The following is a 55,144-nucleotide window of genomic DNA, read 5'->3' on the forward strand; positions in this document are numbered from 1 at the left end:
TCACGTTAGAAAATACGCATGCTATCGATTGTCGCCAGACAGGCAGCTATCTACGTACGAGTGCCCGCTTCCGGAGAAATCGACATGCAACCCCGAATAAGCGCTAACAATTCATTCAAGCCGACGCCGCTTCGCGGCGCGGCTTAATTCAGGCGTTAGCCGCCACAGGTGAGTTCGTCGCAATGGAAGCTCGTCACATCATTGGCGTTGCAGCGATGTACGCATTCGCCTATTACGCAATTGCTCGCTCCGCTCTGGCAGATATCCGGCGCTTTGATTCCGAGCTATTCCGGCATCTCGGAGCTACGCCTGGTGTAAGCGCCAAGAACTCCACCGCGATAATTGAGATGCTCTTTGACCGCAGGCTCCCGCTAGAGCATCATCCGCGCGAGTTCCGGGCAAAGCTCTTCCTGGCAAGAGCCATGCTGCTGCTTTCCCCGGCTCTCTTCATCGCCGTTTTCGTGCTTCTGTAGCGTGGCGGCTAACAATTCATTCAAGCCGAACCCGCTTCGCGGGTCGGCTTAATTCAGGCGTTAGGCCGCATGAGCGACATCGCTACCCGTCAAATGCTGCTTCTGTCTCTCCGACGGGCTTTGCTCGGCGAGGTCCATCCAGTCCTGCGGCAAGCCTCGATTGAGGCCGACACAACGTCACAGATGGTCCGGCTGCGCTTTGAGTACGACGGCAATCCATCAGATGCCGCAAGAGAAAGTTGCTCCAGCGCCGCGGCTGAGGTCATCGCTGACTTTCCGGCGCCATGGCAACTGGACGAGCAGCATGTTTTCGCTCCTGCTCCTGTGCCCCTATCGCCCCTTGGCTTCGTTGCCTACCGGCGTGCGGAGGCCTAGGATGCGGCCTAACAATTCATTCAAGCCGAACCCGCTTCGCGGGTCGGCTTAATTCAGGCGTTAGGTGTTATGGCCAGATCAGCGCGATGGATTGAGAAATTGCCGTATGTCGTACTGATGGCGCTTGGAGTTGGTTTGGCGAGTCTCTGGCAATACTCTAAGTACCAAGATGGTCATGGTCTCGCCAATTTTCTAGGCGACAAATTGTCTCCTCTAGTCGAACTTCTAATATTTGTAGGTCTTCCACTGTTGTTCGTGGCCACTATTGGATGGCGCGCGGTCACCAAGGACTTGGATAGCTCCTTGTAACACCTAACAATTCATTCAAGCCGAACCCGCATCAGGGCGGCGCCTAAGTTCACGCCTTCAGCTATATTCGCACCCAGTCGCCGCCCCGCTGCGGGTCGGCTTAATTCAGGCGTTAGGCCCATGAAGAGATTTATCGCATTTCTGGCAATGCTCGTTTCAATCTCCGGCACATCCTGTGCGCAGTCCACTCCGCCAATCGATGTCGCCGGCCTTACGGAAGCATCAATGAACTTCGATCAAGAGGGAGTCGGTGCGTTCCTCGACAGCCTCTCTCAGTCTTTCTCCTCTGGCTTCAGCTCCGACCAGGCGGATAAACTTGCCGCAGCAATTGAGGCCCTGCCGGTCGAGCAGACTGGCAACTGGGAGTACGGCGTGACAGTAAATGGCAAGCCTGAGCGCTTGGTGGTCGTCGCGTTCAAGGACGACATTGATGCCCCGGATCTTGCGTTCTACTCGTCCGCGGAGTTGGCCGCCCGCATTCAGAGGCAACTAGAGTCATTCGCGCAGGCCCAAGGCTGGTAGGGCCTAACAATTCATTCAAGCCGATGCCGCTTCGCGGCACGGCTTAATTCAGGCGTTAGCGCCCTATGACGATTGATCAGCAAGCTCGCGCAACTTTGGCTGAGTCAACCCGTTGGCTCATTGGTTCCCGCATCACAAACTTTCAGTTCGACGATGCCGTGCCAAAGTCAGCCGACCCAGCCATCCGGGAGGTCTACAACCAGTTCCTGTGGCTGCTCTATTGCGATCTTCGAGAGCATCGCCTAATTGGCATCGACAAGCTGTCGCAAACGCAAAGGGACGCTGCAGTCCGATGCGTGCTCTTTCTAAAATCGGGGTTTCCGTACTTATGGCCAGTTCTTTCTCGCGGCCCGTCTGTTCTTCTCATGCTCGCCAACCTGCTGACATTTGGCTGGGCCGGACGCATCTATTTCCGCCGCCTCAGTCCCGCTGGCGACATGGCCTACTGGCCGTTCTTGTCTCAGTCCCAGTACGCTGCCGCACTTGGTGCGCCTGTGTACTTGTCCGGCGCGGGCGCTGACAATTCATTCAAGCCGAACCCGCTTCGCGGGTCGGCTCAATTCAGGCGTTAGCGGGCTGATGGAAGAGTACGAGCGCAACATCCTCAAGCACATCGATGAACATGGGTGCAGTGTCACCTCTGTCTTCGATCCGGACGAGAAGGAGCCGCCCTTCTCGTACTCCATTGGCGTAGCCAGATCGTCCGGCGCTCCCGAAATCATTGTCGTTGGGCTCAACTCCAAGCTGTCGCACTGGATGGTCAATGAGTACAACCGTCGGTGCCAAGCGGGTGAGAGGTTTCAACCAGGCGTGCTGTACCTCGACTTCCTGGAAGGGTTCGCGGTCCAGTTTCGCCAAGTTGCGCGTGAGCATCGCGCTGAATACATGCGTTCCGCCTGTTGGCTCCACGACGGGCCAGACTTTGACGCGGTGCAGCTAGTCTGGCCAAGCACGTCCGGAGTGTGGCCATGGGATGCCGAGGCCTCAGATTGGTTCCGCAGTAACCAACCTTTGCTGGCGGGTGAGGCGGCGTGACGCCCGCTAACAGTTCATTCAAACCGAATCCGCTTCGCGGATCAGCTTGATTCAAGCACTAGGGCGTAGATGACCATCCGCGAAGAACTAGTGAGAGCCCGACGACGCTGCTTGGCACTTATGCTCGGCGGTACAGTTGCCTGGGGCGCACTTGTTCTTAGCATTGCCATGCTATCGAGCAACGGCTCGCCGCCATGGATCTTCCAAGCAGCTGTTCCGCTGTTCGCAGCCGTTCTTCTTGGGGTGCTCGGTATCAATTTCCTTGTTCGCCGCCCCAAGTGCCATGGGAACCTTAGGTGAATCGGCCCCTTTTCCGCGCGCCCTCTCTTGGGCGGGCCGGCGCAGAGTTGCCCTTTCTGCAAGGTCAGCCTAGATGCGCCGGCTGCGCCCTAACGGTTCATTCAAGCCGAACGCGCTTCGCGGCTCGGCTCAAACCCGGTGCCGCACTGCATGAAGCGCACATCAGAAGTGGCGCCCCGCCTGGACCTGATCGCACGCATCATATGCATCGGGCTCGGATCCGCGCTTGCCGCAGGTGCGTGGATCGCTTACGACGCAGATGGCTTCCGTTTCGCCTGTTGGCTCTTTGGCTTCGGGGCGGCCACCCTGCTGGCGGTCGGAACGGTCGGGCCGCAGCGCATGCGCATTGGACTGGTCACATGGCTGCCCTGGGTCTAGGCGTTTCGGTCCAGCCGTCCCTCCGGCAGGATCTGCCGGCGACATCGCGTCGATCGCGCGTAGGAGGAATCGAGTGATCCAACTCCCTGTCAGAGACCCCTGCGATCTGTGCGTCGCCGCCCGCGACGAGCCATGGAAGATCATCGATGAGAGCGCACATACGCTGACCGTGATCAATCCGTGGCAGTTCGAAACCGGACAGTGCTGCGTGATCACGCGACGGCATGTCGCGACGCTGCTCGATCTTTCCGACGAGGAATGCGCGGCCATCATGACTTCCGCCAAACGCGCCGCCGAGGCGCTGGTCAGGACCTACCGACCGCTCGGCGTTCTGACGTTCCAGAACAACGGTGTGTACAGCGGACAGGAAACGCCCCACTTCCATTTCCACGTCGTGCCCCGCCAACCAGGCAGCGATTGGGGCATCGGGCCACCGCAGCTTGCGACGTTCGACGGTGCGGGGCGGGAACGGGGCACCGTGCACGAGCGGGACGGCGATGCGGAGCGGATGACGCGCGTCCGCGTTCCCGTCGACCAGCTGGTCGAGACCGTAAAGCGGATCCGTTCAAATCTTCCCGCGTGAGCAAGCGGCGATCCGACTCCGGCGTTAAGCGCCCCTCGCGCTTTGTCACCGCGCTCAGGCGGGACCTACTTCCCTTACGACGCCGCATGCGCTTGAATGATGCGGTCAACAGGGGACATCTCATGCCACTCCATCGCCTCATGGCGGCCGTCGCGGCTGCCGGTCTGCTGGCGTGCGCCGGCGTTGCCGACGCCGCCGACCGCCGCGTCCAGCTCGAACTCGTCAACGACAGCGATGCGCCCATCGTCGGCGTGTCGGTCGAGCGCACCAGCGTCTTCTCCAGCAAGACGTTCGGCGGCGGGGAGATCGAGCTCGACCGACCGCTGGCGCCCGGCCAGTCGCGCACCTTCACCGTCGAGATCGGCGAGCACCACGACACGATGCCTTACGCCATGCGCTGGCGCTGGACACCGTTCGGCAGCTGCCACGGCAGTGCGGGCGTCCCCGCGCAGGGAGACGCCTTCAGCGTGAAGACCGGTGCCGCGACCTGCCGCGGCGGCAAGCCGTTGCCGGGCCGCCGCACAGACGGGCGCGATGCGGTGCTCGCGGATGCACGCCGCACGGGGGACGTCGATGAAGCGCGCGACCTGTACGCGGCTCTGCTCGCGCGCAATCCCGAGGACGTGGATGTGCTGCATGCGCGGGCGCATTCGCTGATCGAGCACAGCAAGGGCGAGTTCGCCGGCTATCTGAGCGATGCGGCCATCGAGGATCTGCAGACGGCGCTGCGCCTCAGCACCGCACCCGCCGCGCGGCTGCACTACCACCGGGACCTGATGGTCCAGTTCCTCAACCACAAGCGCTGGAAGGATGCGCTGCCGCATGCCGATGCCCTGGTGGCCGGTCAGCCTGACACGCTCGACCACCTGATCTACCGCGCCTTCACCTATTGCGAGCTGGGCAATGTGGCGAAGGCGACGCAGGACGAACAACTGCTGGCCGAGAAGGCGGGACAGGCGATTCCTGCCGACAAGACATGCGCCGCGCGGAAAGCCGCCGACAAGCGCTGAGCTCCCTTCGCGCGACTACTCGCCTTCGTCGGGCGGCAGCACCAGGCCGTCCGGATCGACCGCCAGTCGGCCGGCGGCGAGTACCGCCTGCGTACGATTGGTGACGTGCAGCTTGCGCAGGATGGCGGTGACATGCGCCTTGATCGTGGCCTCGGACACGCCCAGGTCGTAAGCAATCTGCTTGTTGAGGCGGCCCGCGCCGAGCATCTGCAACACCTTGAACTGCTGCGGGGTGAGGTCGCGCAGGCGCTGCGCGGTTTCCTGTTCGTCGCGGGACGTGGCCGGCGCGCTGTGCGCTTCGTCCGGAACCCAGCGTTCGCCGTCGAGCACGGCCCCGATCGCCTGGCCGATGGTGTCCGAATCGGCGGACTTGGGAATGAAGCCCAGCGCACCGTGGTCGAGTGCGCGGCGCATGACCGCCGGCTCCTCGCGCGCGGACACGATGACCACCGGCAACTGCGGGTGCAGCGCGCGCAGGTGCACCAGCGCATTGAAGCCGTGTGCGCCGGGCATGTTGAGGTCCATCAGCAGCAGGTCGGCGTCCGGGTGCGCGTCGACGAGCACGTAGAGGGCGTCGACGCTGTCGGCTTCATGCAGCCTGACCCCGGGCATCACGCGTTGCACGGCGCCGCGCAGCGCCTCGCGGAACAGCGGGTGATCGTCGGCAATCAGCAGGGTGGGCATGGCGGTGCGGTCCATCGTAAGGAGAAAGGGTAATCCGTGATGCGTTGCCTGCACAGGGCGGCGTGTCCCGCTCCGTGCAGCCCGCCTGCCCTCCCCAGCAAGCGGGTTACTTCACCTTGCGTTCGGCCACCAGCGATTCGACCACCGACGGGTCGGCCAGCGTCGAGGTATCGCCCAGCTGCTCCGGCGCGTTCTCGGCGATCTTGCGCAGGATGCGGCGCATGATCTTGCCCGAACGCGTCTTCGGCAGGCCCGGCGCCCACTGCAGGTGGTCCGGCGTGGCGATCGGGCCGATCTCCTTCCGAACCCAGGCCACGAGCTCCTTCAGCAGCTCGTCGCTCTGCGCTTCGCCGGCCTTGAGGGTGACGTAGGCATAGATGCCCTGGCCCTTGATGTCGTGCGGGAAGCCGACCACGGCGGCCTCGGCGACCTTCGGATGCGCGACCAGCGCGCTTTCCACCTCGGCGGTGCCGATGCGATGGCCGGAGACGTTGATGACGTCGTCGACGCGGCCGGTGATCCAGTAATAGCCATCGGCATCGCGGCGGCAACCGTCGCCGGTGAAGTAGGTGCCCGGATACGTGCGGAAGTAGGTGTCGATGAAGCGCTGGTGGTCGCCGTACACGGTGCGCATCTGGCCGGGCCAGGAATCCAGCAGCACCAGGTTGCCTTCGGTGGCGCCATCCAGCTGCTCGCCATTGGCATCGACCAGCGCCGGCCGCACGCCGAAGAACGGCAGCGTGGCCGAGCCGGGCTTGAGGTCGATGGCGCCCGCCAACGGGGTGATCAGGATGCCGCCGGTCTCGGTCTGCCACCACGTATCGACGATGGGGCAGCGTGCGTCGCCGACCACGTCGTAGTACCAGCGCCAGGCTTCCGGATTGATCGGCTCGCCCACGCTGCCCAGCAGGCGCAGCGACGCCCGCGAGGTCCTCTTCACCGGCGCCTCGCCCTCGCGCATCAGCGCGCGGATCGCGGTGGGGGCGGTGTAGAAGATGGTGACCTTGTGCTTGTCGATGACTTCCCAGAAACGCGACACGTTCGGGTAGTTCGGCACGCCTTCGAACATCACCGCGGTGGCGCCGTTGGCGAGCGGTCCGTAGACGATGTAGCTGTGGCCGGTGACCCAGCCGACGTCGGCGGTGCACCAGTAGATGTCGTCTTCGCGCAGGTCGAACACGGCCTCGTGCGTGTACGCCGCATACAGCAGGTAGCCGCCGGTGGTGTGCAGCACGCCCTTCGGCTTGCCGGTGGAACCGGAGGTATAGAGGATGAAGAGCGGGTCCTCGGCGTTCATGCGCTCGGGCTCGCACTCGGCCGGCTGCGCGTCGACGACGGCGTCGAACCAGCGGTCGCGCGGCATCTGCATGTCCACGGCGCCGCCGGTGTGGCGCACGACCAGGACGGTTTCCACCGAGTTCGTGCCCGGCAGTTTCAACGCGGCGTCGACGTTCGCCTTCAGCGGCACCTTCTTGCCGCCGCGCAGGCCTTCGTCGGCGGTGATGATCAGCTTGCTGCCACAGTCGGCCACGCGGTCGGCGATGGAATTGGGCGCGAAGCCGCCGAACACCACCGAGTGGATCGCGCCGATGCGCGCGCAGGCCAGCATGGCGACCGCGGCGTCCGGGATCATCGGCAGGTAGATGGTGATGCGGTCGCCCTTCTGCACGCCGAGCGCGCGCAGCGCGTTGGCCAGCTTGCAGGTGCGCTCGTACAGCTCGCGGTAGGTGACGCCATACGACGGCGTGTCCGGACCGTCCGGCTCGAACAGCAGTGCGACCTTGTCGCCGCGCTCGGCCAGTTGGCGGTCCAGGCAGTTGACGCTGGCGTTGAGCTCGCCGTCGGCGAACCAGCGGATGTGGAAATCGTCCAGCGCGTAGCTGACGTCCTTGATCCGGGTCGGCTTCTTGAACCACTGCAGGCGCTCGGCGGCCTGGCCCCAGAAGGCCTCCGGATCGTCGATCGAGGCCTGGTAGTCGCGCTGGTATTGCTCGCGCGTGATGCGGGCCTTGGCCGCGAATTCCGGCTTGACCGGATACAGGTCAGTCATGAGGTCCTCCCGGGACGTTCAAGTAATGCGTCGATTCTGAGGCATGGACGAAGACCGGGCGAGGTGGCAAAGCGCGTCGCGTGGCATGTCCGACGCAGCGAGTTTGACGCATACGGGCGTGCGGCATTGCAGCATCCGGCTTAGACGATGGTCTTAAAGCGCGGGGTGCGCGGCGTGCGACCGAACGTCGCACCCCTTTGCTGGCAAGGGTTTGTGTTTTTTGCAGTGCGGTTACGACTAATGGCGAATAGGCGCTGCCGGCATGCAGGCGCAAGTCTCCGTCAGCCGCGCAACGCGGCCATCAACCTTTCGGGAGGGGTTATGACCCAACGTTCCGCACTCATCGCGCGACGGCCACTGGCCGCTGCGCTTTTCGTCGCCCTCATCGCGCCGGGCATGGCGTTCGCACAGACCGCCAAGGAGAAGGCGCTGGAGGCCCGCGTGGCCGACCTGGAGCGCCAGGTGCAGCTGTTGCTGTCCGCGCAGCAGCAGCAACAGACCCAGATCACCACCACCCAGGAGCAGGTGACGCAGGTGCAGGCCAAGCAGGCCGCGGCACCGGCCGCCGTGCCCGCGGGCAAGCAACCGATCCAGAACACCACCATCCTGACCGCGTCCAATCCGGGGAGCACGTTCTCCTACGGCGGTTTCATCAAGATGGACGCGATGGTCACCGACACCAGCGATGGCCGCATCGCCGATGGCTCGTCGGGCCGCCTGTTCTACGTGCCCAGCACCATCCCGGTGGGTGGCCCGACCGCCGACGGCGGCGATGCCTATGCCGACTACCACGCCCAGTTCTCGCGCTTCTGGTTGAGCGCGGACCACGTGACCGAAGGCGGCGACAAGCTCAAGGGCTTCGTCGAGATGGACTTCTTCGGCGGCGGCAGCAATGCGCTGGCCGGCAACGAGACCGCGACGAATACCTACGCCGTCACCCTGCGCCATGCGTATGTCAGCTGGAACAACTGGCTGGCCGGCCAGACCTGGTCCAACTTCATGGACGCGGCGGCGCTGCCGGACGCGGTCGACTTCGTGGGCCCGACCGACGGCACGATCTTCGTGCGCCAGGCCCAGCTGCGTTACACCAAGGGTCCGTGGTCGTTCTCGATCGAGAACCCGCAGACCACCGTCACCCCCTACCTCACCGGCGCCCGCTTCAACAGCGGGGACAACGCCGCGCCGGACGTCACCGCGCGCTGGCTGACCAAGGGCGACTGGGGCCACTTCACCGTCGCCGGCATGGTGCGCCAGTTCAAGCTGCTGGACGAAACCGACACCGGTGCCTCGGTGAGCGTCTCGGGCAAGTTCAACATGGGCAAGAGCGACGACATCCGCTATGCGGTGAACGCCGGCCAGGGCATCGGCCGTTACCTCGCCTTCGGCGTGGGCAGCGATGTGGTGACCGAAGCCAACGGCGACATCAATGCGCTGGACGGCTACGGCGGCTTCGTCGCCTGGCGCCATGTGTTCAGCCCGAAAGTCCGTACCAACCTGATGTACTCCGCCTCGCACTTCGACAACGACGCCGGCATCACCGGTTTCGGCGTCACCGAGCGCACGCAATCGATGCACGCCAACATCATCTATTCGCCGTTCCCGAAGCTGGACCTGGGCGCCGAACTGATCTACGGCCAGCGCTCGCTCGAGGATGACCGCGAAGGCGACCTGAAGCGTCTGCACACGACCGTCAAATACACTTTCTGAGGGGAATCCACATGAGTTCCACGACTGTGCAGCATTCGTCGTCGGGCGAGCTGACGAAGGGCCACAAGAAGGTCATCTTCGCCTCAAGCCTCGGCACCGTGTTCGAGTGGTACGACTTCTATCTCTATGGTTCGCTGGCGGCGATCATCGCCAAGCAGTTCTTCAGCGGCGTCAATCCGACCACCGGCATGATCTTCGCGCTGCTGGCGTTCGCGGCGGGCTTCTTCGTCCGTCCGTTCGGCGCGGCGTTCTTCGGCAGCCTGGGCGACCGCATCGGCCGCAAGTACACGTTCCTGGTCACCATCCTGATCATGGGCATCTCGACGTTCCTGGTCGGGGTGCTGCCCAACTACGCGTCGATCGGCATGGCCGCCCCCGTCATCCTGATCGTGCTGCGCCTGGCCCAGGGCCTGGCGATGGGCGGCGAGTACGGCGGCGCGGCGACCTACGTGGCCGAGCACGCGCCGGACGGCAAGCGCGGCCTGTACACCGCCTTCATCCAGACCACCGCGACGCTGGGCCTGTTCCTGTCGCTGCTGGTGATCCTGGCGTGCCGCCTGTCGCTGGGCACCGAAGCGTTCGAAGCGTGGGGTTGGCGCATTCCGTTCCTGGCGTCGATCATCCTGCTGGGCATCTCGGTGTGGATCCGACTGCAGTTGAGCGAATCCCCGCTGTTCCAGCAGATGAAGGCCGAAGGCAAGGGCTCGAAGACGCCGTTCCGCGATTCGCTGAAGGGCGGCAACCTGAAGCTGATGCTGCTGGTGCTGTTCGGCGCCACCGCAGGCCAGGCCGTGGTCTGGTACGCCGGCCAGTTCTACGCGCTGTTCTACCTGCAGAGCATCCTGAAGGTCGACTCCACCGTCGCCTACCTGCTGATCGCCGCCGCGCTGTTCCTGGCCACGCCGTTCTTCCTGTTCTTCGGCTGGCTGTCGGACCGCATCGGCCGCAAGAAGATCATCATGGCGGGCTGCCTGCTGGCCGCGGTGACCTACTTCCCGATCTTCAAGGGCATCACCCACTTCGCCAATCCGGGCGTGGAAGAAGCCAGCCGCAATGCGCCGGCCGTGGTGGTCGCGGACAAGAACACCTGCTCGTTCCAGTTCGATCCGATCCCGGGTACCCGCAAGTTCACCAGCTCGTGCGACCAGGCCACCGCCGCCCTCGCCCGTGCCGGCGTGCCGTACAGCGTGGAATCCGCTCCGGCGGGTTCGCTGGCGCAGGTGCGCGTGGGTGACGCCTCGGTGTCTTCGTTCGAAGCCGCGGGCCTGTCCGGCGATGACGTGAAGGCCAAGACGGCCGCCTTCGGTGGCGAACTCAAGACGGCGCTGGGCGCGGCCGGCTACACGGAGAAGGCCCCGACGGATCGCATCAACGTCCCGATGACGATCCTGCTGCTGTGGGTGCTGGTGATCTACGTGACCATGGTCTACGGCCCGATCGCCGCCTACCTGGTCGAACTGTTCCCGACCCAGATCCGCTACACCTCGATGTCGCTGCCGTACCACATCGGCAACGGCTGGTTCGGCGGCTTCCTGCCGGCCATCTCGTTCGCCCTGGTCGCGGCCACCGGCAACCTGTACTACGGCCTGTGGTATCCGATCGGCATCGCGGTGATGACGCTGATCATCGGCACGTTCTTCCTGCGCGAGACGAAGGACGTCGACATCACCAAGTAAGTGTCCTCCCCCCGCCGGCCCCTCCCAGGGCCGGCACTCCCGACGCCGGTCCTCGTGGCCGGCGTTTTCTTTTGCGTAACGCCCACGCGCTACGCTGGCGACCCCGAACGAGACCTTCGCCATGCCGTTGATCACCCTGACCGTCCGTGCGCCGAAGGACGAGGCCTTCAAGTCGTCGATCCTCGACGCGGTGCATGCCGCGCTGGTCGCCTCCGGCGTGCCGGCCGCCGACCGCTTCCAGCGCGTGCTGGAACTGTCCGCGGAGGACTTCCGTTACGACCTGGGCTATCCGGACGTGGCCGGCGCGCGCGACGACGACTTCGCGCTGATCGAGATCCTGTGGTCGGTCGGCCGCAGCGTGAAGGTCAAGAAGGCACTGCTGGCCGACCTGATGCAGCGCCTGCAGGCGGCGGGACGCAATCCCGAGAACGTCATGGTCTGCTTCAAGGAAACGACGTGGGAGAACTGGGCGTTCGCCGGCGGTCGCCTGGTCCACACCTGAGGCGGATCAGCGCGGCGGTGCCGCCAGTTCCTTCTCGCTGAGGAAACCGTCGCGGTCCACGTCCTGGCGCTTGAAGCGCTCGGCCAGCTGGGCGAGGTGCGCCTCACGGGTGATGGGCTTGCCGCGACCGCCGGGCAGTTCGTCGACGGAGAGCACGCCATCGCGGTTGCGGTCCATACCGTCGAAGGCATAGCTCATCCACGCCTGGTACTCCGCCAGGCTGACGCGGCCATCGCGATCGGTATCCATCCGCGCGAGGTAGTCGCCGGTGGCGGTGACCTGCGCCCATGCAGCACACGGGAGGCAGGCGAGGACAAGCGGGATCAGGCGGCGGTGCATGGCCGCATTGTAGGGCGATGGCGCGCACGGCGGCCGCGCCGGGGATTCAGGTACGCTGCACCGGCACGCCCCCGCCCCGCCCCACGATGAACCTGCCCGCCCCGCCCGCCGCGACGACGCCCGTCGCGCCCTTGTTCGAACTGGATCGCGCCACCGTGGTGCGCGGCGCCAGCCGCGTGCTGCACGACCTGTCGCTGCGGATTCCGCTGGGCCAGCACACCGCCATCCTGGGACCGAACGGCTGCGGGAAATCCACCTTCATCAAGCTGATCAGCCGGGAGCTGTATCCGCTCGCGCGCGAGGGCGATGCGCCGGTGAAGGTGTTCGGCCTGCGCCGCTGGAACGTGAGCGAGCTGCGCAACCGTCTCGGCGTGGTCACCAGCGACCTGACCCGCGACCTCCAGCAGATGCCGTACCTGCGCGTGGAAGATGCCGTGGTCACCGGGTTCTTCTCCAGTTTCGCCGTGCCGGCGCACCGGCAGGTGGACGCCGGGATGCGCGCGAAGGCACGCGCCGCGCTGGAGCAGGTGCGTGCGACGCCACTTGCCGACCGCCAGGTCGCCGAGCTGTCCACCGGCGAGATGCGGCGGGTGCTGATCGCGCGCGCGCTGGTGCACGAACCCGAGGCCCTGCTGCTGGACGAGCCCACCGCAGGGCTGGACCTGGTCGCACGCCGGCACTTCCTCGGCCTGATGCGCAGCCTCGCCCAGCGCGGGATCACGCTGGTGCTGGTCACGCACCACATCGAGGAAATCATTCCCGAGATCGACCGCGTTCTGCTGCTGCGCGATGGCGCGGTCTATGCGGACGGCGACCGCGCCGGCACGCTGACCGAGGCCCACCTGAGCCGCGCCTTCGGCGGACCCGTGCAGGTGCGCCAGGATGGCGACTACTACGGAGCCGTGCCCGGCCATGCCTGAGCTGCCCGAAGTCGAGACCACCCGCCGCGGACTCGCCCCGCATGTCGAAGGTCGGCGCATCCAGGCGGTGACGCTGCGCCGGCCCGACCTGCGCTGGCCGATCCCGCCCGAGGTGGTCAGCGAGCTGCCCGGCCAGCGCATCCAGTCGGTCCGCCGCCGCGCCAAGTACCTGCTGATGGACACCGAGGCCGGCAGCGCCCTGCTGCACCTGGGCATGTCCGGCAGCCTGCGCGTGCTGCCGGCGACCACGCCGGTGACGGCGCACGACCATGTCGACATCGCCCTGGCGGGCGAGCGCGGCGGCGCGGGCCGGGTGCTGCGCTTCAACGATCCGCGCCGTTTCGGCTCGCTGCTGTGGCAGGCGCCGGGCGAGGTCCACCCGCTGCTGCAGGGACTGGGGCCGGAACCGCTTTCGGACGCCTTCGACGGCGACTACCTGTTCGCCATGAGCCGCGGCCGCAAGGCGCCGGTGAAGACCTTCCTGATGGACCAGGCGGTCGTGGTGGGCGTGGGCAACATCTATGCGGCGGAAAGCCTGTTCCGCGCGGGCATCTCGCCGCTGCGCCCGGCCGGCAAGGTCTCCCGCGAGCGCTACGGGGTACTGGCCGACGCCGTGAAGGCGATCCTGGCCTACGCCATCACCCGCGGCGGCACGACGTTGCGGGACTTCCTGAGCCCGGACGGGGCGCCCGGCTATTTCGAACAGGAGCTCTCGGCCTACGGCCGGGCCGGCGAGCCCTGCCCCCGCTGCGGCCGGCCGATGAAGCAGGCCATGATCGGCCAGCGGACCACCGTCTGGTGTGGCCACTGCCAGCGCTGAGCCGCCCGCCCGTGTCGTTGGGCGGATGTCCGACCTTCGTCGAATAACGTTATATTCGCGCTCTTGGCTTCGTGGGGAACACGGATGGCGGACGCACCCGACATTACGCTCTGGCTGGATTCGGCCCGCAGCGGCGATCGCGCCGCGCTGGACCGCGTGCTGGCCACGCTGTACCAGGAACTGCACACCATGGCCCGCCGGCAGCTGTCGGGCCAGCACGGCTACACCCTCGACGCGACCGCCCTGGTGCACGAGTCCTACCTGAAACTGCTGGGCTCCACCGGCACGGCCAAGTTCGAGGACCGCGCGCACTTCTTCGCGTACGCCGCCTCCTCGATGCGCAGCGTCGTGGTCGACTACGCGCGCAGCCGTCTGGCCCGCAAGCGCGGCGGCGATCTCAAGCGCGTGGCCGACATCCCGGAAGAGGTGGAAGGCAACCTGCGCCTGGACGAGGACATGCTGGCGCTGAACGATGCGCTGGAAAAGCTCGCCGCCGCCGACGAGCGCCTGGCCCAGGTGGTCGAGATGCGCTATTTCGCCGGCCTGTCGGAACTGGAGATCGCAGAATTGTTGAAGCGCTCCGAACGCAGCATCCGCCGCGACTGGCAGAAGGCACGCATGTTCCTGCTGTCGGCCATGCAGGACAGCTGAGCCCGCCGCATACCGCACCATGGACGTCGAACGCTGGCAACGCCTGTCACCGCTGCTGGACGTCCTGCTGGAGCTTGACCCGGAGGCACGCGCGCAGCAGCTGGAGATCCTGCGCGCGGACGATCCCGACACGGCGCGCGAGCTGGAGAAACTGCTCGCGCTGGAAGAGGAAGGCGACGATTTCATCGACCAGCCCCTGGTCGACAAGCCCGGCCAGCTGAAGCCCGGCATCCGCATCGGTCCCTACCAGCTGGAGTCCCTGCTCGGCGAAGGCGGCATGGGCATGGTGTGGCTGGCCTCGCGCGCGGACGGCCTCTACCAGCGCCGCGTCGCCCTGAAGCTGCTGCGCCCCGGCCTGGCCGATCCGAACCTGCGCCTGCGCTTCACCCGCGAGCGCGAGATCCTCGCGCGGCTGGAACATCCCAACATCGCGCGTCTGCTGGACGCGGGCATCGGCAGCGAGGGCCAGCCCTACCTGGCGCTGGAGTACGTCGAGGGCGTCTCGATCACCGACTACTGCCAGGCCAACAACATCGGCCTGGAAGAGCGGCTGAAGCTGTTCCTGCAGATCTGCGAAGCGGTCAGCCACGCGCACGCCAACCTGATCGTCCACCGCGATCTGAAACCGTCCAACATCCTCGTCACCCCCGGCGGCGAGGTGCGTCTGCTGGACTTCGGCATCGCCAAGCTGCTCGACGATCCGGAACCTGCGCCGGTGCATCCGCGCACCGAGGTCCGCGCGTTCACGCTGCACTATGCGGCACCGGAACAGGTGCGCGGCGAACTGGTCACGACGATGACCGACGTGTACTCGCTCGGCGTGGTGCTGTACGAGCTGATCGCCGACACCAAGCCTTACCGCCTGCGCCGGCAGACCGACGCGGAATGGGAGCAGGCCATCCTCGCAGTGGAGCCGCTCAAGCCCTCGGTCGCCACGCTGCGCACCACCGACGGCAGCCGCAGCCGCTGCCCGGATGCCCGGCGCAATGCGCGCAAGCTGGTCGGCGACCTGGACAACATCGCGCTGAAGGCGCTGCAGAAGCTGCCGGAGCACCGTTACCCGTCGGTGGAGGCGCTTTCGCTCGACCTGCGCCGCCACATGGAGGGCCGGCCCATCCAGGCGCGCCCCCAGAGCGTGGGCTACCGCGTGCAGAAATACCTGGTCCGCCACCGCTGGGCGCTGGCGGGCAGCGGGCTGGCCGCCAGCGTGCTGATCGCCGCGCTCGGCATGAGCATCTGGCAGGGCCGCCAGGCCATGCGCGAAGCCGCGCGCGCGCAGGCGATGCAGGACTTCGTGATCGGCCTGTTCGACAACGCGGGCGCGTCGCAGCAGGGCAGCACCTTCGATGCGCGCGAACTGTTGGCCGCCGGCGAACGCCGCGGCGAACGCGAGCTCGCCAACCAGCCGCTGGCGCAGGCGGAGCTGCTGGGCGTGATCGCGCGCCTGCGCCTGGGCCTGGGCGACTACCACGAGTCGCTCGCGCTGCTGGAGAAACAGGCGCGCGTGCTCGCCATCGCCGACGATGCGCCGGATAGCCTGCGCCTGCAGGCCGCGACGCAGCACGGCCGCGTGCTCCGCCTGCTCGGGCGCTCGCGCCAGTGCGTGCAGGCGATGGCGTCGATGGAAGCGCGCCTTGCGACGCTGCAGTCGCGCTTGCCGCTGCCGGTGGCCGAGTTCCAGTCGCAGAACGGCCGCTGCCGCGCCGACGCCGGCGAGAAGCAGGTGGCGCGGCAGATGTTCGACCGCTCGCTGACGATCCGCCGCAACCTGAAGGACGAAGCGGGCGTGGCCGAGAACCTGCGCGACCTCGCCCAGCTGGACGTCGAACTGGGCAATGCCGATGCCGGCGTGCGCGGTTATCGCGCCGCCCTGGCGCACCTGCAGGCCCACGGCCATGCGCGCCACCCGCTGGCGGTGGAGATCCAGCGCAGCCTGGCGCTGCTGTACCGCAACCGCGGCGAGACCGACGCGGCACTGGCCTCGTTCCAGCGCGCGCGTGAACTGGCGGAAGACATCCATGGCCCGCGCCACCCGCTCACGCAGGCCCTGCGCCGGCACATCGCCGCCGTCCAGGTCGACCTCGGCCAGCTGGTGGAGGCCGACGCGGAACTGCGCCGCCTGCATGCGATGACCCTGGAATCGCTGGGTCCCAACCACCGCGACGCGGCATCGAGCTGGAACTCGATGGGCATCATCGCGTGGGAGCGCGGCGACGACGACACCGCGGTGCGCGACGTCGCACGGGCGGTCGGGATCTGGCGGGCGAACGAGAGCCTGCAGATCCTGCCCGGCGGCCTGTTCAACTACGGCATGGTGCTGCACAGCGCGGGGCGCTACGACGAGGCGCTGGCCGCGCTGGAGGAATCCCGCCAGATGCGCGTGTCGACGATCGGCGCCAGCCACGCCCTGATCGGGGAGACCGACCGCATGATCGGCGAGGTCCTCGCGTCGAAGGGCGACCTGGCCGGTGCCACCGAACGCTTCGACCGCGCGGTGCGCCTCACCCGCGTCGGCTTCGGGCCGGATCACCCGCGCACTTGGTTCGCGGAACTGTCGATGGCACGCCATCTGACCCGGCTCGGTCGCCCGCAGGACGCGCTCGCGCCGCTGGACGCGCTCACCCGCCACGACGGCAGCGGCAGCGAGGCGCCGAAGCTGCGTTGGCTGGCGCGCGGCTACATGGCCGAAGCGCGCTGCCGGATGGGCGAGAAGGACCGTGCGCGCCGCGAGCTGGATGCCCTGACGGGCGAGCTGCGCAATGCGCTGCCCGATGGCGGGATCATCCCGCGCGAAATCGCCGCGCTGCGTGCCGCCTGCCGCTGAGGCGGCCTTATTCCAGCGGCAATCCCGGCTGCAGGGGCGCGATGCGCCCTTCGCCGCGCGCGATCCTCTTGAACTCGGCCCGGCTCACCGACACGTAGCGTTCGTTGCCGCCGATCTCGACCTGCGGGCCATCCTGCACGGCCAGACCCTGCTCGTTAACGCGCACGGTCATGGTCGCCTTTTTGCCGGTGTGGCAGATGGTCTTGATCTCGCTCATCTCGTCAGCCCAGGCCAGCAGGTATTGGCTGCCTTCGAACAGCTCGCCGCGGAAGTCGGTGCGAAGCCCGTAGCAGAGCACGGGAATGCGCAGGGCATCCACCACCTCGCTGAGCTGCCACACCTGCGCGCGGGTCAGGAACTGCGCCTCGTCCACCAGCACGCAATCCAGCGTGCCGTGGGCGGCGATGTCGTCGCGGATCCAGCGCTCGAGATCGTCGCCGCGCTCGAACGCCACCGCATCGGCACGCAGGCCGATGCGCGAGGCCACCACGCCGGCGCCGGCCCGGTCGTCCAGCCGCGGGGTCAGGATCGCCACCCGCATGCCCCGCTCGCGGTAGTTGTGCGCGGACTGCAGCAGCGTGGTGGTCTTCCCGGCATTCATCGCCGAGTAGTAGAAGTAGAGCTTGGCCATGCGCGGATTCTACCGCGCGGCGCTACCGGTCCTTGGCGGGCGGGTTCGCCGGCGCTGCGGGAACGTTCTCGAGGTCGCCCACCCTGACCCGGCCCTTGAGCGGGGCTTTCCAGATGGTGTCCTGCAACCGCCAGTACTCCTCCGGCTGCCAGTACTTCGGCGCGTAGTACTGATCGCCGGTCAGCGTCATCCCGGTGCCCGACAACGGGCCGGTGAACGGGACGATGGTGAGGTTGCCGACATATCCGACCCTGCTTCCGGTGACCCTTCGCCGTTCGCGACGCAGGATCTTGTCCAGGCGCGGTTTGGCCGCATCGTCGCCGTACTCGGCCATGAGTGCCTGGCCGCGCGCGATGGCGTCCTGTTGCTCCGCCGGGTCCAGCGCGCTCCAGAGGCCTTCGCGGCGCACCAGGAAGTCGTGATAGAGCCGCTCCGCCGCCAGGTCCATCCAGGCATACGCCAGCGGCCGGTCCATCGCGACACCGATGCCGCTCCAGTACATCTCGGCGATCATCGCCTGTGCCGGCTTGTCGCCGTGGTATGCCGCGCGCTTGAACTCGGCCAGCGCCACCGCATAGTCCTTCCGCTCGTACGACCGCACGCCCTCCGCGCGCCAACGCAGGTCGGGGTGCGCGGCCAGGAAGCCTTCCGTCAGCACCGCAGGATCGATCTTCTCCTGCTGCGCCCCGGCAGGCACGCTGGCGAACGTCAGGATTGCCATCAACGCACTGAGCGGGAAAGCCTTCATGTGACGAGCCTGCCGCGGGAAGGATGGACCTCATGCTAGGAGAAGGCAGCCGCCGTTGTCTGTAAACTGATGGCCTACGCACACGCTCCCTCCATGCACGGCCTCAACCCCCCCCAACGCGCCGCCGTCCTTCACAGCAAGGGCCCCCTGCTGGTGCTCGCCGGCGCCGGCAGCGGCAAGACGCGCGTGATCGTGGAGAAGATCGCCCACCTGATCTCCGGTGGGCATGTTCCGGCCCGCCGGATCGCGGCGATCACCTTCACCAACAAGTCCGCCAAGGAAATGCGCGAGCGCGTGGCCAAGCGGATCAAGGGCGATGCGGCCGAAGGCCTGACGATCTGCACCTTCCACGCGCTGGGCTTGAAGTTCCTGCAGATCGAGCACGCCGCCGTGGGCCTGAAGCGCGGCTTCTCCATCTTCGACGCCGACGACGCCAGCGCACAGGTCAAGGACCTGATGTACGGCGCCAAGCCGGACGAGGTCGAGATGGCGAAGAACCTGATCTCGCGCGCCAAGAACGCCGGCCTTTCGCCCGAGGAAGCGCTGGCCGAAGCCCGTACCAACCGCGAGAAGGAAGCCGCGCTGCTGTACCAGCGCTACCAGGACCGGCTGACGACCTTCAACGCGGTCGACTTCGACGACCTGATCCGCCTGCCGGTGCAGGTGCTGGAGAACGATCCCGAGGTCACCGCCGCGTGGCGCGAACGCATCGGCTACCTGCTGGTGGACGAATGCCAGGACACCAACGACGCGCAGTATCGCCTGCTGAAGGCGATCGCCGGTGAGCGCGGCGACTTCACCTGCGTGGGCGACGACGACCAGAGCATCTATGCCTGGCGCGGCGCCAATCCGGACAACCTGCTGCAGATGGCGAAGGATTATCCGGCGCTGCAGATCGTCAAGCTGGAACAGAATTACCGCTGCAGCAACCGCGTGCTGCGCGCAGCCAACGCGCTGATCGCCAACAACCCGCACGAACACCCCAAGAAGCTGTGGAGCGACCAGGCCGACGGCGAGCGCATCCGCGTGTGGGAGTGCCGCGACAACGAGCACGAGGCGGAAAAGGTCGCGGCCGAGATTTCCTTCGTGCACGCATCCAAGAGCGCGGCCTGGAGCGATTTCTGCATCCTGTTCCGCGGCAACCACCAGTCGCGCGCCCTGGAGAAGGCGCTGCAGCTGCTGCGCATCCCCTATCACCTGACCGGCGGCACCGCGTTCCTGGAACGCCAGGAAGTGAAGGACGCGCTCTCGTGGCTGCGCCTGCTGGTGAACCCGGACGACGACGCAGCCTTCCTGCGCGCGGTGCAGTCGCCCAAGCGCGAGGTGGGCGCCACCTCGCTGGCCAAGCTCGCCGAGATGGCGCAGCACGCGCACCTGCCGTTGTCGCGCGCGGCCGAATCGATGGGCGCGCTGAAGGCATTGCCGCCACGCGCGGCCAATGGCCTGAGCGCGTTCAACGACATCCTGCGCGACCTGCGCCGGCACGCCGAGGAACTGCCGCCGGCCGATCTCGTGCGTCGCCTGAGCGAGCGCTCAGGCCTGCTGGCCGACCTGCGCGCCCAGTGCAAGGACGAAGCCTCGTTCCAGCGCCGGCGCGCCAACCTGGACGAACTGGCGGACTGGTTCGAGGGCGGTCCGCGCGGCAGCTCCGCCGGCGACCTTGCCGCACAGCTGGCGCTGTTGTCGCGCAACGACAAGGACGACGGCGGCAACCAGGTGCGGCTGATGAGCCTGCACGCCGCCAAGGGCCTGGAATTCCCTTACGTCTTCATCGTCGGCTGCGAGGACGGCACGCTGCCGCACGAGACCAGCGTCGAGGAAGGCAACCTGCAGGAAGAGCGCCGCCTGATGTACGTGGGCATCACCCGCGCGAAGGCGCAGTTGTGGCTCAGCCACAGCCGCGAGACGCGACGCTTCGGCGAACGCCTGCGCCTGCAACCCAGCCGCTTCATCGACGAACTGCCCGCCGACGAACTGCAACGCGACGGCGCGGACCCGGTAGCCGATGCGGAACGCAAGAAGGAGCGCGCCAGCGCGGGCCTGGCCGCGATCCAGGCGATGTTCGACTGAGGCCACGCCCCCATCGCGCGCGACGCGGTACGCTTGGACGGCATCCCTAGGAGCACAGACGATGACGCGCAACAGCCGGATCTGGTGGCTGGTGGGTTTCCTGATCGCCCTGGTCGGCGTGGGCTTTCCGTACTGGCGGGCGCCTTCCGCATTGACGGCCCTGCCCGGTGCGTTCTACGGCCCCGGCCTGGCCGCGCTCGCCGTGGTGGCGATGATGCTGCGTGCGTTCGGTACCGGGCGCTTCCTGCCGCTGTGGCTGCTCATCGCGGCGGCAGCGCCCGTCGCCGTGGTCCTGCGGATGCTGATCGGCGACGCCGCGGCGACGCCGGTGTCCTGGCCGCGCGAGCTCTTGATCGCAAGCGCACTGGGGCTGGCGGCGTCGCTTGCCGGCATGCTCATCGGCAGCCTGTTCCTTTTGCGCAGCAGCCGTCGACCGACCTGATCACGCCGGAGGTTCCGTGATGACCATGACGCTCTCCACCATCCGCCAGATCGCCATCACCGTGAGCGACGTCGAGGCCGCACTCGCGTTCTACCGCGACGCCCTCGGCCTGGAGTTCCTGTTCCAGCCCGCGCCGACGCTGGCGTTCCTGGATGCCGGCGGCATCCGCGTGATGCTCACCACGCCGCAGGGCGCGGGCGCGGTGGGCGCCAACTCGATCCTCTATTTCAGCGTGAACGACATCGAAGCGACGCAGGCCGCGCTGGTCGCGCGCGGCGCCACCGAGGAGCGCGCCCCGCAGCTGGCCGCGCGCTTGCCGGACCACGCGCTGTGGACCGGTTTCCTGCGCGACCCGGACGGCAACCTTGTCGGCCTGATGGAAGAGAAGCGCTGACACCCGGCTTGCACGCTTATTCGTCGTCGCCGGCATTCCGATAGCCGGACAGGGATTCCACCCTGACCAGGGACGTGCGCAGCGTCAGCACGACCTCGCCCGCCGCGAACGTCACCATCCACCCGTTGTCGATCGACCGTGCCGACAGCTGTCCGCTCAGGGTGGCGGCGAAGCCGGTGAGCGCGAATGCCTGCACGCCGAAACAGGCAAGTCGCACCTGCGTCCGATTGACGTCTTCGTCCCAGCGCGCGGGCAAGACATCGGGCACCACGGCGAGATCGAAGCGCAGGCGCACGCTGGGGCCGTCGCGATGCAGGATCACCTCGTGCAGATCGACCGGCAGCGCGCCGATGCCGGCGGGAAGCGAAGCCAGCGCTTGCGGATTCGCCACCGCTGCCGTCCAGTCCATGGCGCAGCTCAGCCCGGGGTGCGCTCGGCGAGCACGCGCTCGACCTGCTCGCGCAACGCGGCGACCTCGGCTTCCAGTGCGGCGACGCGTGCTTCGAGTTCCGCATTCGCGGGTTCGCCCGCAGGCGACGACGGCGCGCGCGCGGCGATCGCCGCCACGTCCACCGGGCCGCTCAACAGGTGCGCGTAACGGTCCTCGCGCTGGCCGGGACCGCGCGGGATCTGGACGACGAGCGCCGCTTCGCGCTGCATCAGTCGATCCAGGTGGTGGCGCACGTCTTCCGCGTCGTTGAACCGGCACAGGCGCTCGGCGCGTGCGAGCAGCTCATGGACCGTCTGCGCGCCGCGCAGGGCGAGCAGGCCCAACAGCGCGACCTGCTGCTGCGGGACGCCGAAGAACGCCGCGGCGCGATGTTCGTAACGCTCGGCGCGCGAGGAGAACACCTGCTTGGCCAGGCCCTTCTGTTCCAGCTGGCGCAACGCATGGTTGACCGCGCCCGCATCCAGCGCCATCACCGGATCGCGCGCCGTCTTCTGGTTCGCGGCGGCCTGTGCGGCATTGACGGTCAGCGGATAGGTCTCCGGCGTGGTCGCCTCTTTCTCGATCAGGCAGCCCAGCAGGCGGGCCTCGGCGGCATTCAGCACGATCGTCGTGTCGTCCATGGGAGCGGTGGCCTCTGGCGGGGCCGGCAGGATAACCCGCACACGCCGCACCGCCGAACGACGGGTGTAACACCGGTCGGCTAGAATTCCCGCACTTCGAAGACCGGATCTCCCATGCGCGTTTCCCTGCTCGCCGCCGGCCTGGCGGCTTCGTTGCTGACCCTGTCCGCGTGCAAGCGCACCGAACCCGCGGCCCCCCCGGCCGACGCCGCGGCACCCGCCGCGCCCGTCGCCGACGCCAAGCCAACCGGCGCGCACGACAATCTCAACGCCGTGGCGTGGGTGCAGACGTCGGTGGAATACCGCGCGATCACCACCCAGACTTTCCGCGCCGCCGCCGACCATCTGGACGTCGCGCTGAAGGAGAAAAACTGGGACGCACTGGTGCCGGACGAGCGCGGCAACGCCGCCACCGGTCTGAAGCCGGCCGTGGTGATGGACGTGGACGAGACCGTGCTGGACAACTCGCCTTACCAGGCCCGCCTGATCCACGACGGCAAGGAGTACGACGAGATCAGCTGGGACCAGTGGGTGGCCGAGAAGAAGGCCAAGCCGCTGCCGGGCGTGGTGGATTTCGCCAAGGCCGCGGCCGCGAAAGGCGTCACCATCCTGTACATCTCCAACCGCGCGGTGCACCTGAAGGAAGCGACACTCGCCAACCTGCGCGAAGCGGGCCTGCCGGTCGCCGACGACAGCGTGTTCTTCGGTCTGGGCACGGTGCTGGAAGGCTGCGAGCAGAACGGCTCCGAGAAGAACTGCCGCCGCCGCCTGGCCGGACAGCAGTACCGCGTGCTGATGCAGTTCGGCGACCAGATCGGCGACTTCGTCCAGGTGGAAGCCAACACTCGCGAAGGCCGCCAGGCCCTGTTCGACGAATACGACGACTGGTTCGGCGAGCGCTGGTGGATGCTCCCCAACCCCACCTACGGCTCGTGGGAGCCCGCGCTGTTCAACAACGCCTGGGACCAGCCGGCCGCCGCACGCACCCAGGCCAAGCGCGACGCGCTGGACTACGCGCCGTGAGCCAGGGCCCCGTCGCCCTCGCGCCGCGCGAGCGCCTGATCTTCGCGCTGGACGCCCCGTCCGGCGCCGACGCGCTGGCGTGGGTCGACCGGCTGGGCGATGCGGTGCAGTTCTACAAGATCGGCATGGAGCTGCTGGCCAGTGGCGATTACTTCACCGTGCTGGATGAACTCGCCCGCCGCGACAAGCGGGTGTTCGTCGACCTGAAGTTCTTCGACATCCCCGCCACTGTCGCCGGGGTGATCCGCGGCCTGTCGCGCTGGCCGGTGACCTACGCGACCATCCATGGCTGGCACGCCGGCATGATGGAAGCGGCGGCGGCCGCGCGTGCCGGCGACCTCCGGCTGCTCGCCGTAACCGTGCTGACCTCGATGGACACACGCGATCTGCGCGCCATGGGCATCAACAGCGGCGAATCGGCCGACATCGTCGTGCAACGTGCGCTGGCAGCGCAGGCGGCCGGCATCGACGGCGTGATCTGCTCGGGCCAGGAGGCCGGCATGATCCGCGCCGCCACCGCTCCCGGCTTTTCCATCGTCTGCCCCGGCATCCGCCCCGGTGGCCCGGTGGGCGACGACCAGAAACGCACGGTGGGCGTGGCCGAGGCCTTCGCCCTGGGCGCGGACGCCATCGTGGTCGGCCGGCCGATCAGTCAGGCGGCTGATCCCAGGTCCGCCGCGGAAGCGATCCAGGCCGAAATTGCTACGGTCGTCCATTAAAATCAATGGTTTATACAAAGTTATTTCAGGTATTGCCTTAGCATTCGGGCGCAGGTAGGCTGTGCGCATCCGGCCTTCGGGCCGGAGATGTGCCACAACACTTCGTCCTCCGGCTTCGGCCGGATTTCAGGGGACCCGCGGCGTCGCAAGACACCGGGTCCCCTTTTTTATGGCCGATCGTCGGCAACTTGCGACGGCGATGCTTGCCGCCCCGCCCCGCCAGCCTTGAAGATGCGGGGCGACTGGGGAGTCACCGCATGAAGCCGAAGCCGTCCGCGTCCGTCCTGCGCGTGCTGGCAGCCCTTGGGCTGTCACTCGTCCTGCTGGCCGGCTGCAAGAAGCGCGAACCCGAGGAACTCGCCGGCGCCGCCAGCGAGCCCGCGGCCGCCGTGCGCCAGCTCGCCTCGCACCTGCAGCGCAACGACCTGGTCGCCTTCGCCCGCGACGCCGTGCCGCCCGACCTGCATGCGCGCCTGGAAGCGGCGTGGCGCCAGGACGGGGCGCGCTGGCCGCTCACCGAGTTGCCGCTGGAGGACAAGCTGGTGCCGATGCTGGCCGCGCTGTCGGCGAAGGACGCCGAACGGACCCTGCAGCGCAGCTTCGACCGCCAGTTCGCCCGCCAGGACCGCGACCTGCGCGAAGCCGCGCGCACACTGGGCCTGTTCGGCGTGCAGTACGTGAAGAACGAGGGCGACTACACGCAGGAAGAACGCGACCACTACGCCCAGGTCATCGCCGCCCTGGGCGACTGGGCGCAGCAGGCGCCGCTCGGCGATCCGGCACTGGCCCGCGCCACCCTGGCCAAGCTCGGCCCCGCCGCCCGACGCAGCGGCCTGGCCACCGACGAGGCGCTCGGGCAGGCCGGCATGCAGGGCAGCCTGCACCGGCTGACGCCGCTCTTCATCGAAACGAAGGCCACCTTCGCCCGCTACGGGCTGCCGCTGGACACGACCTTCGCCGACCTGCGCACCGGCCTGGTCCAGCAGAAGGGCGATACGGCCACCGTCCGCATCCATTACCCCCTGGGCGAGCACGAGATCGACACCGTGGTCAGCCTGGAACGCCGGGGCAAGCACTGGTACCTGACCGACTCCTTGCGGCACGCCGAAGAAGTGCTGGCGGCCGTGCAGGCCGACGTGGAGGCCGAGCCGGCGAAGACAACGTCCGAGGGCGACCCCGAGACGCCATGAGACACGGCGCGCACCCCGCGATCCGTCGGACACTGTTGGTCGTCATGTCCACCGCCTTGGCGACGACTGCGCAGGCCCATCCCGGGGGCCTGAACGACGAGGGCTGCCATAACAACCGCAAGACCGGCGAGTACCACTGCCACCGCGGCGCCCCCTCCCACACCGCCACGCCGGCGCGTCCGCAGGATGACGAGCCCGCCCTGCTTGCACCGAAAGGTCCAGCGCGAACGGAATCTCCGCTTGGCCGGCCTTTCCGCAACTGCGCCGAGGCGCGCGCGCATGGCGCGGCTCCAGTGCGGCGAGGCGACCCGGGCTACGGGCCCCATCTGGACCGTGACAACGACGGCGTAGGCTGCGAACCCTACCGGGGCCGCTAAATCCCGCCCGATCAAGCACTTGGCCCGCGGGCGATGCTGTTCGCCCGTCGCGGCAGGCGGACAACGGGCGGGCGCTGGCGTCTGTAACCGCTTTCCAGCCGCCCACGGCCGTGCGCCATAATGCGGCCGATGCCTGAACAAGATCCCCTGCCGTTCCCGGACGCTTCCGCGTCGACGCCCCCGGAGAAGAAGCCGGTCGTCGAGCCTGCGCTCGCCTCCGGAACGACGGCCGACGATGATGCGCCGCTGACCGCCGGCGCCCCGATGACGCCGCCGCCGCCCCCGCGCCAGGCCAAGCGCCCGCTGTGGGCGCGGCTGCTGAGCCGCTTGGCCGATCCGTGGCTGGCGCTCTCGATCGAGCCGGGTACACCCGGCGAACTGCTGGATACCCGTCCGATCTGCTACGTGCTGGAAGACTACGGCCTCTCCAATGCGCTGATCCTGGACCGGGCCTGCCGCGACGCGGGCCTGCCCTCGCCGCTGCTGCCGCTGCCCGTGCCCGGCAATCCGCTCGGCCGGAAGCGTGCGTACGTGGCGCTGTCGCGCCGCAACGCCAGCACGCTGATCCCCGACCAGGTCAGCGCCAAGACCCACTCCGGCTCCCTCGCCAAGCTGCTGCAGGCGCATCGCGCCCATCCGGACCTGGACGTGCAGCTGGTGCCGGTCTCGATCTTCGTCGGCCGCGCGCCGGACAAGCAGAGCGGCTGGTTCTCGGTGCTGTTCTCGGAGAACTGGGCCATCGTCGGCCGCTTCCGCCGCCTGCTGGCCATCCTGCTCAACGGTCGCGGCACCATCGTGCGCTTCGCGCCGCCGGTGTCGCTGCGGAACACCGTCGACGAGGGCCTCGAGCCCGAACGCACGGTGCGCAAGCTGTCGCGCGTGCTCCGCACGCACTTCCACCGCATCCGCGAAGCCATCATCGGCCCCGACCTGTCCACCCGCCGCCTGCTGGTGGACCAGGTGCTGGCCGCCGAGCCGGTGAAGGAAGCCATCGCCGAGCAGGCCAAGCGCGACAAGTCCAAGCCCGAGGACGCGTGGAAGAAGGCGCACGCCTACGCATGGGAAATCGCGGCGGACTATTCCAATCCGGTGGTGCGCTCGGCCAGCTTCCTGCTGAGCCACGTGTGGAACCAGATCTACGACGGCGTGCTGGTCCATCACCTGGACAAGTTCAAGCAGGCCGCACCCGGCCATGAAGTGGTCTACGTGCCCTGCCACCGCAGCCACATGGACTACCTGCTGCTCTCGTACCTGCTGTACGAACGCGGCATCGTGCCGCCGCACATCGCGGCCGGCATCAACCTCAACCTGCCGGTGGTGGGCACGCTGCTGCGCAAGGGCGGTGCGTTCTTCATGCGCCGCAGCTTCCGCGGCAACCCGCTGTATTCGGCGGTGTTCACCGAGTACGTCGCGCAGCTGGTCTCGGGCGGCTACTCGCTGGAGTACTTCATCGAAGGCGGTCGTTCGCGCACGGGCCGCCTGCTGGCGCCCAAGGGCGGCATGATCTCGATGACGGTGCGCGCCTTCCTCCGCCAGCCGCGCAAGCCGGTGCTGTTCCAGCCCGTCTACATCGGCTACGAGAAGCTGCTGGAAGGCACGAGTTACCTGGACGAACTGAGCGGCCGGCCGAAGGAGAAGGAATCCATCTGGGCCGTGCTGTGGGGCATCCCGAAGGTGCTGCGGCAGAACTACGGCCAGGTGGTGGTGAACTTCGGCGAGCCGATCCTGCTCAACGATGCGCTGGCCACGCACGCGCCCGAGTGGGACGGGCAGCCGGTGGGCGAGGAAGAGAAGCCGGCCTGGCTCTCGGACACCGTCGACGCGCTGGCCCAGCAGATCCACGTCAACATCAACCGCGCCGCGGACGTGAACCCGATCAACCTGCTCGCGCTGGCGCTGCTGTCCACGCCGAAGCATGCGATGGGCGAAACCGACCTGATCGCGCAGATCGAACTCTCGAAGACGCTGCTCGCCGAGCTGCCCTACTCGGACCGCGTGACCGTCACCCCGCATTCGCCGGAACGGATCATCGCGCACGCCGAGGAGATCAACATGCTGCAGCGGATCAAGCATCCGCTGGGCGACGTGCTGAGCGTGGACGGCGACACCGCCGTGCTGCTCAGCTACTACCGCAACAACGTGATCCACCTGTTCACGGCATCATCGTGGATCGCCTGCTGTTTCCAGAACAACCGCCGCATGAGCCGTGCCGGCGTGCTGCGTCTGGGCCGCACGCTGTACCCGTTCCTGCAGGAAGAACTGTTCCTGCCGTGGAGCGAGGACGAATTCGCCGAACGCATGGAGCGCACCATCGAGGTGTTCATCCGCGAAGGCCTGCTGCAACAGGTCAACGAGGACGACGGCGGCATCCTGGCGCGCAGCGCCGGCCAGACCGACGAAGTGTTCCGCCTGCGCGCGATCGGGCATTCGCTGCAGCAGGCGTTCGAGCGTTACTACATCGCCATCTCGGTGCTGGTGAAGAACGGCCCCGGCACGCTGGGCGCGGCCGAACTCGAGAGCCTGTGCCAGCAGGCCGCGCAGCGCCTCAGCCTGCTGTACGCGCCGGCCGCGCCGGAATTCTTCGACAAGAGCCTGTTCCGCAGCTTCATCCAGAAACTGCGCGAACTGAAGCTGGTGTGGCCGGACGAGAACAGCAAGCTGCTGTTCGACGACCGCCTGGACGCCTGGGCGCGAGACGCCAAGGCGATCCTGGGCCGCGAACTGCGCCACACCATCGAGAAGGTCAGCCCCGAGGCCGCGCGCCCGGCCGAGCCCGTGCCGACGCAGGACTGACGCGCGTCAGTAGCCGAGGTTGAAGCTGCGCGTCAGCCACGCTTTCGCGGGCAGCGCGCGCGACGGATCCCGGACGAGGCGATGCAGCGGCGAACCGCACTCGGACAGGTGCGGTTCGTCGTCCAGCACGAGCACCATGCGCAGCAGGTCCACCCCGCCCGGCAGGATCGCCGGCGGCAGGTACTCGCGGAAGCCGTAGTGCTCGAAGACATCGTGCAGGAAGGGTTCGCAGGCCAGCAGGCAGAACTGGATCCGCGACTCCTGCGCCCAACGGTAGGCGTCCTCCAGCAGCCGGTCCACGACGGGCTTGCTGCGCTGGTCCGCCTGGACGGCGAAGCGCGTGCCCACGGCGACCTGCGACAGCGGCCAGGTGCGTGCGAACGCGTCGATCTGGAACAGGCTGCCGTACTCCACCTGCACGGCGAGCGGCGAGAAGTCGTGCAGCCGCAGCGTGGCGATCGAATGGGCGCCCTTCTCCACCGAGAGGGTCGTGCCGCAGACGTCGAGGCCGTCGGTGACGCGCTTGCTGCGGTCGCCGGCCTGGCCCTGTTCGTGGAAGTACACCTCGCGTCGCAGGCGCGGCACATCACCCAGCGGGTCGCCCGGTGCGATCCGCCGCACACGCAGGCCCAGTCCTGCCGTCGCCTCCTCGGCCGAACCCGTGGCGGCCAGCGCTTCGCGCAGGCGCGGATCCATGCGGTGACTGAAGGGTTTGTCCTGCTCCATGCCGCTCCCTCGCCACGGCGCGTGGGGCGCGCATGGCTTGTCGTTGGGAACCGTGGCGCCGGCAGGACGGCATACGGGTCGTGGGTCGTAGGGGAAACCCCCACATCCGGTACTGAAGCAAGCATCGGGCCAACTGTGAGCAGACCGCGTCCACGCCGCTGCGACGGCGCGTCACGCCCGGTTTTCAGTCACTTGGCGGGAACCACATGCGGATGCGTCCCGCCATGGATGGCCATGGGTGACGCCCCGCGTCAGATTCGGCCGGCACGGGTGCCGGCGGCGGGGGTCAGGCGGGCTCGTCCGGAATCAGCGCGCTCTCGAGCCGTGCGATGCAGTCCTTCAGCCACAGCTTGCGCTTCTTCAGGCGCTTGATGGCCACCTCATCGGCGTCGGCGTCGTCCACCAGCTTCGCGATGGCCTCGTCGAGGTCCCGATGCTCCACGCGGAGTTCGGCGATCTTCTGGGCGACATCGGAGGGGTTGCTGGCTTCCATTCGGCGAGCGTACACCGGCCGCGCTGAGCCCGTCACCGCGCCCCGGTACAATGTTGCCATGAGCACCGTCCTACCCCTGCCCGACCCCATCCTGCGCCGCCCGGCCGCCGATCCTCGGCGTGCGGTGCACGAGCAGGGCAAGCTGGGCAAGCGCCTGCGCCGGCAGGTGGGCCAGGCCATCGCCGACTTCGGCATGATCGAGGAAGGCGACAAGGTGATGGTGTGCCTGTCCGGCGGCAAGGACAGCTACACGATGCTGGACATCCTGTTGCAGCTGCAGAAGAAGGCGCCGGTCCGCTTCGAACTGGTCGCGGTCAACCTGGACCAGAAGCAGCCGGATTTTCCCGAACACGTGCTGCCGGCGTACCTGGCCTCGGTAGGCGTGCCGTACCACATCATCGAACAGGACACCTATTCGGTGGTCAGCCGGGTGATACCGGAAGGCAAGACGATGTGCTCGCTGTGCTCGCGCCTGCGCCGCGGCGCGCTGTACAGCTACGCCGAGGAGAACGGCTTCACCAAGATCGCGCTGGGCCACCATCGCGACGACCTGGTGGCGACGTTCTTCCTCAACATGTTCTTCCACGCCAAGCTCTCGGGCATGCCGCCCAAGCTGCTGTCGGACAACGGCAAGCACGTGGTGATCCGCCCGCTGGCCTACGTGCGTGAGGACGACATCGCCGAGTACGCCGAGGCCAAGGCCTTCCCGATCATCCCCTGCAACCTGTGCGGCAGCCAGGAGAACCTGCAGCGCAAGCAGGTCAAGAAGATGATGGACACCTGGGAGCGCGAGACCCCCGGCCGCATCGAGACCATCGCCCGCGCGCTGGGCGATATCCGTCCTTCGCAGCTGAGCGACCCCAACCTGTTCGATTTCCTGTCGCTGGGCCACCGGGACGGCGCCGCGCTGCCCGATGCCCACGCCTGGCTGGCCGGCGAACCGCACGCCGACGCCGAAACGCTGGCCTGACCCCACCCGTTCCGTTCCCTCCGTCCTGCACGGGCGGAGCGACCTTTCTTCATTTTGGATAGTCGATGTTCTTCCGCAATCTCACGCTGTTCCGCTTCCCCACCGCCCTCGATTTCTCCCAGCTCGACGAGCTGCTCCCCGAAGCCGCGCTCAAACCGGTCGGCCCGCTGGAGCTGTCGTCGCGCGGCTTCATCTCGCCGTTCGGTCGCGGCGAAGCGGCACTGTCCCACCGCATCAACGACGCGATCTGGCTGAGCGTCGGCGGTGAGGACAAGATCCTGCCGGGCGCGGTGGTCAACGACCTGCTGCAGAAGAAGCTGCTCGAGATCGAAGAGAAGGAAGGCCGCAAGCCCGGCGGCAAGACCCGCAAGCGCTTGAAGGACGACCTGCTGCACGAGCTGCTGCCGCGCGCCTTCGTCAAACCCTCGCGCACCGACGCGCTGATCGACCTGGAGCACGGCTTCATCGCCGTCGATGCATCCTCGCGCAAGACCGGCGAGAACGTGGTCTCGGAAGTGCGCCGCGCGCTGGGCAGCTTCCCCGCCCTGCCGCTCAATGCCGAAGTCGCGCCGCGCAACGTGCTGACCGGCTGGATCGCCGGCGAACCGCTGCCGGAAGGCCTGTCGCTGGGCGAGGAGTGCGAGCTCAAGGACGCGATGGAAGGCGGCGCGGTGGTGAAGTGCCAGAACCAGGAACTGCAGAGCGACGAGATCGCCAAGCACCTGGAAGCCGGCAAGCAGGTCACCAAGCTGGCGTTGGTGCTGGACGACCACGTGTCGTTCGTCCTCGGCGAAGACCTGATCGTGCGCAAGCTGAAGTTCCTCGACGGCGCGGTCGACCAGTTGGAGAACACCGAGCACGACGACCTGCGCGCCGAGCTCGACGCCCGCTTCGCCCTGATGGCCGGCGAGCTGAAACGATTGTTCCTGGTGCTGGAACACGCACTGAAGCTCAGCAAGGCGGACTGAACCCCGCCCGCGCCACGTCGCGGCTATGATGCGTCCATGCCGTCCCTGCTCCATCGCCTGATCGCCCGCACGCCCCGCAGCGTCGAGCGCGACACGGTCACGCTGGCGCTCGACGATGGCCGGTCGCTGGAGGTGCAGCGCGTGCGCGACCCGCGCGCCAAGCGCCTGAAGCTGAGCGTCGACGAACGCGGGGCGCGGCTCACGCTGCCCTGGCGCGCCAGCCTGGTATCGGGCGACCGCTTCCTGCAGCAACATCGGGACTGGCTGGCCGAGCAGCTCTCGCGATACGCGCCGGATGAAGAGATCGCCGCGCTTACGCCGGGCGTCACCGCGACCCTGCCGTTGCGCGGCGACGATCTTCCGCTGCACTGGCACGAAGGGCGCTTCACCCGCATCACGCGACACGAGGACGGCATCCACGTCGCGCTGTCCGCACGCACCGGTGACGCCACGCTGCGCAAGACACTGCGTGCGTTCTACGAAGCCGAGGCGCGCGCCGACATCGGTCGCTGGCTGCCCGGCTATCTCGCCGGCCTGCCCCGCGCGCCGCGCCAGATCCGGCTGAAGGTGATGTCTTCGCAGTGGGGCTCGCTCGCACCCGACGGTACGCTCACCCTGGACCTGGCCCTGGTCCTCGGACGTCCCTCGGCGTTCGAGTACGTGCTGGTCCACGAGCTCTGCCATCTGCTGCAGGCCAATCACTCGCCCGCGTTCTGGCGGGAAGTGGAGGCGCGTTTCCCCGGGTGGCGGGATGAGCGCGCGTATTTCCACGCCGAAGGACGGCGCCTGAAGTCGCGCCTGCATCGGCTGTTGTCCGGCGACTGACCGACGCGACACGACACGATGCGCTGTCCTGCGTGGCACGCGGGTCGCGAATGGAAAGGAGCCGGGAGCCCGGTGGCCCGCAAGGAACGGGGGCCACGCTCCCGGCGCCCGTCTCCCAACCGACGCTCTCCATGTCACACGCCGCGCCTTCCGCCGAGCGTTCCCTCGACCGTGCCGCCCAGGCCGAATCCAGCGACGCCACGCCGGCACTTACACCGTTCTCGCCGTGCGCAGCGCCGTCATCGGAGAACGCCACCACCATTGCGGCGCGACGGGCCTTGATGAGCCGCAAGGGACTGACGGTGGAGGAAGCGGCGCAGCGCGCGCATGCCCGCCGACGCGATGCCGGCACGTCGCGCCGCATGGGTCGCAACGACTGGCTGATGATCGCCGCCGCGGCAAGCGGCGGGTGGCTGGCCTGGCGGGGTAGCACCCTCTCGTCGCAGGCCCCGTTGCTGATCGGATACGCCCTGCTCGCCCTGGTGCTGGTGGCGCTGCTGGCCCGCGCGACGCGCACGCCTTCACGGTCGCCGCTCGACACGTTCTATCTGCCGGACGAAATGCCCGCCACCTCCGAGGACATCGCCCTGTTGCGGCGCCTTGCCGGCGAGGATGCGGAGCTGGAAGCCATCACGAACGCGTGGTGGCGCAGCATGGCGCCGATCCGCAAAGGCGACATCCGCCTGGCCCTGGAGCTGCGGCGCGCGAAGCGGGGTTGATCAACCGCGCAGGAAATCGCCGATCATGTCGGCGACCGCGGCAGGATCTTCCATGTGGAGATGGTGGATGCCGGCGATGACATGCAGACGGCCGTCCGGCAGCAGCTGCGCGCGTTGCGTGCGCAGCGGCTCGGGGAAGTAGGCCTGCGGCGGATCGGCGTAGACCACCGTCGTGGGACAGGCGATGCCGGCAACGAGTCGCGCGAGCTGCGGCTCGCTCAGGCGCTGCGGCGTGGGCAGCGTGAGCCGGGGATCGCTGCTCCAGACATAACCGTCGTCCACCGCGCGCACGCCGCGCTCGACCAGCAGCCGTGCCGCGGCTTCGCTCAACTGATTGGCCTGCATGCGGGCACGCACCGGCGACGCGAGGTCGGCGAACACGCGCAGCTTCTTGCCCGGCAGCGCACGCGCCGCGGCGATGGCCTCGCGCCAGCGGTCGGCGGTGCGTTCGACGGTTTCCGCCAGCCCGCCCAGCGCTTCGATCACCACCAGGCGCTGCACGCGCTCCGGCACCGAGGCCGCCACCAGGCTCGCGATGCCGGCGCCCATCGAGTGGCCCAGCAGCGAAAACGTCTCCCAGCCCAGCGCATCGGCGATGTCGAGCACGGCATTCACCGCCACACCGCTGGTGTATTCCGCACCGGGCGCGAGGTGGGCACTGGCGCCATGTCCCGGCAGGTCGGGTGCGACCAGCTGCACGCCCGCCAGATAGGGTGCCAGCGGGACGAAGCTCGCCGCATTGTCGAGCCAACCATGCAGCGCGATCACGCGCGTGCCCTCGCCCTCGCTGCGCAGGCCGGTGATGCGTCCCAGCGGGATCTGCAGCTCGAAGTCGCGCAGCATCATGCTGCGGCACCACCCGCGGCGCGGCGCGCCAGCGTCGCCAGCGCATCCGCGTGCGCATCGCCGTCGTTGAGGCACGGCAGGTAGCGCAGTTCGCCGCCCGCGTGGGCGAATTCCTCCGCCAGGCCGAGGCCCACTTCCTCCAGCGTCTCCAGGCAATCGACAGCGAAGCCCGGGCAGACGACATCCACCTTGCGTACGCCGCGTGCGGCCAGCGCGCGGAGCGTGACGTCGGTCGCCGGCTCCAGCCAGCGCTCCTTGCCGAAGCGCGACTGGTAGGTCAGCGTCCATGCGTCGTCCGGCAGGCCCAACGCCTGCACGATCGCGCGCGTGCTGGCTTCGCACTGCTGCGGATACGGATCGCCCGCGCGCGCCACGCGCTGCGGCAGGCCATGGTAGGAGAACAGCAGATGCTCGCCCGCGCCGCGCACGGCGCGCCATGAACGGATGGAGGCGACGACGGCCGCCAGCCAACCGGGATCGACGGCGTACTCCTCGATGAAATGCACCTGCAACCCGCCGCCGTCCCGCGCCACCACATCGCGGACCGACTCGGTCGTCGTCGTCGAGTATTGCGGATACAGCGGCAGCACGACGACCCGTTGCACGCCGTCCTTGCGCAGGGCCTGCAGGCGGGACGCCAGCGAAGGTTCGCCGTAGCGCATCGCATCCACCACCCGCCACTGCGGCAGGCGGGCCTGCACCGCCGCGGCCAGGCGACGCGTGTAGACCGCCAAGGGCGAACCTTCGGGCAGCCAGATGCTGGCGTACTTGGCCGCCGCCTTCGGCCCGCGCAGCGGCAGGATGAGGCCGTGCAGCAGCGGCAGCCACGCAATGCGCGGAATCTGCACGACCCGACGATCGCTGAGGAACTCCCCCAGATAGCGACGCACCGCCGGTGCGGTGGGCGCCTCGGGCGTACCGAGATTGACGATGAGCAGGGCGGTGGCAGGCGTATCGGGCATGGGCGCTATTGTGTCAGAGCGCCGGCACGCGTCAGCACAGATTCATGCGGTCACGCCTACTTTCAATCGGTTGCAGCATCCTGCTGCGAGACCTTCTCCGGAGTCCGCCATGAACCGCACCTCCCGCCGCCTGCTGCCGCCCACCGCCCTCGCCCTGGCCGCCGCCCTGTTCGCAGGCCAGGCCATCGCCGGGCCGAAGGAAGACGAGCGCGCGACCAACGCGGTCCGCGTGCTCAACGAGATCCAGCGCATTCCCGAGAACGGGATCCCCGACAAGCTGCTGGACGAAGGCAAGGCGATCATCGTCATCCCCGACACGCTGAAAGCGGGCCTGGTCATCGGAGGTCGTCGCGGCCATGGCCTGATGTCGGTCAAGACGGGCGACGGCAGCTGGTCGCAACCCGTCTTCATCAAGCTCACCGGCGGCAGCATCGGCTTCCAGGCCGGCGTGCAGTCCTCGGACGTGGTGCTGGTGTTCCGCAACGACCGTTCGCTGGACTCCATCGTCAACGGCAAGTTCACCCTCGGCGCCGATGCCGGCGTGGCCGCGGGTCCGGTGGGCCGCAACGCCACCGCCGCGACCGATGGCCAGCTGAAGGCCGAGATCTGGTCGTGGTCGCGTGCGCGCGGCCTGTTCGCAGGCGTCGCCCTGGATGGCGCGGTGCTGCAGATCGACGACGAAGCCAACACTTCCGTCTACGGCAGCGCCGCCACACCGCGCGCCATCTTCGAGAGCCGCGCCGGCCAGCCCTCCGATGCCGTGGTCGGGTTCCGCGACCAGCTGGAAGAAGTCACCGAGCTGGCCCGCGGCAATCGCGGCACCACCGGCGCCGTGGCGCGCGCCACGACCCCGGCGCCGGTGATCGCGCCAGTCGTGGTGGAAGCCCCGGCGCCGACGCAGACGCAGGGCTTCCAGCCGGTTCAGGAAGGCGAAGTCCGCACGGAGCCGCTGGACGGCACGCCCTGACGGAAGTCATGGGGTGTGGGTCCACATCCTCACCCCCCGGCTGCGCTATCCTGAGCGTCCCTACTTTTCTGCGAGCACACCATGGGCGGTTTGAGCATCTGGCATTGGATCATCGTGCTGGTGGTCGTGCTGCTGGTCTTCGGCACCAAGCGTCTGCGTAGCGCCGGCAAGGACCTGGGCGAGGCCGTGAAGGGCTTCAAGGAAGGCATGCGCGACGACAAGGCGGCCGGCCAGCTGGGCGACCAGTCCCGCAACGAAGAGTCCAGCGCCTCCAAAGAGCGCGACCGCGACGCCAGCTGATCCGGCGGGGCACCCGCCGCGACCATGTTCGACATCGGTTTCAGTGAACTGCTGGTCATCGCGGTCGTCGCGTTGATCGTGCTCGGCCCCGAACGCCTGCCCAAGGCGGCGCGGTTCGCCGGCCTGTGGGTGCGCCGCGCGCGCGCGCAGTGGTACTCGGTCAAGGACGAACTCGAGCGCGAGCTCGCGTCCGAGGAACTGAAGCGCAACCTCAAGGACGCCCAGGACGCATTGCGCGACACCGAGCAGCGCATCCGCGACAGCGCGCGAGAGACCGAGCGCCAGTTCGAGGAAGTCCGCACGGCCGCACGCGACGATGCCAGGGCGCTGCGCGACGATGTCGAGTCCGCGATCACCCCGCCCGCGCTCGCCAAGCCGCAGGTGACAGCGGACGCGCCGGATCCGGTGATGGAGGAGGAAGGCCGCCTCGCGTCGACGACCGATACGCATGACGACGTGCCGGCGGATGAAGCGCAGGCGCCCGACATCGGTACCACGGCCGACCTGTTCCCGCCGAAGGAGTCGCGATGAACCGCGAGGCGCCGGGGCAGGAAGCCGAAAGCAGCCTGATGGAGCACCTGCTGGAGCTGCGTACGCGGCTGGTGCGCGGGCTCACAGGCACCGGCCTCATCCTGCTGGCGCTGCTGCCGTTCGTGCGGCAGCTGTACGACCATCTCGCCCGTCCGCTGATCTCCCAGCTGCCCGCCGGGCAGGCGACGCAGATGATCGCCAGCGATCCCACGTCGGGGTTCTTCGCGCCGATCAAGCTGGCGTTCTTCCTGGCGTTGTTCCTTTCTTCGCCCTGGTTGCTGTTCCAGGCGTGGAGTTTCGTGGCACCCGGCCTGTACAAGCATGAGAAGCGGCTGGCCATGCCGCTGCTGGTCTCCGCGATCGCGCTGTTCTACGCGGGTTGCGCGTTCGCGTACTTCCTCGTGCTGCCCAGCGTCTTCCATGCGCTGACCGTCTTTACGCCGGACATCGTGACGCTGGCACCGGATCCGGCGAAGTACCTGGACTTCGTGATGGTCATCTTCCTGGCCTTCGGCGTCAGCTTCGAGCTGCCCGTGGCCCTGGTCATCATGGTCCTGCTGGGCTGGGTGACGCCGCAGCAGCTGCGTGAAGGCCGCGGCTACGCCATCGTCGGCGTGTTCGTCATCGCCGCCCTGATCACCCCGCCGGACGTGGTGTCGCAGCTGATGCTCGCCATTCCGATGTGCCTGTTGTACGAAGTAGGCATCGTGGCGGCCGGGTGGCTAAAGCCGCGCCCCGTCGAACCCTGAGCCTGCGCTACGCCGCAGCGCGCCCGGGTGGTGAACCCTCGGTCTTCCGTACCTAGGCCGTCGCGACTTGCGACTGACGTATCTCAGACTTCGATATGGCTGGGCGCGGATGCGGAGGTAGCCGACGCGACGTGGCCCATCATCTGCCGCCATGCGGCATACGCCGCACCGGCCAGCACCGGCATTACGACGGCCATCAGCACGAACTGCCACAGGCCCATCGCGAGCGTCGGGCCCAGTACCAGCGACAGCAGCGAGGCCACCAGCAGCGAGCCCGTGCCGACGGCGAAGATCGCGATGCCGGCCAACAGGTAGAACACCAGCATCGCGGTCCAGTTGTGGGCGCAGGCGCGCAGGCTGTTGCGCATCGCGTCGACGACATGCGTGTTCGAGAACAGGATCTGCGGCGACGCGATGAACGTCATCCACTTCACCGCCACGAACACCACCGCGACCAGCAACAGCCAGAGCAGCAGGCGTCCGGCGGGCAGTCCTTCGACCAGGGCGGGATCGGGCTGGCCGCCGGCCGCGGCGATGGCCTGCATCTTCTGGTAGACGTCCGCCAGGTGCTGCAGCTGTTCGGTGCCCACCATGACGAAGAGGAGCGCACCCATCACCAGTGCGGCCGCCAGTTGGGGCAGCAGCGTGATCACCAGGGCCAGCGCATGGCCGTCGCGCACCGGCTGCAGCAGGTTGGACGGCGTGGCGTGGCGACCTTCGTCCACCTCGCGCACGGCCCACAGCATGCCGGCGAAGAACAACGGACCCGCCAGCACCAGCAGGAACTGCATCGCCAGCAGCGTGGCCGGCAGCATCACCGCCACCAGCATCACGACCATCGAGAGCATCCCCCACAGGACGGCCAGCGTCGCCAGCGGCACCGGCGCCCGCTTCAGCAGGGCGCAGCCCGCCAGCAGCCATTCCGCGCCGGCACTGGCCGGCACCTTGTTGATCGTCGACATCGGGGTTCTCTGGGGAGGGTGCGGCGGTGGACTCAGCGCGCGTGCAGGCCGCGCGCGTGGCGGACGAACCGCCGCAATAGTTTGCGGGCTTGCGGCGCCGCCGTCACGCCACGGGCGATGGTGCCCGGGCAACGGCCTTCGCTGCGCAGGTGCTCGGCACGGGCGTGCACGTAGCCGCGCATGTGGTGGGTGGCGAATTCGGGATGGAACTGGACCCCCCAGGCGCGGTCGCGCCAGCGGAAGGCGTGGCAGTCGTCCTGCTCGGAGCGGGCCAGCACGGTGGCGCCTTCCGGCGGCCGCGCCACGGTCTGCACGTGGGTCGCATGGGCGGTGAACTTCAGCGGCAGCGCCGAGAACAGCGGGTCGTCCTGCGCATGCGGATGCAGATCGATATGGACGGTGCCGGATTCGCGGCCGGCCGGGTTGTAGGCCACTTCGCCGCCCAACGCATGCGCCAGCAACTGGTGGCCATAGCAGATGCCCAGCAGCGGCAGGCCTTCGTGGGCGGCGTCGCGCAGCCATTCGGCGCTGCGTTCGCTCCAGTCGGCGCGGTCGGTGACCATCGCGGCCGAACCGCTGACGATCACGCCGGCGAACCCCTCGCGTCCCGGCAGCGCATCGCCGCGTTCGACGTTCGCCACCACGGTCTCGTGGGCCTCCAGGCCGGCGGCCACGCGGATCCAGTGAGGGAAGCCGCCATAGCGCCGCATCGAGCGCACCGGCTGGCCGGTTTCGACGATGAGGAAGGGGGCTTTCACTGGGGCATCCACGACGGCAAAGCAGCGGCAGGACAAGGGCTTGCCCGTATACTAGCCCGCTTTTCCGCAGTGCACGATAACGCCATGGCCGGACAAACAATTTCACCGGTAACCTTCCAGGGCCTGATCCAGACGCTGAACCAGTACTGGGCCGAACAGGGCTGCGTTCTGATCCAGCCGCTGGACCTGGAAGTGGGTGCCGGTACGTTCCATCCGGCCACCTTCCTGCGCGCCCTCGGCCCGGAACCGTGGAACGCCGCCTACGTGCAGCCCAGCCGCCGTCCCACCGACGGCCGCTATGGCGAGAACCCGAACCGCCTGCAGCGTTACTACCAGTACCAGGTGGTGATGAAGCCCAACCCCGACAACCTGCAGGAGCTGTACCTGGGCTCGCTGAAGGCGCTGGGCATCGACCCGCGCGTGCACGACCTGCGCTTCGTCGAGGACAACTGGGAATCGCCGACGCTCGGCGCCTGGGGCCTGGGCTGGGAGGTCTGGCTCAACGGCATGGAAGTCACTCAGTTCACCTACTTCCAGCAGGCCGGCGGCCTGGAGTGCCGCCCGGTGCTGGGCGAGATCACCTACGGCCTGGAACGCCTCTGCATGTATCTGCAGAACGTCGACAACGTCTACGACCTGGTCTGGACCACCGGCCCGCAGGGCGTGGTGACCTACGGCGATGTGTACCACCAGAACGAGGTCGAGCAGAGCACGTACAACTTCGAGCACGCCGACGTCGCCGAACTGTTCCACCGCTTCGACGCCTGCGAGAAGGAAGCACTGACGCTGGTCGAGGCCGGCCTGCCGCTGCCGGCCTACGAACAGGTCACCAAGGCCAGCCACAGCTTCAACCTGCTGGATGCGCGCCGCGCCATCTCCGTCACCGAACGCCAGCGCTACATCCTGCGCGTGCGCAAGCTGGCGCAGGCGGTGGCCGAGGCCTACCACGCGCAGCGCGAGAAGCTCGGGTTCCCGGGATTGAAGAAAGAAACCGCATAGAGCCCCTCTCCCGCCGGGAGAGGGGTTGGGAGAGGGTCCGGCGACATCCGGACGGTCGGCCGCCAAGGACTTCGCCGCACCCTCATCCGCCCTTCGGGCACCTTCTCCCGAGTGGAGAAGGGAAACGCACCACAAGGTTTGACGACATGAGCGAACAAAAATCCCTGCTGGTCGAACTCGGCACCGAAGAACTGCCGGTCAAGGCGCTGCCCGGCCTGGCGCAGGCTTTCTTCGACGGCGTGATCGCCGCACTGGAGAAGCGCGGCATCGGCTTCGAGCGCGGCGATGCCAAGCCGCTGTACACGCCACGCCGCCTGGCGGTGCTGCTGCCGGCCGTGGATGTCGAGCAGCCCGAGCAGAAGTCCGAAGTGCTGGGCCCGTACCTCAACATCGCGCTCGACGCGAACGGGGCGCCGACCAAGGCCCTGGAAGGCTTCGCCGCCAAGGCCGGCATCGACTGGACCGCACTCGAGCGCACCACCGACGGCAAGGGCGAGCGCTTCGTCCATCGCGCGGTGAAGCCCGGCGCGAAGACCGCCGATCTGCTGGCCGATGTCGTGCGCGACGCGATCGCCGGCATGCCGATTCCCAAGCCGATGCGCTGGGGCGCGCACGAGTACGCGTTCGCGCGCCCGGTGCATTGGCTGGTGCTGCTGCTGGGCAAGGACGTGGTGCCGGCCGAGGTGCTGGGCGTGACGTCCGACCGGATGAGCCGCGGCCATCGCTTCGAACACGACAAGCCGGTGTGGATCAACGATCCGGGCGACTACGTGATGGCGCTACAGGGCGCGAAGGTGCTGGTCGACCCCGACGCCCGCCGCGCCCGCATCGTCGCCGAAGTCGAGAAGGCCGCGACGCAGGCCGGTGGCACCGCGCGCGTCACCGACGACAACCTCGAGCAGGTGGTCTGCCTGACCGAATGGCCGGCGGCCGTGCTGTGCAGCTTCGAGTCCGCGTTCCTGGCCGTGCCGCAGGAAGCGCTGATCGAGACGATGGAGATCAACCAGAAGTTCTTCCCGGTGCTGAGCGACGGCGGCAAGCTGACCGAGCACTTCATCGGCATCGCCAACATCGAATCGCAGGACGTGGCCGAAGTCCGCAAGGGCTATGAGCGCGTGATCCGTCCGCGCTTCGCCGATGCGAAGTTCTTCTTCGACGAAGACCTCAAGCAGGGCCTGGCCTCGATGGGCGACGGCCTGAAGACCGTCACCTACCAGGCCAAGCTGGGCAGCGTGGCCGACAAGGTGGCGCGCGTGGCCGCGCTGGCGGAAGCCATCGCTCCGCAGGTCGGCGCAGATCCGGCGCAGGCGCGCCGCGCCGCTGAGCTGGCGAAGAACGACCTGCAGTCGCGCATGGTCAACGAGTTCCCCGAGCTGCAGGGCATCGCCGGACGCCACTACGCCATCGCCGCGGGTGAGCCGAAGGAGATCGCGCTGGCCATCGACGAGGCCTACCAGCCGCGTTTCGCCGGCGACGACATCGCGCTGTCCCCGCTGGGCAAGGTACTCGCCATCGCCGAGCGCCTGGATACGCTGGCCGGCGGGTTCGCCGCGGGCCTGAAGCCGACCGGCAACAAGGACCCGTTCGCGCTACGGCGCAATGCGCTGGGGTTGGCGCGGACGATCATTGAAAGCGGCTTCAATCTCTCGATCAAGGACCTGATCGCGAAGGCCGTGGAAGCCATCGGCCCGCTGCCGACCGGCAAGGACGGCGCGTCCGCCACGGCGGACACGGGCGAGCTCTATGACTTCGTCATCGACCGCCTGCGCGGCTACTACGCCGACAAGGGCGTGCCCGCCGCGCACTTCACCGCGGTGGCGGAACTGAAGCCGGCTTCGCTGTACGACTTCGACACCCGCCTGGATGCCATCGGCACGTTCGCGACATTGCCGGAAGCCGAGGCGCTGGCCGCGGCGAACAAGCGCATCGGCAACATTCTGAAGAAGGCCGACATCGCCATCCCGCATACGATCGACCGCGCGCTGTTGAACGACCCGGCCGAAAGCGCGCTGGCCGAAGCGGTGGAGGCGGTGCTCGGCGAGACCGACGAGGCGCTGCACCACCACGACTACGTCACCGTGCTCAATCACCTGGCACGCCTGCGCCCGCAGGTGGACGCCTTCTTCGACGGCGTGATGGTGAATGCGGACGACCCGGCCGTACGCGCGAACCGCCTTGCGCTGCTCAAGCGCCTGGCCGATCGCTTCCGCGCCGTGGCCGCGATCGAGCATCTGTCGAACTGATGCTGATTGCCTTCTCCCCGCGTGCGGGGAGAAGGTGCCCGGAGGGCGGAGGGGCAGGCGCGGCGCCGACGGCGCGCCGACATGCCCCGACGCCGTTCGCCCCTCACCCGCCTTCGGCACCCTCTCCCCGCACGCGGGGCGAGGGACCGTTTCACACTCGGCGTTCATCCTCGTTTCGCGTGAACCATGCCGCGCGGATCGCGGCGTACTTTCACCGCGCTTAACCTGCACCGGTTATCCTCCCTGCATGCGACGACTCCCCCGCTTCGCCATCGTCCTCTGCATGTTCGCCGCCGCCGGCCCCGCCTGGGCCGCGGCCATCGTGGACAAGGTCCGGATCGAGGGACTCGACGACGAACTGATGATCGAGAACGTCAACGCGGCGCTCTCGCTCAACGATTCGCTCGGCAACCGCCTGGGCGAATCGCGGCTCGAGTATCTGTTGGGCGAAGCGGCTGCCGAAACCCGTGAGGCGCTCGAGCCGTTCGGCTATTACTCGCCGGAGATCACCGTCGATGCGCCGCGCACCGAAGGCGCCGATGACGAGCGGCTGACGGTGACCGTGCGCGTGTCCCTCGGCGAGCCGGTGCGCGTGCGCAGGCGCGACCTGTCGATCGAAGGCGAGGGCGGTGGCGACCGCTACCTGAAGGAAGACCTCGAGGCATTCGCCCCGGACGTCGGCGACGTGTTCGACCACACGACCTACGAGGCCAGCAAGCTGGCCATCGTGCGACGGCTGGCCGACCGCGGTTACTTCGACGCCGACTTCACCCATCGCCGGGTGGAAGTCACCCGCGCCGACCATGCGGCAGACATCGCGCTGGGCTGGGTCAGCGGCATCCGCTACGACATGGGCCCGACCACCTTCCACCAGGACAAGTTCGACCAGGGCCTGCTGGACAAGCTGGTGTACTGGGAAGAAGGCAGCTACTTCCACCAGGGCAAGCTGGACCGCCTGCGCGAATCGCTGGTGGGCCTAGACTACTTCTCCAGCATCGATATCCAGGCCAACCCGGACAAGGCCGAGGAAGGCCGCGTGCCGATCGACGTGAAACTGGAGCTGGCCAAGCGCGACATCTATACCGCGGGCCTCAGCTACGGCACCGAAAGCGGCCCGGGTATCCGCCTGGGGCTGGACCGCCGCTACGTCAACTCGCGCGGCCACAAGCTGTCCACGCACCTGGATTACGCGCAGAAGCGCAAGACGCTGCTGACGCAATACCGCATCCCCGCGTTCAAGTGGCTGGATGGTTGGTTCACCGTCGGCCTGCAGGCCAGCGACGAGCAGACCGACTACATCGACCTGCGCCATGTGGAGTTCACCGGCAGCCGCAGCGGCCAGGTGAGCGAGGACTGGACCGCCATCGCGTCGATCCACACGCTGCGCGAACGCTGGCGCTACGTGGAAAACGACCCGCTCACCGGGCTGCCGGACACCACCGTGCAGTACGCCACGTTCACCTACCCCTCGCTGCGCGCGGACTACACCAACTCGCCGGTCGGCTCGAACCGGCCCGACCAGCTCGCCGGCTCCATCCTGCTACGCGGCGGCGCGGAAGGCGTGGGCTCGGACGCCAACTTCCTCCAGTTCCACATGCGCGCGCGCTGGTCGCAGCGGTACAAGGCCAACAGCGCGTTGATCGTGCGCGGCGAGTACGGCCACACGTTCACCAGTTCGCTGGTGGCGATGCCGCCGTCGCTGCGCTTCTTCGCCGGCGGCGACCGCAGCATCCGCGGCTATGCGTGGCGCGAAGTGGGTCCGCGCCGGGGCGACTACGCCCTGGGCGCGAAGAACGTGCTCACCAGCAGCGTGGAATACGAGTTCTATCCCAAGGGCGGTCCCTACGGCGGCGCGGTGTTCGTCGACACCGGCAGCGCCTTCGACGGCACCCGTCCGCAGCTCAGTACCGGCATCGGCGTCGGCCTGCGCTGGCGCTCGCCGGTGGGCCCCGTCCGGCTCGACATCGCGCACGGCCTGGATGATCCGGATTCGAGCTTCCAGATCTACCTCAACATCGGGACGGATCTGTGAGGAAGTACAAGCTGCCCGACGACCTGACACCGGAAGAGCGGGAAGCCCGCATCGCCGAACTGCGCGCGCGCCGGAAAGCGCGGATGCGCACGCTCGCGATCCGCAGCGCGATCGGCACCGGCGTACTCGTCGTGCTGCTGTGCATCGGCCTGTACTGGTTGCTGCAGACGGTGGCTGGCCGCGACATCCTGCTCGCGCAGATCCAGGCGCGCCTGCCGGCGGACGCGTCGCTGACGTACAAGGAAGTGGACGGCCCCATCGCCGGCCCGCTGACGTTGCGCGGCGTGGATTTCCGCTGGGACACGATCCACTTCACTGCCGACGAGGTGTACCTGGAGCCGGACCTGCGTCCGTTGCTGGGCAAGCGCCTGCGCCTGGACGTGTTGCGCGTGCGTGGCGCGATGCTCGACGTGCCCGAGAGCGACGAGCCGTTCGAACTGCCGCATTGGCCCGACCTGCTGCCGCAGATCGAGATGCCGCTGGCGATCCAGGCCGACCGTCTGGAAGTGGACCGCTTCCTGATCCGGCAGAGCGGCCAGCCCGTCATCGACATCGCCCGCGCCACCGGCGGCCTCGACATCGGCAACGGCTACGTGCATGCGCAGAAGCTGGCCATCGCCAGCGACCGTGGCGCCTTCGGCGTGCACGGCAGCTATGCGCCGCGCGACAACTACACCACCGACCTGACCGCCACCGGCGTGTTTCCCGCCGCCACCGGACGCACGCCGGCCCGCATCGGCCTGGTGGCGCGCGGCAACCGTGCGCGGATGAACGTCGGTGTGGCGGGCGCCGCACCGGCGCCGCTACGCGCGACCCTGACCCTGCGCGGCGAAACCAAGCCGACCTGGAACTTCGCTGCGAAGTCCGAAGCGCTCGACCTGTCGTTGCTCGGCGTGATGGACGACAGCACGCCGCTCGCGTTCGACCTGGTCGCCAAGGGCGCCGGTGGCGCCGCGGACCTGCAGGGCACGGCACAGCAGGGCGACATCGCCGTGGTGATCGAACCCTCGCACGCCCGCATCGACGGCGAGGTGCTGACCGTCGAACCGCTCGCCATCCGCGCCTTCGACGGCTACGCCGCGCTGCGCGGGCGCGCGGACTTCACCGTGCCGGAGAACCCCGAGTTCCGCTTCGCGGTGAACGCGCGCGGCCTGCGCTGGGGCACGGAGGCGGAGAGCATGATCGGCGCCGAAGGCGACTTCGGCCTGGCCGGCAAGCTCGAAGCCTGGGCGGCGATAGGCAAGGCCACACTGACGCGCGGCGACGACAGCGCGGTGCTGGAATTCGACGGCCGCGGCAACGCCGAGCGCGTGCAGCTGCAGACGCTGCGGGCCACCATGCCGACCGGCACGCTGGACGCGACCGGCACCGTCGGCTGGGCACCCGTGCTCGATTGGGACGTGAAGGCCACGCTCGCCGGCTTCGACCCGGGTTATTTCGCCGCGGGATGGAACGGCAACATTTCCGGACAGCTCGCCTCCAAGGGCAGGCAGCGCGAGGACGGCCGGTTCCAGGGCACGCTGGATGTGCCGAAGCTCGGCGGACGCCTGCGCGATCGCGCGCTCGATGCGCGCGGCACGTTCGCCCTCGACGGCGACGCGGGCCAGGGCGAGCTGGATCTGTCGCTGGGCGGCAGCCGGGTTGCAGCGAAAGGCAAGGTCGGCGACACGCTCGATGTCGACGCCACGTTCCGTCCGCTCAATCTCGCCGACCTGCTCCCGGACGCTAGCGGCACCCTCGCCGGCACGCTGAAGCTGACCGGCGCGCGCACCGCACCGAACATCGATGCCGACCTCGGCGGCGAGAACCTGCGCTGGGACGACTGGAGCGCCGGCCGCGTCAGCCTGCGCGGCCGCCTGCCCTGGCGCAACGGCGCAGGCGAACTCGCGTTGCAGGCCAGCGCCGTCGACGTCGGTACCGTGCTGGACAGCGTGCAGCTCAACGCGCGCGGCGCCGTGGAAGACCTGCGCTTCGACGGCGATGCGCGCAACGCGATGGGCGCGGTGGCGCTGGCCGGCAGCGCGCAGAAGCGCGGCGCGAACTGGCAGGGCACGCTGGACGCGCTGCGCATCGCGCCCTCGAAGGGCAATCCGTGGACGCTGCGGCAGCCGGCGCGCTTCGCCCAGAACGGCACCACGTGGACCCTGTCCGAAAGCTGCCTGGGGTCCGATATCGGCGGCGCGCTGTGCGCGACCGCCAACTGGCCGCGGCAGGGCCTGGTGGTGCGCGGCGAAGCGCTCTCGCTCGCTCTCGTGCAGCCCTGGCTGCCGCCGAGCAACGGCCGCCCGCTGACGCTGCGGGGCGAGTTCACCCTCGACGCCACGCTGCGGCCCGCCGGCAACGCCTGGGCAGGCGAAGTGCACCTGGCCTCGCTCGATGGCGGCCTGAAGATGGGCACCAGCGCGCGCGGCGAGATCATCCGCTACGACAACTTCACCTTCGACGCCGAGTTCACGCCGCAACGCATCCAGGGCCGCCTGGGCACCGGCTTCAAGGGCGACGGCTACGTCGATGCGACCTTCAACACCGGCTGGGATGCGTTCGCACCGCTGAAAGGCGATCTGTACTTCCACAACTCCCGCTTGTTCTGGATGGAGCTGTTCTCGCCGGATCTCGTGCGTCCGCGCGGCAAGCTGGCCGGCCACATCGGCGTGGCCGGCACGCGCGGCCGTCCGTTGTTGAGCGGCGAAGCCACGCTCACCGAGTTCACCGGCGAGCTGCCCGCGCTCGGTGTCTCGCTCACCGACGGCAGCGCGGACCTGGTCGCGCTGTCCGACGGCAGCGCGCGCATCGACGGCAGCATGAAGACCGTCTCGTCCACCGGCGGCACCGGCACCGGCGGCGTGCTCAACGTGTCGGGTACGCTGGGGTGGAACAACGACACCACGCCACTGCAGTTCCAGGTGCGCGGCAACAACGTGCTGGTCGCGGATACCACCGACCTGCGCGCGGTGGCTTCGCCGAACCTGCAGGTCGGTTTCGCCGACAACACGATCCAGGTACGCGGCGAAGTGGGCGTTCCATCCGCCACCATCGACGTGGAGAAACTCGATGACGGTGTATCCGCGTCGGACGACGTCGTGGTGCTGGACCCCGCCGATCCGGAGCGCGCGCCGAGTTCGCGACTCGACCTGGACCTGGCGCTCAAGGTCGGCGACCAGGTCAACCTGAAGGGCTACGGGCTGGAAGGCACGCTGGCCGGCACCCTGCACGTGCGCTCGCAGCCGGGCCGCGAAATGCTGGCCACCGGTCGCCTGGACGTGGACGGCCGCTACGAGGCCTACGGGCAGAAGCTGCGCATCACCCGCGGCGAGCTGACGTGGAGCAACAACGCGGTGTCCGACCCGCGCATCAACATCCGTGCCGAGCGCGAAGTCGTCAGCGCCAGCGTCACCGCCGGCATCGACGTGACCGGACGCGCCAGCCAGCCGCGTGCGCGCGTGTGGTCCAACCCGGCGATGTCCGAATCCGAGGCGCTCGCTTACCTGGTGCTGGGCCGCTCGCTCAACACCGCCAGCAGTGACGAAAGCCAGCGCATCAACGCGGCCTCGTCCGCACTGGGCGCCGGCGCGGGCCTGCTCGCGTCCCAGCTCGGCGCGAAGATCGGCCTGGACGATGCGGGCGTGCTGGAATCGCGCACGCTGGGCGGCTCCGTGTTCGGCGTGGGCAAGTACCTGTCGCCCAAGCTGTACGTCAGTTACGGCGTGTCGATGATCGGCTCGGGCTCCGCGGTGACGCTGAAGTACCTGCTGCGCAAAGGCTTCGACGTGGAAATCGAATCGAGCACCATCGAGACCCGCGGTTCGATCAACTGGCGCAAGGAAAAATGAGGCCACGCCTCCATCGCGGCCGCCGCGCTGCCCGATGACGCCCGCCCTGCTCCGGCATCGCCTGCAGCGGCAGGGCATCGCGACGCCGGTCGCCGACAGCGTCGCCGCGACGGTCCGCCATCTGGCGGCGATGCAGGCCCAGGACTACGCCGCCTCGTTGTTCGCGATCGGGCTGCGTACCTCCGGCGCGACGCTGGCCACGGTGGAGGCCGCGATCGCGCGCGGCGAGATCGTCCGCACCTGGCCGATGCGCGGCACCCTGCACTGGCTCGCGCGCGAAGACGTGCGCTGGATGGTGGCGCTGATGGCGCCGCGCGTGCAGGCCGCCAACGCCGCGCGCATCGCCCGCGACCATGGGCTGGACGAGCACACGCTTGCGCGTTGTCGACGCGCGATCGAGGCAGCGCTTTCCCACGGCCGCCCCGTCATGCGCGGCGACCTGTACGCGCAGCTGGACGCGATCGGCGTGGACAGCGGCGGACAGCGCGGCCTGCAGGTGCTGGGCTGGATGGCCCACGAGGGTCTGATCTGCCAGGGCCCGCGCGAAGGCCGGCAACCGACCTTCGTCTGGCTCGATGCGTGGATCCCCGCAGCCGCCACGCTCAGCCGCGAGGAAGCCCTGCATCGCCTCGCGCTGCGCTACCTGCAGGGCCACGCGCCCGCGAGCGCGGCCGACCTGGCCTGGTGGTCCGGCCTGACCCAGAAGGACGCGAAGCTGGCGCTCGAGAGCGCGTCGTCGTCATTGCTGCGCGAGACGCACGCAGGCGATGTGCTGTGGCATGCGGCCGCACTGCCGGCGGCACGCGCTGCGCGCAGCATCCATCTCCTGCCCGCCTTCGACGAGTACCTCATCGGCTATCGCGACCGCAGCCCGGTGGTGGCGGACGAACAACTGCGCCGGGTGATCGGCATCAACGGCCTGGTCAACCCCACCGTGATCGTGGACGGCCGCGTGGTGGGCACATGGAAACGCGACGCCGATGCGCGCGGGCACGTCCGCATCGCACCATTTCGTCCTCTGGCTGAGAAGGAACGACTTGGCATCGGCAAGGCGGCGGCGCGGCTCGCGCGGTTCCTGGGTGCGCCTGCGCCGGTCGCGTCCTGAACAGCGCCGCTCTGTAACCCGGCATTTGCCGCATGCGGGGCGGCCGGCTATCGTCGTCCGTCCTGTCATTGCGATATCTCCGATGCGCCGCCGAATCTCCGCCACCACGCTCGCCCTGGGCGTTGCCCTCACCCTGCCCGCCCATGCCGACGAAGGCATGTGGATGCCTTCGCAACTGCCGCAGCTGGCCAAGCCGCTGCGCGAGGCCGGCTTCAAAGGCGACCCGAAGACACTCGCCGATGTCACTGCCGCGCCGCTGAGCGCGGTGGTCCGCGCGGGCGGCGGCACGGGTGCGTTCGTCTCGCCGGACGGCCTGATCCTGACCAATCACCACGTCGCCTACGGCGTGATCCAGTACAACAGCAAGCCGGAGCGGAACCTGATCGACGACGGCTTCACCGCCGCCGACCGTGCCGGTGAGCTGCCGGCGAATCCGGACTTCCGCGTGTTGGTCACCGTCGGCTACGACAAGGTCACCGAGCGCGTGCTGAAGGACACCTCCGGCAAGACCGGGCGCGCGTACTTTGATGCCGTCGATCGCGCCAGCAAGGCTATCGTCGCCGAATGCGAGCAGGAAACCGGCGTGCGCTGCAGCGTGGCGAACATGTACTACGGCACCGACTTCTACCGCATCCGCCAGCTGGAGCTGCGCGATATCCGCCTGGTGTACGCACCGCCGCGCGCGATCGGCAACTACGGCGACGAGATCGACAACTTCATGTGGCCGCGGCACACCGGCGACTTCACCCTGCTGCGCGCCTACGTCGGCAAGGACGGCAAGCCGGCGGCCTACAGCACGGACAACGTCCCCTATCGCGCCCCCGCCCACCTGTCGCTGGCGAAGGACGGACCGAAGGCCGGCGACTACGCAATGCTGGCCGGCTATCCGGGCACGACGTACCGGCATCGCACCGCCGCCGAGTTCGACGAACAGGTCAACTGGACGCTGCCCGCGCGCGTGGCCGTGTTCGACCAGCTCATCGGGGTGATCGAAGCGGCCGGCAAGCAGGACGCCGATGCCAAGACCCGCTACGCCGCGCAACTGCAATCGCTGAAGAACAACCGCAAGCGCGCGGCCGGCGAGCTGGAAGGCCTGCGTCGCAGCGATGCCGTGCGCGTCCGCGCGGAAGACGAACGCGGCATGCTGGCCACGGCGGCGGCGAAAAAGGAACGGGCGGACATCGACGCGCTCGCTGCCTCGATCGCCGGCGGCTCGGCCGTGCGCGAGCGTGAGCTGCTGCTGTCGCTGTTCGGTTCCCAGTCCCAGCTGATGCGCACCGCGATCACCCTGGAACGGCTGCGTATGGAGTCGGCCAAACCGGATGCCGAGCGCGAGAGTGGCTACCAGGCCCGCGACCACGCCCTCATCGAAGGCGTCCTGAAACAGGTGCAGCGGCGCTACGCGCCGGACGTGGAGAAGGCGCTGTTGACGGTGCTGTTGACGCGCTATCAGCAATTGCCGGACGCGCAGCGCCTGCCGGGCTTCGACGCCGCGTTCGGGCGCACGCCTACCGCGCTGAAGCAGGCACTGGACACGCTGTACGCGCGCACGAAACTGGGCGATGAAGCAGAGCGCCTGTCCCGGTTCGCCGCCGCCCGCGAAGGCAAGCCGGTGGCCGCCGATCCGTTGATCGACCTGGCCGCCACGCTGGTGCCCGTGCAGCTGGCGTTGGAGCAGGAACGCAAGACGCGCGAGGGCGAGCAGCTCCGCCTGCGCCCGGCGTACATGCGTGCGCTGTTCGCATGGCGCCAACAACAGGGGCGTGCGCTGTATCCCGACGCCAACGGCACGCTGCGCGTCAGCTTCGGCAAGGTGGATGGCTTCTCGCCGCGCGACGGCGTGCAGTACACTCCGGTGACGACCGTGGCCGGCATCGTCGAAAAGAACACCGGCGACGTGCCCTTCGATGCACCGAAGCCGTTGCTGGAAGCGATCGTGAAGGGCGATTTCGCCGGCACCGAAGACCCCGTGCTGAAGACGCAGACGGTCAACTTCCTGACCAACCTGGACACCACCGGCGGCAACTCCGGCTCACCCGTGCTCAACGCGCGCGGCGAACTGATCGGCCTGAACTTCGACAGCAACTGGGAATCCGTCAGCGCCAGCTGGATGTTCGACCCGCGCTACAAGCGCGCGGTGCACGTCGACATGCGGTACCTGCGCTGGCTGATGGGCAAGGTGTATCCGGCGCCGCACCTGCTGGAGGAGATGGGCGCGCAGTGAAGCCCGACGACGACCCGCGCCCGGTCGAACCCGAACCGCCGCTGCCCAGCGATTGTTGCAACAGCGGCTGCCCGATCTGCGTGCACGATCTGTATGCCGAACAGCTGCAGCACTACCGGCAGCAGTTGGCGGACTGGAAAGCCAGGCACCCCGATTCGCCAGCCTAGACGACGCCCAGTGCCTCGCGGAGGAAGGCGTCCAGTTCCGCATCGCTGCAGTCGCGGCCGGGCAAGTCAGGTGCCGCGGATCGCATGCGCGCCAGCTGCTCCGCCAGGAAATCGCTGATCACCGCAATCCGCGGTGCATCAGCCACCTCCTTGCTGGCTCGTTTCGCCACCAGCAGGTCGTCAATGGCCTCGCGCAATGGACCACCGGGGCAAAGGCGATCAAGAAGGTGCTCGAACGCCATCGGCGGCGGCTCCCCGTCCGCCTCGATCCAGAGGCAGGCGAGCACGGGACGGATGGCGTACAGGTACTTTTTGGTCCTGATGCGCTCGCCCTGCAGATGGCCGTCAAAGGTGGAGGCCGCCATGCTCAGGTAGTGGTGCCAGCCGGCACGGCGCGAATAGGCGCGCGTTGCCAATGCTTCGAGCATCGGTGCCAAGCGCTCGTCACGGCGATAGACGATCGGCGACCGCATCCACTCCAGCAGTGTGGGGTTGGATTTCGAAAGCAACCTCAGTGCCTTCCGCAGATCCCATCCACTGACGTCCAGGTCGGTTTCGATCGGCAGCTCGATAACGTCACGCTGCGGTTCGCCGGGCCCCGTGCGCTCACTGACGCTGAGATACCACGGCGCGCGATGCAGATAAACGAAGCGTGCGTCGTAGTCGCTGTCGGGCGACGAGAAGCCCCAGCCACGGCTTCCGGATTCGCAAGCGAAGAGGATCCGCACGTCGTGTTCGCTTTCGATCCGCGCGAGCGCTTGCTCGATCGCGGCGCGTTTCTCCGGCTCCACTGGATGGATATTCATGCCCCTCCCCTTTTTTGGAAAGGGAGTATCGCATCGGAACACCTCGGCTCACGCCACCCGACTACGCCGCGCGCGCTCCAGGTGCACCAGCAGCAACGAGATGGCGGCGGGCGTCATGCCGGGGATACGCTGCGCCTGACCGATCGTTTCCGGTTGCACGCGCTCCAGCTTCTGCTGCACTTCGGCCGACAGGCCGCGCACGCCGGCGAAGTCGAAGCCCGCCGGGATCGGCGTGGATTCGTTGCGCTGCTGGCGCTCGATCTCGTCGCGCTGGCGGTCGAGATAGCCGGCGTACTTCACGCCGATCTCCACCTGTTCGGCCACCTGCGCATCGTCCACGCCGGGCCCGATCGACGGCACCGCCATCAGCTTCGCGTAATCCAGTTCGGGGCGCTTGATCAGGTCGAGCACGTTGGTCTCGCGGCTGACCTGCACGCCCAGCGTATCGGCGACGTCGCGCCCCATCGCATTGGCGGGCGTGGCCCACAGCGCGCGCAGGCGGCCGGTTTCGCGCGCGATGGCCTCGCGCTTGGCGTCGAAGCGTTGCCAACGCGCATCGTCGACCAGGCCGAGCGCCCGACCGGTTTCGGTCAGGCGCAGGTCCGCATTGTCCTCGCGCAGCTGCAGCCGGTATTCGGCGCGGCTGGTGAACATGCGGTACGGCTCCTTCGTGCCATGCGTGATCAGGTCGTCGACCAGCACGCCTAGATAGGCTTCATCGCGACGCGGCGACCAGGCCTCTTTCTGCTGCGCGAAGCGCGCGGCATTGAGGCCGGCGAGCAAACCCTGCGCGGCGGCTTCCTCGTACCCGGTGGTACCGTTGATCTGGCCGGCGAAGAACAGGCCCGCGACCGCCTTGGTCTCCAGCGACGCCTTCAGGCCGCGTGGATCGAAGAAGTCGTACTCGATGGCGTAACCGGGACGCGTGATGTGCGCGTTCTCCATGCCGCGGATGCTGCGCACCAGCGCCAGCTGCACGTCGAACGGCAGCGACGTCGAGATGCCGTTGGGATAGATCTCGGTGACGTCGAGGCCTTCCGGTTCGACGAAGATCTGATGGCTGGCCTTCTCGGCGAAGCGCACCACCTTGTCCTCGATGGACGGGCAATAGCGCGGACCGATGCCCTCGATCTGGCCGGAGTACATCGGCGAGCGATGCAGCGCACCGCGGATGATCTCGTGGGTCTGCTCACTGGTGTGGGTGATCCAGCACGACACCTGGCGCGGGTGGTCGGCCACATCGCCCATGAAGGACATCACCGGCAGCGGATCGTCGCCGGGCTGCTCTTCCATCACCGAGTAATCGAGCGAGCGTCCGTCGATGCGCGGCGGCGTGCCGGTCTTCAGGCGATCGACGACGAAGGCGCCCTCGCGCAGGCGCTGCGCCAACGCCGTGGCCGGCGGGTCGCCCGCGCGGCCGGCAGCGTACTGCGTCTCGCCGACATGGATCTTGCCGGCGAGGAACGTACCCGCCGTCAGCACCACCGCCTCGGCGTGGAACCGCAGGCCGGTCTGGGTGACCGCGCCCTTCACGATGCCGCCTTCGATGATCAGATCGTCGACGGCCGCCTGGAACAGGGTCAGGTGGGCCTGCGCTTCCACGGCGCGCCGGATCGCGCTGCGGTACAGCGCGCGGTCGGCCTGGCAGCGGGTCGCACGCACGGCGGGGCCCTTGCTCGCATTGAGCGTGCGCCACTGGATGCCCGCGCGGTCGGCGGCCCAGGCCATCACGCCGCCCAGCGCATCGATCTCCTTCACCAGATGGCCCTTGCCGATGCCGCCGATGGCCGGATTGCAGCTCATCGCACCCACCGTCTCCACGTTGTGGGTCAGCAACAGCGTGCGCGCGCCAGTGCGGGCGGACGCCAACGCAGCCTCGGTGCCGGCATGGCCGCCGCCGATGATGATCACGTCGTAGTGGTGGAAGCTGGGGCTCATCGTGGATTCCGGGCCCGCGATCATGCGGGTGGGGGTTCAGGCTAACGAGGTCGGGGTGCAGGGCAAAGTTGGCACGCTTCCTGCTGTATTCCCATGCACCCGTCGTGGCAAGCGACCAGGGGCGCCAAGCTGGTAATGGAACAGGGGCCAGCAATGCGCACGCCGGGGATGCCGGGGGCCGGTAGTCGGGGGACTGCCGGCCCCTTTTTTATGCGCGCAGGATACCAGAGCAAGAAAAAAGCCCGGCAAAAGCCGGGCTTTTTGTTAGGCGCCGACGCCCGGCAGGGCCGGAACAGGGGGGATCCAGATTTCCCTACCGGACGTCGACATTGAACCTTTATTGCCGCTTACGTCAGAAAGCGACGCAACCGGTCAACCTGTGTTCGCAGCCTGCGACGACCTACGTGG

Annotated in this window: 53 protein-coding genes; 38 read left to right on the forward strand and 15 right to left on the reverse strand. The window is 68.2% G+C overall.

Features of this window, described 5'->3' with window-relative positions; all coding sequences use genetic code 11:
• Window positions 1-182: 182 nt before the first annotated feature.
• From BLT45_RS00005 to BLT45_RS00035, 8 genes are all read left to right on the forward strand, one after another.
• The gene (locus BLT45_RS00005) at window positions 183-473 is read left to right on the forward strand and encodes a hypothetical protein (protein WP_093293417.1); all 291 of its coding nucleotides are present in this window, start codon (window positions 183-185) and stop codon (window positions 471-473) included.
• Window positions 474-542: 69 nt separating this feature from the next.
• Window positions 543-848 (forward strand): MafI2 family immunity protein, encoded by a 306-nt coding sequence (locus BLT45_RS00010; RefSeq protein ID WP_254771748.1) that lies wholly within the window; start codon window positions 543-545, stop codon window positions 846-848.
• A 429-nt stretch (window positions 849-1,277) separates the two neighbouring features.
• Window positions 1,278-1,679 carry a hypothetical protein gene (locus BLT45_RS00015; RefSeq protein WP_139187813.1) on the forward strand — a complete coding sequence of 134 codons (402 nt, stop codon included), beginning with the start codon at window positions 1,278-1,280 and terminating at the stop codon, window positions 1,677-1,679.
• A gap of 65 nt (window positions 1,680-1,744) precedes the next feature.
• Window positions 1,745-2,251, forward strand: coding sequence for a hypothetical protein (locus BLT45_RS00020; RefSeq protein WP_093293425.1), 507 nt, complete (start codon window positions 1,745-1,747; stop codon window positions 2,249-2,251).
• Window positions 2,252-2,258: 7 nt separating this feature from the next.
• Complete coding sequence (locus tag BLT45_RS00025) at window positions 2,259-2,714, forward strand: DUF4262 domain-containing protein (protein ID WP_093293430.1); 456 nt, start codon at window positions 2,259-2,261, stop codon at window positions 2,712-2,714.
• Between the two features lie 450 nt (window positions 2,715-3,164).
• Complete coding sequence (locus BLT45_RS18225) at window positions 3,165-3,392, forward strand: hypothetical protein (RefSeq protein ID WP_175455660.1); 228 nt, start codon at window positions 3,165-3,167, stop codon at window positions 3,390-3,392.
• Window positions 3,393-3,465: 73 nt separating this feature from the next.
• The gene (locus BLT45_RS00030) at window positions 3,466-3,975 is read left to right on the forward strand and encodes an HIT family protein (RefSeq protein WP_175455661.1); all 510 of its coding nucleotides are present in this window, start codon (window positions 3,466-3,468) and stop codon (window positions 3,973-3,975) included.
• Window positions 3,976-4,097: 122 nt separating this feature from the next.
• Complete coding sequence (locus tag BLT45_RS00035) at window positions 4,098-4,985, forward strand: tetratricopeptide repeat protein (protein ID WP_139187817.1); 888 nt, start codon at window positions 4,098-4,100, stop codon at window positions 4,983-4,985.
• A gap of 15 nt (window positions 4,986-5,000) precedes the next feature.
• On the opposite strand, the gene BLT45_RS00040 is transcribed toward BLT45_RS00035, so the two are convergent.
• On the reverse strand, window positions 5,001-5,669 hold the full coding sequence (locus tag BLT45_RS00040) for a response regulator transcription factor (protein ID WP_093298258.1): 669 nt from the start codon (window positions 5,667-5,669) through the stop codon (window positions 5,001-5,003).
• Between the two features lie 106 nt (window positions 5,670-5,775).
• A complete protein-coding gene (gene acs, locus BLT45_RS00045) occupies window positions 5,776-7,719 on the reverse strand; it encodes an acetate--CoA ligase (protein WP_093293445.1) in 1,944 nt (647 codons plus the stop codon).
• Between the two features lie 321 nt (window positions 7,720-8,040).
• Between acs and BLT45_RS00050 the strand changes: the two genes are divergently transcribed.
• The 3 genes from BLT45_RS00050 (at window position 8,041) to BLT45_RS00060 (ending at window position 11,604) form a co-directional block, all read left to right on the forward strand.
• The gene (locus BLT45_RS00050; protein WP_093293449.1) at window positions 8,041-9,426 is read left to right on the forward strand and encodes a DcaP family trimeric outer membrane transporter; all 1,386 of its coding nucleotides are present in this window, start codon (window positions 8,041-8,043) and stop codon (window positions 9,424-9,426) included.
• An 11-nt stretch (window positions 9,427-9,437) separates the two neighbouring features.
• Window positions 9,438-11,102: an MFS transporter gene (locus BLT45_RS00055; RefSeq protein WP_093293454.1), complete on the forward strand. Its 1,665-nt coding sequence runs from the start codon at window positions 9,438-9,440 to the stop codon at window positions 11,100-11,102.
• Window positions 11,103-11,223: 121 nt separating this feature from the next.
• A complete protein-coding gene (locus BLT45_RS00060; RefSeq protein ID WP_093293459.1) occupies window positions 11,224-11,604 on the forward strand; it encodes a tautomerase family protein in 381 nt (126 codons plus the stop codon).
• Window positions 11,605-11,610: 6 nt separating this feature from the next.
• Here the strand turns inward: BLT45_RS00060 and BLT45_RS00065 are convergent, their stop codons facing one another.
• A complete protein-coding gene (locus BLT45_RS00065; protein WP_093293464.1) occupies window positions 11,611-11,943 on the reverse strand; it encodes an EF-hand domain-containing protein in 333 nt (110 codons plus the stop codon).
• 86 nt (window positions 11,944-12,029) lie between these two features.
• Here BLT45_RS00065 and BLT45_RS00070 point away from each other — a divergent pair, with 86 nt between their 5' ends.
• From BLT45_RS00070 to BLT45_RS00085, 4 genes are all read left to right on the forward strand, one after another.
• Entirely contained in the window at window positions 12,030-12,863 is an 834-nt protein-coding gene (locus BLT45_RS00070; protein ID WP_093298261.1) for an ABC transporter ATP-binding protein, read from the forward strand.
• A complete protein-coding gene (mutM, locus tag BLT45_RS00075; RefSeq protein ID WP_093293467.1) occupies window positions 12,856-13,683 on the forward strand; it encodes a bifunctional DNA-formamidopyrimidine glycosylase/DNA-(apurinic or apyrimidinic site) lyase in 828 nt (275 codons plus the stop codon). Before BLT45_RS00070 ends, mutM begins: the two co-directional genes overlap by 8 nt.
• Before the next feature lie 84 nt (window positions 13,684-13,767).
• The gene (locus BLT45_RS00080) at window positions 13,768-14,334 is read left to right on the forward strand and encodes an ECF-type sigma factor (RefSeq protein WP_093293472.1); all 567 of its coding nucleotides are present in this window, start codon (window positions 13,768-13,770) and stop codon (window positions 14,332-14,334) included.
• Window positions 14,335-14,353: 19 nt separating this feature from the next.
• The gene (locus tag BLT45_RS00085; protein ID WP_093293475.1) at window positions 14,354-17,158 is read left to right on the forward strand and encodes a serine/threonine-protein kinase; all 2,805 of its coding nucleotides are present in this window, start codon (window positions 14,354-14,356) and stop codon (window positions 17,156-17,158) included.
• A 7-nt stretch (window positions 17,159-17,165) separates the two neighbouring features.
• Here the strand turns inward: BLT45_RS00085 and BLT45_RS00090 are convergent, their stop codons facing one another.
• Window positions 17,166-17,789, reverse strand: a complete 624-nt coding sequence (locus BLT45_RS00090; protein WP_093293478.1) for a thymidine kinase — start codon at window positions 17,787-17,789, stop codon at window positions 17,166-17,168.
• A gap of 22 nt (window positions 17,790-17,811) precedes the next feature.
• Window positions 17,812-18,537 carry an SEL1-like repeat protein gene (locus BLT45_RS00095; RefSeq protein ID WP_093293482.1) on the reverse strand — a complete coding sequence of 242 codons (726 nt, stop codon included), beginning with the start codon at window positions 18,535-18,537 and terminating at the stop codon, window positions 17,812-17,814.
• A gap of 93 nt (window positions 18,538-18,630) precedes the next feature.
• Here BLT45_RS00095 and BLT45_RS00100 point away from each other — a divergent pair, with 93 nt between their 5' ends.
• From BLT45_RS00100 to BLT45_RS00110, 3 genes are all read left to right on the forward strand, one after another.
• A complete protein-coding gene (locus BLT45_RS00100) occupies window positions 18,631-20,607 on the forward strand; it encodes a UvrD-helicase domain-containing protein (RefSeq protein WP_093293487.1) in 1,977 nt (658 codons plus the stop codon).
• 61 nt (window positions 20,608-20,668) lie between these two features.
• Window positions 20,669-21,049, forward strand: coding sequence for a hypothetical protein (locus BLT45_RS00105; protein ID WP_093293492.1), 381 nt, complete (start codon window positions 20,669-20,671; stop codon window positions 21,047-21,049).
• 19 nt (window positions 21,050-21,068) lie between these two features.
• Window positions 21,069-21,443 carry a VOC family protein gene (locus BLT45_RS00110; protein ID WP_093293496.1) on the forward strand — a complete coding sequence of 125 codons (375 nt, stop codon included), beginning with the start codon at window positions 21,069-21,071 and terminating at the stop codon, window positions 21,441-21,443.
• Between the two features lie 16 nt (window positions 21,444-21,459).
• Here BLT45_RS00110 and BLT45_RS00115 read toward each other — a convergent pair whose 3' ends face one another.
• Together BLT45_RS00115 and BLT45_RS00120 are read right to left on the reverse strand one after the other, a co-directional pair.
• Window positions 21,460-21,852 (reverse strand): Imm50 family immunity protein, encoded by a 393-nt coding sequence (locus BLT45_RS00115; protein WP_093293500.1) that lies wholly within the window; start codon window positions 21,850-21,852, stop codon window positions 21,460-21,462.
• A gap of 8 nt (window positions 21,853-21,860) precedes the next feature.
• Window positions 21,861-22,514 carry a DUF480 domain-containing protein gene (locus BLT45_RS00120; RefSeq protein WP_093293504.1) on the reverse strand — a complete coding sequence of 218 codons (654 nt, stop codon included), beginning with the start codon at window positions 22,512-22,514 and terminating at the stop codon, window positions 21,861-21,863.
• 114 nt (window positions 22,515-22,628) lie between these two features.
• Between BLT45_RS00120 and BLT45_RS00125 the strand changes: the two genes are divergently transcribed.
• The 5 genes from BLT45_RS00125 to plsB all read left to right on the forward strand — a co-directional run bounded on the left by BLT45_RS00125 (window position 22,629) and on the right by plsB (window position 28,616).
• Window positions 22,629-23,537, forward strand: coding sequence for a 5'-nucleotidase, lipoprotein e(P4) family (locus BLT45_RS00125; protein WP_093293508.1), 909 nt, complete (start codon window positions 22,629-22,631; stop codon window positions 23,535-23,537).
• Window positions 23,534-24,256 (forward strand): orotidine-5'-phosphate decarboxylase, encoded by a 723-nt coding sequence (pyrF, locus tag BLT45_RS00130; RefSeq protein ID WP_093293512.1) that lies wholly within the window; start codon window positions 23,534-23,536, stop codon window positions 24,254-24,256. Before BLT45_RS00125 ends, pyrF begins: the two co-directional genes overlap by 4 nt.
• Before the next feature lie 257 nt (window positions 24,257-24,513).
• Window positions 24,514-25,446 (forward strand): hypothetical protein, encoded by a 933-nt coding sequence (locus BLT45_RS00135; RefSeq protein ID WP_093293516.1) that lies wholly within the window; start codon window positions 24,514-24,516, stop codon window positions 25,444-25,446.
• A gap of 44 nt (window positions 25,447-25,490) precedes the next feature.
• Entirely contained in the window at window positions 25,491-25,823 is a 333-nt protein-coding gene (locus BLT45_RS18645; RefSeq protein WP_217629518.1) for an excalibur calcium-binding domain-containing protein, read from the forward strand.
• 120 nt (window positions 25,824-25,943) lie between these two features.
• Window positions 25,944-28,616 carry a glycerol-3-phosphate 1-O-acyltransferase PlsB gene (plsB, locus tag BLT45_RS00145; protein WP_093293526.1) on the forward strand — a complete coding sequence of 891 codons (2,673 nt, stop codon included), beginning with the start codon at window positions 25,944-25,946 and terminating at the stop codon, window positions 28,614-28,616.
• 6 nt (window positions 28,617-28,622) lie between these two features.
• On the opposite strand, the gene BLT45_RS00150 is transcribed toward plsB, so the two are convergent.
• Both BLT45_RS00150 and BLT45_RS00155 read right to left on the reverse strand, forming a co-directional pair.
• Window positions 28,623-29,342, reverse strand: a complete 720-nt coding sequence (locus tag BLT45_RS00150) for an N-acyl amino acid synthase FeeM domain-containing protein (protein ID WP_093293531.1) — start codon at window positions 29,340-29,342, stop codon at window positions 28,623-28,625.
• Window positions 29,343-29,628: 286 nt separating this feature from the next.
• On the reverse strand, window positions 29,629-29,835 hold the full coding sequence (locus BLT45_RS00155) for a YdcH family protein (protein ID WP_093293536.1): 207 nt from the start codon (window positions 29,833-29,835) through the stop codon (window positions 29,629-29,631).
• 58 nt (window positions 29,836-29,893) lie between these two features.
• On the opposite strand from BLT45_RS00155, the gene ttcA reads away from it, so the two are divergent.
• The 4 genes from ttcA (at window position 29,894) to BLT45_RS00175 (ending at window position 33,317) form a co-directional block, all read left to right on the forward strand.
• A complete protein-coding gene (gene ttcA, locus BLT45_RS00160) occupies window positions 29,894-30,805 on the forward strand; it encodes a tRNA 2-thiocytidine(32) synthetase TtcA (RefSeq protein ID WP_093293541.1) in 912 nt (303 codons plus the stop codon).
• A 65-nt stretch (window positions 30,806-30,870) separates the two neighbouring features.
• Window positions 30,871-31,773 (forward strand): recombination-associated protein RdgC, encoded by a 903-nt coding sequence (locus tag BLT45_RS00165; RefSeq protein WP_093293546.1) that lies wholly within the window; start codon window positions 30,871-30,873, stop codon window positions 31,771-31,773.
• Window positions 31,774-31,809: 36 nt separating this feature from the next.
• A complete protein-coding gene (locus BLT45_RS00170) occupies window positions 31,810-32,598 on the forward strand; it encodes a M48 family metallopeptidase (protein ID WP_093293549.1) in 789 nt (262 codons plus the stop codon).
• A gap of 131 nt (window positions 32,599-32,729) precedes the next feature.
• Window positions 32,730-33,317, forward strand: coding sequence for a hypothetical protein (locus tag BLT45_RS00175; RefSeq protein WP_139187819.1), 588 nt, complete (start codon window positions 32,730-32,732; stop codon window positions 33,315-33,317).
• Here the strand turns inward: BLT45_RS00175 and BLT45_RS00180 are convergent, their stop codons facing one another.
• Both BLT45_RS00180 and hemH read right to left on the reverse strand, forming a co-directional pair.
• The gene (locus BLT45_RS00180; RefSeq protein WP_093293558.1) at window positions 33,318-34,163 is read right to left on the reverse strand and encodes an alpha/beta fold hydrolase; all 846 of its coding nucleotides are present in this window, start codon (window positions 34,161-34,163) and stop codon (window positions 33,318-33,320) included.
• A complete protein-coding gene (hemH, locus tag BLT45_RS00185; protein ID WP_093293562.1) occupies window positions 34,160-35,125 on the reverse strand; it encodes a ferrochelatase in 966 nt (321 codons plus the stop codon). The genes BLT45_RS00180 and hemH overlap by 4 nt, the downstream gene beginning before the upstream one ends.
• 109 nt (window positions 35,126-35,234) lie before the next feature.
• On the opposite strand from hemH, the gene BLT45_RS00190 reads away from it, so the two are divergent.
• The 4 genes from BLT45_RS00190 to tatC all read left to right on the forward strand — a co-directional run bounded on the left by BLT45_RS00190 (window position 35,235) and on the right by tatC (window position 37,672).
• Window positions 35,235-36,092, forward strand: a complete 858-nt coding sequence (locus BLT45_RS00190; RefSeq protein ID WP_254771749.1) for a lipid-binding SYLF domain-containing protein — start codon at window positions 35,235-35,237, stop codon at window positions 36,090-36,092.
• 81 nt (window positions 36,093-36,173) lie between these two features.
• Window positions 36,174-36,392, forward strand: a complete 219-nt coding sequence (gene tatA, locus BLT45_RS00195) for a Sec-independent protein translocase subunit TatA (RefSeq protein ID WP_093293572.1) — start codon at window positions 36,174-36,176, stop codon at window positions 36,390-36,392.
• Between the two features lie 24 nt (window positions 36,393-36,416).
• A complete protein-coding gene (tatB, locus tag BLT45_RS18440) occupies window positions 36,417-36,923 on the forward strand; it encodes a Sec-independent protein translocase protein TatB (protein ID WP_254771750.1) in 507 nt (168 codons plus the stop codon).
• Window positions 36,920-37,672, forward strand: coding sequence for a twin-arginine translocase subunit TatC (gene tatC / locus BLT45_RS00205; protein WP_093293583.1), 753 nt, complete (start codon window positions 36,920-36,922; stop codon window positions 37,670-37,672). The genes tatB and tatC overlap by 4 nt, the downstream gene beginning before the upstream one ends.
• A gap of 83 nt (window positions 37,673-37,755) precedes the next feature.
• Here the strand turns inward: tatC and BLT45_RS00210 are convergent, their stop codons facing one another.
• Both BLT45_RS00210 and BLT45_RS00215 read right to left on the reverse strand, forming a co-directional pair.
• Window positions 37,756-38,634, reverse strand: coding sequence for a BPSS1780 family membrane protein (locus BLT45_RS00210; RefSeq protein ID WP_093293587.1), 879 nt, complete (start codon window positions 38,632-38,634; stop codon window positions 37,756-37,758).
• Between the two features lie 32 nt (window positions 38,635-38,666).
• Window positions 38,667-39,392, reverse strand: coding sequence for a glutamine amidotransferase (locus tag BLT45_RS00215; RefSeq protein ID WP_256385780.1), 726 nt, complete (start codon window positions 39,390-39,392; stop codon window positions 38,667-38,669).
• A gap of 84 nt (window positions 39,393-39,476) precedes the next feature.
• Here BLT45_RS00215 and glyQ point away from each other — a divergent pair, with 84 nt between their 5' ends.
• The 7 genes from glyQ to BLT45_RS00250 all read left to right on the forward strand — a co-directional run bounded on the left by glyQ (window position 39,477) and on the right by BLT45_RS00250 (window position 51,992).
• On the forward strand, window positions 39,477-40,391 hold the full coding sequence (gene glyQ / locus BLT45_RS00220) for a glycine--tRNA ligase subunit alpha (protein ID WP_093293592.1): 915 nt from the start codon (window positions 39,477-39,479) through the stop codon (window positions 40,389-40,391).
• 146 nt (window positions 40,392-40,537) lie between these two features.
• On the forward strand, window positions 40,538-42,634 hold the full coding sequence (gene glyS / locus BLT45_RS00225; protein ID WP_093293595.1) for a glycine--tRNA ligase subunit beta: 2,097 nt from the start codon (window positions 40,538-40,540) through the stop codon (window positions 42,632-42,634).
• 247 nt (window positions 42,635-42,881) lie between these two features.
• Entirely contained in the window at window positions 42,882-44,666 is a 1,785-nt protein-coding gene (locus tag BLT45_RS00230) for an autotransporter assembly complex protein TamA (RefSeq protein WP_093293598.1), read from the forward strand.
• Window positions 44,663-48,496, forward strand: coding sequence for a translocation/assembly module TamB domain-containing protein (locus BLT45_RS00235; RefSeq protein ID WP_254771751.1), 3,834 nt, complete (start codon window positions 44,663-44,665; stop codon window positions 48,494-48,496). The genes BLT45_RS00230 and BLT45_RS00235 overlap by 4 nt, the downstream gene beginning before the upstream one ends.
• A gap of 34 nt (window positions 48,497-48,530) precedes the next feature.
• Window positions 48,531-49,601: a winged helix DNA-binding domain-containing protein gene (locus tag BLT45_RS00240; protein ID WP_093293601.1), complete on the forward strand. Its 1,071-nt coding sequence runs from the start codon at window positions 48,531-48,533 to the stop codon at window positions 49,599-49,601.
• A 73-nt stretch (window positions 49,602-49,674) separates the two neighbouring features.
• Window positions 49,675-51,825 (forward strand): S46 family peptidase, encoded by a 2,151-nt coding sequence (locus tag BLT45_RS00245; RefSeq protein WP_093298272.1) that lies wholly within the window; start codon window positions 49,675-49,677, stop codon window positions 51,823-51,825.
• Entirely contained in the window at window positions 51,822-51,992 is a 171-nt protein-coding gene (locus tag BLT45_RS00250) for an oxidoreductase-like domain-containing protein (protein WP_093293604.1), read from the forward strand. Before BLT45_RS00245 ends, BLT45_RS00250 begins: the two co-directional genes overlap by 4 nt.
• Here BLT45_RS00250 and BLT45_RS00255 read toward each other — a convergent pair.
• Both BLT45_RS00255 and mnmG read right to left on the reverse strand, forming a co-directional pair.
• A complete protein-coding gene (locus BLT45_RS00255; RefSeq protein WP_093293607.1) occupies window positions 51,989-52,798 on the reverse strand; it encodes a nucleotidyltransferase domain-containing protein in 810 nt (269 codons plus the stop codon). The genes BLT45_RS00250 and BLT45_RS00255 overlap by 4 nt on opposite strands.
• Before the next feature lie 48 nt (window positions 52,799-52,846).
• A complete protein-coding gene (gene mnmG, locus BLT45_RS00260) occupies window positions 52,847-54,736 on the reverse strand; it encodes a tRNA uridine-5-carboxymethylaminomethyl(34) synthesis enzyme MnmG (protein WP_093298275.1) in 1,890 nt (629 codons plus the stop codon).
• Window positions 54,737-55,144: the final 408 nt, after the last annotated feature.

It is taken from the genome of Pseudoxanthomonas sp. CF385 (assembly GCF_900104255.1).
GTDB lineage: Bacteria > Pseudomonadota > Gammaproteobacteria > Xanthomonadales > Xanthomonadaceae > Pseudoxanthomonas_A.

Bases quoted from the DNA above. Each gene is read 5' to 3' on its own strand.
- BLT45_RS00035 (WP_139187817.1), top strand. From the start codon at position 4,098: ATGCCACTCCATCGCCTCATGGCGGCCGTCGCGGCTGCCGGTCTGCTG.
- BLT45_RS00100 (WP_093293487.1), top strand. From the start codon at position 18,631: ATGCACGGCCTCAACCCCCCCCAACGCGCCGCCGTCCTTCACAGCAAG.
- BLT45_RS00135 (WP_093293516.1), top strand. From the start codon at position 24,514: ATGAAGCCGAAGCCGTCCGCGTCCGTCCTGCGCGTGCTGGCAGCCCTT.
- glyQ (WP_093293592.1), top strand. From the start codon at position 39,477: ATGGCCGGACAAACAATTTCACCGGTAACCTTCCAGGGCCTGATCCAG.
- BLT45_RS00005 (WP_093293417.1), top strand. From the start codon at position 183: ATGGAAGCTCGTCACATCATTGGCGTTGCAGCGATGTACGCATTCGCC.
- BLT45_RS00105 (WP_093293492.1), top strand. From the start codon at position 20,669: ATGACGCGCAACAGCCGGATCTGGTGGCTGGTGGGTTTCCTGATCGCC.
- BLT45_RS00155 (WP_093293536.1), bottom strand. From the start codon at position 29,835: ATGGAAGCCAGCAACCCCTCCGATGTCGCCCAGAAGATCGCCGAACTC.
- BLT45_RS00165 (WP_093293546.1), top strand. From the start codon at position 30,871: ATGTTCTTCCGCAATCTCACGCTGTTCCGCTTCCCCACCGCCCTCGAT.
- mnmG (WP_093298275.1), bottom strand. From the start codon at position 54,736: ATGAGCCCCAGCTTCCACCACTACGACGTGATCATCATCGGCGGCGGC.
- BLT45_RS00115 (WP_093293500.1), bottom strand. From the start codon at position 21,852: ATGGACTGGACGGCAGCGGTGGCGAATCCGCAAGCGCTGGCTTCGCTT.
- hemH (WP_093293562.1), bottom strand. From the start codon at position 35,125: ATGCCCGATACGCCTGCCACCGCCCTGCTCATCGTCAATCTCGGTACG.
- mutM (WP_093293467.1), top strand. From the start codon at position 12,856: ATGCCTGAGCTGCCCGAAGTCGAGACCACCCGCCGCGGACTCGCCCCG.
- BLT45_RS00255 (WP_093293607.1), bottom strand. From the start codon at position 52,798: ATGAATATCCATCCAGTGGAGCCGGAGAAACGCGCCGCGATCGAGCAA.
- acs (WP_093293445.1), bottom strand. From the start codon at position 7,719: ATGACTGACCTGTATCCGGTCAAGCCGGAATTCGCGGCCAAGGCCCGC.
- BLT45_RS00090 (WP_093293478.1), bottom strand. From the start codon at position 17,789: ATGGCCAAGCTCTACTTCTACTACTCGGCGATGAATGCCGGGAAGACC.
- BLT45_RS00055 (WP_093293454.1), top strand. From the start codon at position 9,438: ATGAGTTCCACGACTGTGCAGCATTCGTCGTCGGGCGAGCTGACGAAG.
- BLT45_RS00240 (WP_093293601.1), top strand. From the start codon at position 48,531: ATGACGCCCGCCCTGCTCCGGCATCGCCTGCAGCGGCAGGGCATCGCG.
- BLT45_RS00210 (WP_093293587.1), bottom strand. From the start codon at position 38,634: ATGTCGACGATCAACAAGGTGCCGGCCAGTGCCGGCGCGGAATGGCTG.
- BLT45_RS00120 (WP_093293504.1), bottom strand. From the start codon at position 22,514: ATGGACGACACGACGATCGTGCTGAATGCCGCCGAGGCCCGCCTGCTG.
- BLT45_RS00020 (WP_093293425.1), top strand. From the start codon at position 1,745: ATGACGATTGATCAGCAAGCTCGCGCAACTTTGGCTGAGTCAACCCGT.
- BLT45_RS18645 (WP_217629518.1), top strand. From the start codon at position 25,491: ATGTCCACCGCCTTGGCGACGACTGCGCAGGCCCATCCCGGGGGCCTG.
- BLT45_RS00070 (WP_093298261.1), top strand. From the start codon at position 12,030: ATGAACCTGCCCGCCCCGCCCGCCGCGACGACGCCCGTCGCGCCCTTG.
- BLT45_RS00230 (WP_093293598.1), top strand. From the start codon at position 42,882: ATGCGACGACTCCCCCGCTTCGCCATCGTCCTCTGCATGTTCGCCGCC.
- BLT45_RS00190 (WP_254771749.1), top strand. From the start codon at position 35,235: ATGAACCGCACCTCCCGCCGCCTGCTGCCGCCCACCGCCCTCGCCCTG.
- BLT45_RS00175 (WP_139187819.1), top strand. From the start codon at position 32,730: ATGTCACACGCCGCGCCTTCCGCCGAGCGTTCCCTCGACCGTGCCGCC.
- BLT45_RS00150 (WP_093293531.1), bottom strand. From the start codon at position 29,342: ATGGAGCAGGACAAACCCTTCAGTCACCGCATGGATCCGCGCCTGCGC.
- BLT45_RS00170 (WP_093293549.1), top strand. From the start codon at position 31,810: ATGCCGTCCCTGCTCCATCGCCTGATCGCCCGCACGCCCCGCAGCGTC.
- ttcA (WP_093293541.1), top strand. From the start codon at position 29,894: ATGAGCACCGTCCTACCCCTGCCCGACCCCATCCTGCGCCGCCCGGCC.
- BLT45_RS00085 (WP_093293475.1), top strand. From the start codon at position 14,354: ATGGACGTCGAACGCTGGCAACGCCTGTCACCGCTGCTGGACGTCCTG.
- BLT45_RS00110 (WP_093293496.1), top strand. From the start codon at position 21,069: ATGACCATGACGCTCTCCACCATCCGCCAGATCGCCATCACCGTGAGC.
- BLT45_RS18225 (WP_175455660.1), top strand. From the start codon at position 3,165: ATGAAGCGCACATCAGAAGTGGCGCCCCGCCTGGACCTGATCGCACGC.
- BLT45_RS00015 (WP_139187813.1), top strand. From the start codon at position 1,278: ATGAAGAGATTTATCGCATTTCTGGCAATGCTCGTTTCAATCTCCGGC.
- BLT45_RS00080 (WP_093293472.1), top strand. From the start codon at position 13,768: ATGGCGGACGCACCCGACATTACGCTCTGGCTGGATTCGGCCCGCAGC.
- BLT45_RS00010 (WP_254771748.1), top strand. From the start codon at position 543: ATGAGCGACATCGCTACCCGTCAAATGCTGCTTCTGTCTCTCCGACGG.
- plsB (WP_093293526.1), top strand. From the start codon at position 25,944: ATGCGGCCGATGCCTGAACAAGATCCCCTGCCGTTCCCGGACGCTTCC.
- tatA (WP_093293572.1), top strand. From the start codon at position 36,174: ATGGGCGGTTTGAGCATCTGGCATTGGATCATCGTGCTGGTGGTCGTG.
- BLT45_RS00060 (WP_093293459.1), top strand. From the start codon at position 11,224: ATGCCGTTGATCACCCTGACCGTCCGTGCGCCGAAGGACGAGGCCTTC.
- tatC (WP_093293583.1), top strand. From the start codon at position 36,920: ATGAACCGCGAGGCGCCGGGGCAGGAAGCCGAAAGCAGCCTGATGGAG.
- BLT45_RS00180 (WP_093293558.1), bottom strand. From the start codon at position 34,163: ATGATGCTGCGCGACTTCGAGCTGCAGATCCCGCTGGGACGCATCACC.
- BLT45_RS00050 (WP_093293449.1), top strand. From the start codon at position 8,041: ATGACCCAACGTTCCGCACTCATCGCGCGACGGCCACTGGCCGCTGCG.
- BLT45_RS00065 (WP_093293464.1), bottom strand. From the start codon at position 11,943: ATGCACCGCCGCCTGATCCCGCTTGTCCTCGCCTGCCTCCCGTGTGCT.
- glyS (WP_093293595.1), top strand. From the start codon at position 40,538: ATGAGCGAACAAAAATCCCTGCTGGTCGAACTCGGCACCGAAGAACTG.
- tatB (WP_254771750.1), top strand. From the start codon at position 36,417: ATGTTCGACATCGGTTTCAGTGAACTGCTGGTCATCGCGGTCGTCGCG.
- BLT45_RS00025 (WP_093293430.1), top strand. From the start codon at position 2,259: ATGGAAGAGTACGAGCGCAACATCCTCAAGCACATCGATGAACATGGG.
- BLT45_RS00040 (WP_093298258.1), bottom strand. From the start codon at position 5,669: ATGCCCACCCTGCTGATTGCCGACGATCACCCGCTGTTCCGCGAGGCG.
- BLT45_RS00125 (WP_093293508.1), top strand. From the start codon at position 22,629: ATGCGCGTTTCCCTGCTCGCCGCCGGCCTGGCGGCTTCGTTGCTGACC.
- BLT45_RS00095 (WP_093293482.1), bottom strand. From the start codon at position 18,537: ATGAAGGCTTTCCCGCTCAGTGCGTTGATGGCAATCCTGACGTTCGCC.